The organism is Pseudomonas sp. PDM05 (genome assembly GCF_014851685.1).
GTDB lineage: Bacteria > Pseudomonadota > Gammaproteobacteria > Pseudomonadales > Pseudomonadaceae > Aquipseudomonas.
The window spans coordinates 56,392-112,523 of record NZ_JACVAC010000015.1; the positions used below are offsets into that span (position 1 = coordinate 56,392).

Annotated in this window: 47 protein-coding genes and 2 pseudogenes (1 of these 49 running past the window's edge); 22 read left to right on the forward strand and 27 right to left on the reverse strand. The window is 61.8% G+C overall.

The window, feature by feature from the left end; translation table 11 throughout:
* Window positions 1-378, forward strand: the 3' portion of a protein-coding gene (locus IB241_RS23525; protein WP_192300595.1) for a LysR family transcriptional regulator. Its footprint begins 519 nt before the window's first position; only the last 378 of its 897 coding nucleotides appear in the window; its start codon lies off the left edge, out of view; the stop codon is at window positions 376-378.
* On the opposite strand, the gene IB241_RS23530 is transcribed toward IB241_RS23525, so the two are convergent.
* Entirely contained in the window at window positions 359-814 is a 456-nt protein-coding gene (locus IB241_RS23530) for a flavodoxin (RefSeq protein WP_192300596.1), read from the reverse strand. The two genes, IB241_RS23525 and IB241_RS23530, sit on opposite strands and share 20 nt — an antisense overlap.
* Window positions 815-943: 129 nt before the next feature.
* Here IB241_RS23530 and IB241_RS23535 point away from each other — a divergent pair, with 129 nt between their 5' ends.
* Window positions 944-1,411 carry a PAS domain-containing protein gene (locus IB241_RS23535; RefSeq protein ID WP_192300597.1) on the forward strand — a complete coding sequence of 156 codons (468 nt, stop codon included), beginning with the start codon at window positions 944-946 and terminating at the stop codon, window positions 1,409-1,411.
* A 60-nt stretch (window positions 1,412-1,471) separates the two neighbouring features.
* Window positions 1,472-2,077: a hypothetical protein gene (locus IB241_RS23540; protein ID WP_192300598.1), complete on the forward strand. Its 606-nt coding sequence runs from the start codon at window positions 1,472-1,474 to the stop codon at window positions 2,075-2,077.
* 2 nt (window positions 2,078-2,079) lie between these two features.
* On the opposite strand, the gene IB241_RS23545 is transcribed toward IB241_RS23540, so the two are convergent.
* Window positions 2,080-3,039, reverse strand: coding sequence for a MerR family transcriptional regulator (locus IB241_RS23545; RefSeq protein ID WP_192300599.1), 960 nt, complete (start codon window positions 3,037-3,039; stop codon window positions 2,080-2,082).
* A 212-nt stretch (window positions 3,040-3,251) separates the two neighbouring features.
* Here IB241_RS23545 and IB241_RS23550 point away from each other — a divergent pair, with 212 nt between their 5' ends.
* From IB241_RS23550 to IB241_RS23575, 6 genes are all read left to right on the forward strand, one after another.
* Window positions 3,252-3,812, forward strand: coding sequence for an antibiotic biosynthesis monooxygenase (locus tag IB241_RS23550; protein WP_192300600.1), 561 nt, complete (start codon window positions 3,252-3,254; stop codon window positions 3,810-3,812).
* 57 nt (window positions 3,813-3,869) lie between these two features.
* The gene (gene folM / locus IB241_RS23555) at window positions 3,870-4,580 is read left to right on the forward strand and encodes a dihydromonapterin reductase (protein ID WP_192300601.1); all 711 of its coding nucleotides are present in this window, start codon (window positions 3,870-3,872) and stop codon (window positions 4,578-4,580) included.
* A gap of 20 nt (window positions 4,581-4,600) precedes the next feature.
* A complete protein-coding gene (gene folE, locus IB241_RS23560; protein ID WP_192300602.1) occupies window positions 4,601-5,161 on the forward strand; it encodes a GTP cyclohydrolase I FolE in 561 nt (186 codons plus the stop codon).
* 2 nt (window positions 5,162-5,163) lie between these two features.
* Window positions 5,164-5,535: a dihydroneopterin triphosphate 2'-epimerase gene (gene folX / locus IB241_RS23565; RefSeq protein ID WP_192300603.1), complete on the forward strand. Its 372-nt coding sequence runs from the start codon at window positions 5,164-5,166 to the stop codon at window positions 5,533-5,535.
* An 82-nt stretch (window positions 5,536-5,617) separates the two neighbouring features.
* Window positions 5,618-5,914, forward strand: a complete 297-nt coding sequence (locus tag IB241_RS23570; RefSeq protein WP_192300604.1) for a DUF1244 domain-containing protein — start codon at window positions 5,618-5,620, stop codon at window positions 5,912-5,914.
* Window positions 5,907-6,248 carry a HopJ type III effector protein gene (locus IB241_RS23575; protein WP_192300605.1) on the forward strand — a complete coding sequence of 114 codons (342 nt, stop codon included), beginning with the start codon at window positions 5,907-5,909 and terminating at the stop codon, window positions 6,246-6,248. Before IB241_RS23570 ends, IB241_RS23575 begins: the two co-directional genes overlap by 8 nt.
* A gap of 998 nt (window positions 6,249-7,246) precedes the next feature.
* Here IB241_RS23575 and trxB read toward each other — a convergent pair.
* Complete coding sequence (gene trxB, locus IB241_RS23580) at window positions 7,247-8,209, reverse strand: thioredoxin-disulfide reductase (RefSeq protein WP_192300606.1); 963 nt, start codon at window positions 8,207-8,209, stop codon at window positions 7,247-7,249.
* A gap of 282 nt (window positions 8,210-8,491) precedes the next feature.
* On the opposite strand from trxB, the gene cysZ reads away from it, so the two are divergent.
* Together cysZ and IB241_RS23590 are read left to right on the forward strand one after the other, a co-directional pair.
* Complete coding sequence (gene cysZ / locus IB241_RS23585) at window positions 8,492-9,256, forward strand: sulfate transporter CysZ (RefSeq protein ID WP_192300607.1); 765 nt, start codon at window positions 8,492-8,494, stop codon at window positions 9,254-9,256.
* A gap of 54 nt (window positions 9,257-9,310) precedes the next feature.
* The gene (locus IB241_RS23590) at window positions 9,311-10,489 is read left to right on the forward strand and encodes a glycosyltransferase family 4 protein (RefSeq protein ID WP_192300608.1); all 1,179 of its coding nucleotides are present in this window, start codon (window positions 9,311-9,313) and stop codon (window positions 10,487-10,489) included.
* Window positions 10,490-11,336: 847 nt separating this feature from the next.
* Here IB241_RS23590 and IB241_RS23595 read toward each other — a convergent pair.
* The 7 genes from IB241_RS23595 to rplU form a co-directional block, all read right to left on the reverse strand.
* The gene (locus IB241_RS23595) at window positions 11,337-12,446 is read right to left on the reverse strand and encodes an NADH:flavin oxidoreductase (protein ID WP_192300636.1); all 1,110 of its coding nucleotides are present in this window, start codon (window positions 12,444-12,446) and stop codon (window positions 11,337-11,339) included.
* A 149-nt stretch (window positions 12,447-12,595) separates the two neighbouring features.
* Window positions 12,596-13,078 carry a glutathione peroxidase gene (locus IB241_RS23600; RefSeq protein ID WP_192300609.1) on the reverse strand — a complete coding sequence of 161 codons (483 nt, stop codon included), beginning with the start codon at window positions 13,076-13,078 and terminating at the stop codon, window positions 12,596-12,598.
* Between the two features lie 101 nt (window positions 13,079-13,179).
* The gene (locus tag IB241_RS23605; RefSeq protein ID WP_034100556.1) at window positions 13,180-13,644 is read right to left on the reverse strand and encodes a CreA family protein; all 465 of its coding nucleotides are present in this window, start codon (window positions 13,642-13,644) and stop codon (window positions 13,180-13,182) included.
* A 16-nt stretch (window positions 13,645-13,660) separates the two neighbouring features.
* Complete coding sequence (proB, locus tag IB241_RS23610) at window positions 13,661-14,779, reverse strand: glutamate 5-kinase (RefSeq protein ID WP_003176047.1); 1,119 nt, start codon at window positions 14,777-14,779, stop codon at window positions 13,661-13,663.
* 123 nt (window positions 14,780-14,902) lie between these two features.
* Complete coding sequence (gene cgtA / locus IB241_RS23615) at window positions 14,903-16,126, reverse strand: Obg family GTPase CgtA (protein ID WP_003230855.1); 1,224 nt, start codon at window positions 16,124-16,126, stop codon at window positions 14,903-14,905.
* A 194-nt stretch (window positions 16,127-16,320) separates the two neighbouring features.
* Window positions 16,321-16,578, reverse strand: coding sequence for a 50S ribosomal protein L27 (gene rpmA, locus IB241_RS23620; RefSeq protein ID WP_003176049.1), 258 nt, complete (start codon window positions 16,576-16,578; stop codon window positions 16,321-16,323).
* A 34-nt stretch (window positions 16,579-16,612) separates the two neighbouring features.
* Window positions 16,613-16,927: a 50S ribosomal protein L21 gene (gene rplU, locus IB241_RS23625; RefSeq protein WP_007950961.1), complete on the reverse strand. Its 315-nt coding sequence runs from the start codon at window positions 16,925-16,927 to the stop codon at window positions 16,613-16,615.
* Window positions 16,928-17,166: 239 nt separating this feature from the next.
* Here rplU and IB241_RS23630 point away from each other — a divergent pair, with 239 nt between their 5' ends.
* The 3 genes from IB241_RS23630 to IB241_RS23640 all read left to right on the forward strand — a co-directional run bounded on the left by IB241_RS23630 (window position 17,167) and on the right by IB241_RS23640 (window position 19,068).
* Window positions 17,167-18,135 (forward strand): polyprenyl synthetase family protein, encoded by a 969-nt coding sequence (locus IB241_RS23630; protein WP_192300610.1) that lies wholly within the window; start codon window positions 17,167-17,169, stop codon window positions 18,133-18,135.
* 174 nt (window positions 18,136-18,309) lie between these two features.
* Window positions 18,310-18,651: a zinc ribbon domain-containing protein YjdM gene (locus tag IB241_RS23635; protein ID WP_027617845.1), complete on the forward strand. Its 342-nt coding sequence runs from the start codon at window positions 18,310-18,312 to the stop codon at window positions 18,649-18,651.
* A gap of 159 nt (window positions 18,652-18,810) precedes the next feature.
* Window positions 18,811-19,068 carry a hypothetical protein gene (locus IB241_RS23640; protein WP_056858344.1) on the forward strand — a complete coding sequence of 86 codons (258 nt, stop codon included), beginning with the start codon at window positions 18,811-18,813 and terminating at the stop codon, window positions 19,066-19,068.
* Between the two features lie 144 nt (window positions 19,069-19,212).
* On the opposite strand, the gene IB241_RS23645 is transcribed toward IB241_RS23640, so the two are convergent.
* Entirely contained in the window at window positions 19,213-19,830 is a 618-nt protein-coding gene (locus tag IB241_RS23645) for an FKBP-type peptidyl-prolyl cis-trans isomerase (RefSeq protein ID WP_192300611.1), read from the reverse strand.
* A 199-nt stretch (window positions 19,831-20,029) separates the two neighbouring features.
* Between IB241_RS23645 and IB241_RS23650 the strand changes: the two genes are divergently transcribed.
* The 3 genes and pseudogenes from IB241_RS23650 to IB241_RS28025 form a co-directional block, all read left to right on the forward strand.
* A complete protein-coding gene (locus IB241_RS23650; RefSeq protein WP_192300612.1) occupies window positions 20,030-25,666 on the forward strand; it encodes a membrane-targeted effector domain-containing toxin in 5,637 nt (1,878 codons plus the stop codon).
* 171 nt (window positions 25,667-25,837) lie between these two features.
* Window positions 25,838-26,902: pseudogene (locus tag IB241_RS28020) on the forward strand (methyl-accepting chemotaxis protein); the annotation flags it as partial.
* A 258-nt stretch (window positions 26,903-27,160) separates the two neighbouring features.
* Window positions 27,161-27,757 (forward strand): annotated as a pseudogene (locus tag IB241_RS28025) (methyl-accepting chemotaxis protein); the annotation flags it as partial.
* A gap of 582 nt (window positions 27,758-28,339) precedes the next feature.
* Here the strand turns inward: IB241_RS28025 and IB241_RS23660 are convergent.
* From IB241_RS23660 to IB241_RS23675, 4 genes are read right to left on the reverse strand one after another with little or no spacing between them, the layout of a single operon-like run.
* The gene (locus tag IB241_RS23660) at window positions 28,340-28,708 is read right to left on the reverse strand and encodes a glyoxalase superfamily protein (protein WP_192300614.1); all 369 of its coding nucleotides are present in this window, start codon (window positions 28,706-28,708) and stop codon (window positions 28,340-28,342) included.
* Window positions 28,709-28,738: 30 nt separating this feature from the next.
* Window positions 28,739-30,202, reverse strand: coding sequence for an N-acyl-D-amino-acid deacylase family protein (locus IB241_RS23665; protein ID WP_192300615.1), 1,464 nt, complete (start codon window positions 30,200-30,202; stop codon window positions 28,739-28,741).
* A gap of 1 nt (window position 30,203) precedes the next feature.
* A complete protein-coding gene (locus IB241_RS23670) occupies window positions 30,204-31,064 on the reverse strand; it encodes a MurR/RpiR family transcriptional regulator (RefSeq protein ID WP_192300616.1) in 861 nt (286 codons plus the stop codon).
* 12 nt (window positions 31,065-31,076) lie between these two features.
* Window positions 31,077-32,480: a gluconate:H+ symporter gene (locus IB241_RS23675; RefSeq protein ID WP_192300617.1), complete on the reverse strand. Its 1,404-nt coding sequence runs from the start codon at window positions 32,478-32,480 to the stop codon at window positions 31,077-31,079.
* A gap of 194 nt (window positions 32,481-32,674) precedes the next feature.
* Here IB241_RS23675 and IB241_RS23680 point away from each other — a divergent pair, with 194 nt between their 5' ends.
* Complete coding sequence (locus tag IB241_RS23680) at window positions 32,675-33,055, forward strand: lysozyme inhibitor LprI family protein (RefSeq protein WP_192300618.1); 381 nt, start codon at window positions 32,675-32,677, stop codon at window positions 33,053-33,055.
* Between the two features lie 39 nt (window positions 33,056-33,094).
* Here IB241_RS23680 and IB241_RS23685 read toward each other — a convergent pair whose 3' ends face one another.
* The 4 genes from IB241_RS23685 to IB241_RS23700 all read right to left on the reverse strand — a co-directional run bounded on the left by IB241_RS23685 (window position 33,095) and on the right by IB241_RS23700 (window position 37,136).
* Window positions 33,095-34,540: a SulP family inorganic anion transporter gene (locus tag IB241_RS23685; protein WP_192300619.1), complete on the reverse strand. Its 1,446-nt coding sequence runs from the start codon at window positions 34,538-34,540 to the stop codon at window positions 33,095-33,097.
* A gap of 197 nt (window positions 34,541-34,737) precedes the next feature.
* Window positions 34,738-35,634, reverse strand: a complete 897-nt coding sequence (locus IB241_RS23690; RefSeq protein WP_192300620.1) for a LysR substrate-binding domain-containing protein — start codon at window positions 35,632-35,634, stop codon at window positions 34,738-34,740.
* A gap of 30 nt (window positions 35,635-35,664) precedes the next feature.
* Entirely contained in the window at window positions 35,665-36,255 is a 591-nt protein-coding gene (locus IB241_RS23695; RefSeq protein WP_192300621.1) for an NAD(P)H-dependent oxidoreductase, read from the reverse strand.
* Window positions 36,256-36,371: 116 nt separating this feature from the next.
* Window positions 36,372-37,136 carry a sulfite exporter TauE/SafE family protein gene (locus IB241_RS23700; RefSeq protein ID WP_192300622.1) on the reverse strand — a complete coding sequence of 255 codons (765 nt, stop codon included), beginning with the start codon at window positions 37,134-37,136 and terminating at the stop codon, window positions 36,372-36,374.
* Window positions 37,137-37,670: 534 nt separating this feature from the next.
* On the opposite strand from IB241_RS23700, the gene IB241_RS23710 reads away from it, so the two are divergent.
* The 3 genes from IB241_RS23710 to IB241_RS23720 all read left to right on the forward strand — a co-directional run bounded on the left by IB241_RS23710 (window position 37,671) and on the right by IB241_RS23720 (window position 40,638).
* On the forward strand, window positions 37,671-38,561 hold the full coding sequence (locus IB241_RS23710) for a LysR substrate-binding domain-containing protein (protein ID WP_192300623.1): 891 nt from the start codon (window positions 37,671-37,673) through the stop codon (window positions 38,559-38,561).
* A gap of 109 nt (window positions 38,562-38,670) precedes the next feature.
* The gene (locus IB241_RS23715; RefSeq protein ID WP_192300624.1) at window positions 38,671-40,071 is read left to right on the forward strand and encodes an amino acid permease; all 1,401 of its coding nucleotides are present in this window, start codon (window positions 38,671-38,673) and stop codon (window positions 40,069-40,071) included.
* 222 nt (window positions 40,072-40,293) lie between these two features.
* Window positions 40,294-40,638, forward strand: coding sequence for a cupin domain-containing protein (locus IB241_RS23720; protein ID WP_192300625.1), 345 nt, complete (start codon window positions 40,294-40,296; stop codon window positions 40,636-40,638).
* A 62-nt stretch (window positions 40,639-40,700) separates the two neighbouring features.
* Here the strand turns inward: IB241_RS23720 and mmsB are convergent, their stop codons facing one another.
* Together mmsB and IB241_RS23730 are read right to left on the reverse strand one after the other, a co-directional pair.
* Entirely contained in the window at window positions 40,701-41,588 is an 888-nt protein-coding gene (gene mmsB, locus IB241_RS23725) for a 3-hydroxyisobutyrate dehydrogenase (RefSeq protein WP_192300626.1), read from the reverse strand.
* A gap of 15 nt (window positions 41,589-41,603) precedes the next feature.
* Complete coding sequence (locus tag IB241_RS23730) at window positions 41,604-43,121, reverse strand: CoA-acylating methylmalonate-semialdehyde dehydrogenase (RefSeq protein ID WP_192300627.1); 1,518 nt, start codon at window positions 43,119-43,121, stop codon at window positions 41,604-41,606.
* Window positions 43,122-43,250: 129 nt separating this feature from the next.
* On the opposite strand from IB241_RS23730, the gene IB241_RS23735 reads away from it, so the two are divergent.
* On the forward strand, window positions 43,251-44,207 hold the full coding sequence (locus IB241_RS23735; protein ID WP_192300628.1) for a LysR family transcriptional regulator: 957 nt from the start codon (window positions 43,251-43,253) through the stop codon (window positions 44,205-44,207).
* 127 nt (window positions 44,208-44,334) lie between these two features.
* Here IB241_RS23735 and IB241_RS23740 read toward each other — a convergent pair whose 3' ends face one another.
* The 6 genes from IB241_RS23740 to recC all read right to left on the reverse strand — a co-directional run bounded on the left by IB241_RS23740 (window position 44,335) and on the right by recC (window position 55,938).
* Window positions 44,335-44,826, reverse strand: coding sequence for an OmpA family protein (locus IB241_RS23740; protein ID WP_192300629.1), 492 nt, complete (start codon window positions 44,824-44,826; stop codon window positions 44,335-44,337).
* A 4-nt stretch (window positions 44,827-44,830) separates the two neighbouring features.
* Window positions 44,831-46,093 (reverse strand): diguanylate cyclase domain-containing protein, encoded by a 1,263-nt coding sequence (locus IB241_RS23745; protein WP_192300630.1) that lies wholly within the window; start codon window positions 46,091-46,093, stop codon window positions 44,831-44,833.
* Window positions 46,090-46,656: a YfiR family protein gene (locus tag IB241_RS23750; protein ID WP_192300631.1), complete on the reverse strand. Its 567-nt coding sequence runs from the start codon at window positions 46,654-46,656 to the stop codon at window positions 46,090-46,092. The genes IB241_RS23745 and IB241_RS23750 overlap by 4 nt, the downstream gene beginning before the upstream one ends.
* A gap of 89 nt (window positions 46,657-46,745) precedes the next feature.
* A complete protein-coding gene (gene recD / locus IB241_RS23755) occupies window positions 46,746-48,818 on the reverse strand; it encodes an exodeoxyribonuclease V subunit alpha (protein WP_192300632.1) in 2,073 nt (690 codons plus the stop codon).
* Window positions 48,815-52,489, reverse strand: a complete 3,675-nt coding sequence (gene recB, locus IB241_RS23760; protein ID WP_192300633.1) for an exodeoxyribonuclease V subunit beta — start codon at window positions 52,487-52,489, stop codon at window positions 48,815-48,817. The genes recD and recB overlap by 4 nt, the downstream gene beginning before the upstream one ends.
* A complete protein-coding gene (recC, locus tag IB241_RS23765) occupies window positions 52,486-55,938 on the reverse strand; it encodes an exodeoxyribonuclease V subunit gamma (RefSeq protein ID WP_192300634.1) in 3,453 nt (1,150 codons plus the stop codon). The genes recB and recC overlap by 4 nt, the downstream gene beginning before the upstream one ends.
* Between the last annotated feature and the right edge of the window lie 194 nt (window positions 55,939-56,132).

Sequence of the window (56,132 nt, forward strand, 5' to 3'; positions counted from 1 at the left end):
CTGGCGGAAAACGCCCAGGTGCGCCTGGAGGAATTGGCGGACACGCCATTCCTGATGTACCAGCGCAGTTTTGTGCTGAACGACCGGCTGATGCAGGCGTGCAAGCAAGTGGGTTTTACCCCGAAGGAAATCGGCCGCAGTGGCCAGGCGGATTTTCTCGTGGCCTTGGTCGCGGCCGGTCAAGGCGTGGTGCTGCTGCCCAGCGTGGTCGCCCGTGGGCTGGTGCGACCGGGCGTGGTGCGCCTGACGCTCAAGGCGCCGGACTTCCTGCGCTGGGACATTGCATTCATCTGGCGTGAGGGCGCCTATCTGTCGAGAGCCGCCCAGGCCTGGCTGGCGTTGTTGCGCGAGTATCCGGTCAGCCGCGCAGTGCAGTGACCAGCTCGGCCAACCAGGGCTCGGCGTCGGCCTCGGGGGTGACGCTTTCGCTGGCGTCCAGGCGCAACATCGGCAGCACTTCGCGCACGCCCAGTTCGCCGAACAGTTCACGCATTTGCTCGCCGCCGCCGCAGAAGGTGTCGCCGTAGCTGGCGTCGCCCAGGCCGATCACCGCACCGGGCAGACCGCGCAAGGTGGCGGGCAGTTGGTCACGCAGGGCCGAATACAGGGGTTGCAGGTTGTCGGGCAGCTCACCCATGCCGGTGGTGGACGTCACCGCCAGAAACGCTTCGGGCGCGAAAGCCTGTACGTCCGCCAGGGTGGCGCGCGGGTTGTACCAGGCTTCAAAACCGGCTGCGCTGAGGATACCGGCGGCGTGGCGGGCGACTTCTTCAGCCGTGCCGTAGACCGAGCCGGAAAGGATGGCGACTTTCATCAATCTGATCCTGTAGTTGAGTGAAAGGCTGGGATATTAGCAGTTGTCACAAATATTTCAGCGGGCCCGGTGAAACATTCAACCGTTGCCATAAACTCAAAGCTCCCAAAACAAGCCATGGACCGCTCAATGATCAACGCCAAGCTGATGCAAATGGTTGTCAACGCTTCCAACGACGGGATTGTCGTCGCCGAGCGCGAAGGCAAGGACAAGCCGATAATTTACGTCAACCCGGCATTCGAGAAGCTGACCGGCTACCACCTGGATGACATCCTGTACCAGGATTGTCGCTTCCTGCAGTCAGGTGACCGCGACCAGCCGGCGCTGATGGCGATTCGCGAGGCGTTGGACTGTGGCGGTTCGTGCCGGGAAATCCTGCGCAACTATCGTCAGGACGGCAGTCACTTCTGGAACGAATTGTCGTTGTCGACGGTGTACAACGAGGCCGACAAGCAGACTTATTTTGTCGGTGTGCAAAAAGATGTGACCTTGCAGGTCAAGGCCCAGCAGCGCGTCGCCCAGTTGGAAGCCGAACTGGCCCAGGTCAAGGCCGAGCTGGCCGCGCTAAAGATGACGAGCGGATCTAACAAAATTTAGATAATGCGGTCTGTAGAGCGGATAATGGCATTTTAGTACCCCCTCATTGAGCAATGATCGATGCGACGCGACGCACTTCTGACCCAGGATGAACTGGATTTCATTCAGAACATGCAGCACACCCCCCAGCTAAACCTGCGGGATGCTTCATCGAGCCTGACCGTCAACGGCGGCGCGCAGATCCGCGATTTGCTCACACGCCTGGCCGCTCACGATCACGTCACCATCCAGGCACAGTTCGACAACCAGCAACTCACCTTCCCCCTGCATCTGGTGGAGGATGAGTTTCATGCGGTGCATCTGCGTCTGGGGGTGCCGAGCATTTTCGAAGACGGGCCGATGATCCGTCCGTGGCGCCTGGCCCTCGAGGCACCGGTGGCACTGGAGAACATCAAAGGCACGCCGGGCGCGCTGTGGGTGCACGAAGTGTCATTCAAGGGTGTGCTGGTCGAGATCCGCGGCCGGGTCAAGGCGCCCAAGACCTTTGCGCTGTGGTTCAGCCCTTCCGGTTACGAACGCATTGCGCTACGCGGCACCTTGGAACGGGTAACCGCACGCGGTTTGTTCGCCTACCGCCTGAGCCAGAGCGATGCGGATGAGATCGAGCGCCTGCGCCAATTCATCCTGCATCAACACCGCCTGGTCCACCCGCACGTACACGCCTGATCTCAGGTATCCAGCTGCCCACTGAGAAACTGCTGCAAGCGACGCTGCATCAGGCGTCCTTCATTGCCCAGGCAGCCGATGGAAGAACCGGCCAGGTCCTTCTCGGCCAGGTCCGACGCGACCCCCGCCAGGAACAACGGGCAATCCAGGGTCAGCGCCAGGCGGTTCAGGCGCCCCGGCAGGTCATAACCGTGGGAACGGTTGGAATAGACGATCAGGGCCTGGGGACGGGTCTTTTCACAGACCAGTGTCAGCTCATCAAATGGCTGGCCCATGCCCAGCACCTTCACCGCCAGGTCGTCGCGCGTCATCAACAGCCCGGCCACCAGCAATTCCAACTTGCGGCATTCGCCGGGCATGGCCGCCAACAGCACCCGGGGGGCCGACGAGGCGCACGCCACATGCAGACGCGCCAACGCCTGTACCCGCAGGAACGCGTCGAAGAACAGCCACTCACTGGCCTGGCCGAATCGGCCTTGATGGCGCAGCAGCTCGTTCCACAGGGGCATCAGGATGTCCTGGAACACGATGCTCTGGGGGTAGGTCGCAAAAATCTGGCCGTACACATGCTCCAACTGGCGATCATCGAAAGCACTCACGGCCAGCCTCAACCGCGCCTGCCATTGAGCCCACTCGGCGCCCTCAGGCGTGTCGTGCTCGGCACGCACGGCTTGCGCCTGCTGGTCGTCGCGCGCCAGGATCTTGCCGACCTTGCTTACGGCCACGCCGCGCTCGATCCAATCAAGAATACGATTGACCGTCTCAATATCGGCCTTGGAGTAGAGCCGGTGCCCGCTTTCGGTGCGCGTCGGCTGTATAAGGCCATAACGCCGCTCCCATGCACGCAGCGTCACTGGATTGATGCCTGTCAATCTCGACACTTCACGAATCGGAAAAAACGCCTCGGAATCGGTCGAATCCAGATGTGAAATGCTATCAAGAGGAGCAGTAATTTCGGGCATTTTAGGCCAAAAAACCAACGGTAATTGGGGCAGCCATTTAACGCCTTTAGAGCTGTCTTTTTCAAGGTCCACCCTCTTTAGACCAATGTCACTGGCGTATTTCTGTAAAACAGGAATAATCCTTGCCTGTTTTTACATAGCGGCACTACCCCGCCGCTATGTTCGTGCGCCACCTACCCGGTCCAGCGCACCCGTTTATTTGGAGATACATAATGTCTACCTCCCCAGTCACCCTGATGGTTGCGCGTCGCGTGGCCAAAGGTCGCTACGAAGAACTGATGGCCTGGCTGCGCGAAGGCGAGCAATTGGCCACCGACTTCCCCGGTTACCTGGGTTCAGGCGTGCTCGCACCGCCGCCCAATGACGACGAATTCCAGATCATCTTCCGCTTCGCCGATGAAAAGACCCTGCATGCCTGGGAGTTTTCCGCGTCCCGCAGTGCCTGGCTGGGCCGTGGCAGCGAGCTGTTTGCCGACCCGTCCGAGCATCGCGTGAGCGGCATCGACGGTTGGTTTGGTGCCGTGGGTGCACGGCCGCCGCGCTGGAAGCAGGCCGTGGCGATCTGGCTGGCGTTTTTCCCGGTGTCACTGATCTTCAACTTTGTACTGGGCCCGCTGCTCAATGAGCTGGAGTTGGTGCCGCGCGTGCTGGTCAGCACCCTGGCACTCACGCCGCTGATGGTTTATCTGTTCATTCCGCTGTCGACCCACCTGCTGGCCAACTGGCTGCACCCTGCGCCCACACCACGCAAGGCCACCGAAGCCGCCGCGTGAGTACAGGGGGGGCCGCTCGCTGGTATGATTTGAACCTGCCAGCGAAGCGAGCCCTCCATGACTGCAACACACGCCCCGATCCTGATCACCGGCGCCGGCCAGCGTGTCGGCCTGCATTGCGCCCAGCGCCTGCTGGACGACGGCCATCCGGTGATTTTCAGCTACCGCAGCGAACGTCCCGGCGTGCAGGCCCTGCGCGAACGCGGTGCGATCGGTGTGTTTGCCGACTTCTCCAGCGAAGCCGGCATCCTGGCGTTTATCGCCGAGCTGAACACCCACACCCAAAGCCTGCGTGCGATCATCCACAACGCCTCGGCCTGGATCGCAGAGAGTCCCGACGACGAAAGCCGTGCCTTTACCGACATGTTCAGCGTGCACATGCTTGCGCCTTACCTGATCAACCTGCATTGTTCAGCTTTGCTACAACGCTCGACACCCGCCGACATCGTGCACATCAGCGATGACGTGGTGCGCAAGGGCAGCCGCCAGCACATCGCCTATTGCGCCACCAAGGCCGGGCTCGACAGCCTCACGCTGTCGTTTGCCGCGCAGTTCGCGCCGCTGATCAAGGTCAACGGCATCGCGCCCGCCATGGTGATGTTCAACGAAGGCGACGACGCCGCTTATCGCACCCAGGTGCTGGCCAAGTCCGCACTGGGCATCGAACCCGGGCCCGAGGTGATCTACCAGAGCGTGCGTTACCTGCTGGACAACCCCTATGTCACTGGTACCACCCTGACCGTCAACGGCGGGCGGCATATCAAGTAAGCCGTTTGTGAGGATGTTGTATGACCTTATCCCTGCCCCAACACTACCGCGAGATCCTCAAAGGCCTGGGCGAAGACCCGGAGCGTGAAGGTTTGCTCGACACCCCCAAGCGCGCGGCCAAGGCAATGCAGTACCTGTGCCACGGCTACGAGCAGAACCTGGACGACATCGTCAACGGCGCGCTGTTTACTTCCGACAATGACGAGATGGTGATCCTCAAGGACATCGAGCTGTACTCGCTATGCGAGCACCACCTGCTGCCCTTCATCGGCAAGGCCCACGTGGCCTATATTCCAACCGGCAAGGTCCTCGGCCTGTCGAAGCTGGCGCGCATTGTCGACATGTACGCACGGCGCCTGCAGATCCAGGAAAACCTCACGCGGCAAATCGCTGATGCGATCCAGGAAGTGACCCAGGCCGCCGGCGTGGCAGTGGTGATCGAGGCCAAGCACATGTGCATGATGATGCGCGGTGTGGAGAAACAGAATTCAACCATGAACACCTCGGTGATGCTCGGCGCGTTCCGCGAGTCGAACACCACGCGCATGGAGTTCCTGCAACTGATCGGACGGAGCAAGTAGCAATGCCACAACTTCAACCAGGCATGGCGCGCATCCGGGTCAAGGACCTGTGCCTGCGCACCTACATCGGCATCAACGAGGACGAAATCCTCAACAAGCAGGATGTGCTGATCAACCTGACCATCCTGTATGCCGCCCAGGAAGCCGTGCGCGACAATGACATCGACCATGCGCTGAACTATCGCACCATCACCAAGGCGATCATTGCCCATGTGGAAGGCAACCGTTTTGCCCTGCTGGAGCGCCTGACCCAGGAACTGCTGGATCTGGTGATGAGCAATGAAACAGTGCTGTACGCCGAAGTCGAAGTGGACAAGCCCCATGCGCTGCGCTTTGCCGAATCGGTGTCGATAACGTTAGCTGCAAGCCGTTAGCTGCAAGCTGCAAGCTAAAGCCAACCCATTCCAACTTGCAGCTTGAAGCTTGCCCGCTTGAAGCTGTCTCGAAGAGACCACTATGACCGACCAACAACGCCTCGAACTCGAAGCAGCCGCCTTCCGCCGGCTGGTGGCACACCTGGACAGTCGCAAGGATGTGCAGAACATCGACCTGATGAACCTCGCAGGCTTCTGCCGCAACTGCTTGTCCAAGTGGTACAAGGCCGAGGCCGATGAGCGCCACATCGAGCTGAGCCTCGATGATGCCCGAGAAGTGGTGTACGGCATGCCGTATGCCGAGTGGAAAGCCCAATACCAGAAAGAAGCCAGCGCCGATCAACAGGCGGCGTTCGCCAAAGGAAAAACCCATGACTGATTTGAACACCCTGCGCGCCAGCCTCAACAGCGGCGAACATGCGTTTGCCGACACCTTGGCGTTTATTGCCGCAGGTTATGACTACCAGCCGCAAGCCTTTACCAATGGTGATGTGGAAAACGCTGCCGGCCAGAACGAAGGCTCCTGCAAGACCCTGGGCCTGGCTGTGCTGGAAGGCTTGAGCGATCAGCAAGCGCTGCTGGCGTTTGGCGAGCACTACCGTTCGGTGGTGGCGACGCCTGAGGGCAGTGACCATGGCAACATCCGTGCACTTATCGCACACGGCTTGGCGGGTGTGACGTTCACGGCGCAGCCCCTGACCCGCAGATCCTGAGCCGGACAACCATCAAACTGTGGGAGCGGGCTTGCCCGCGAAAGCGGTGGGTCAGTCGCCTAATTCAGTGACTGATACTCAGCATTCGCGGGCAAGCCCGCTCCCACATTTGTGCTTTGGTGTCCGGTTTGGCGGGTGTGACGTTCAAGGCGCAGCCCCTGACCCGCAGATCCTGAGCCGGACAACCATCAAACTGTGGGAGCGGGCTTGCCCGCGAAAGCGGTGGGCCAGTCGGCTAATTCAGTGACTGATACTCAGCATTCGCGGGCAAGCCCGCTCCCACATTTGTGCTTTGGTGTCCGGCTTGGCGGGTGTGACGTTCACGGCGCAGCCCCTGACCCGCAGATCCTGAGTCGGACAACCATCAAACTGTGGGAGCGGGCTTGCCCGCGAAAGCGGTGGGTCAGTCGCCTAATTCCGTGACTGACACTCAGCATTCGCGGGCAAGCCCGCTCCCACATTTGTGCTTTGGTGTCCGGCTTGGCGGGTGTGACGTTCACGGCGCAGCCCCTGACCCGCAGATCCTGAGCCGGACAACCATCAAACTGTGGGAGCGGACTTGCCCGCCCCACATTTGTGCTTTGGTGTCCGGCTTGGCGGGTGTGACGTTCACGGCACAGCCCCTGACCCGCAGATCCTGAGTCAGACAACCATCAAACTGTGGGAGCGGGCTTGCCCGCGAAAGCGGTGGGTCAGTCGTCTAATTCAGTGACTGACACTCAGCATTCACGGGCAAGCCCGTTCCCACATTTGTGCTTTGGTGTCCGGCTTGGCGGGTGTGACGTTCACGGCGCAGCCCTTGACCCGCAGATCCTGAGTCAGACAACCATCAAACTGTGGGAGCGGGCTTGCCCGCGAAAGCGGTGGGCCAGTCGCCTAATTCAGTGACTGACACTCAGCATTCGCGGGCAAGCCCGCTCCCACATTTGTGCTTTGGTGTCAGTTAAATCGTGGGTGTAAAAAAACCGGCCTCTCAGCCGGTTTTTTATTGCCACGGTTTAGAGCGAAGCGTTGCCCAAACCATCCAGGTAACGCTCGGCATCCAGTGCCGCCATGCAACCAGCGCCGGCCGAAGTGATGGCCTGGCGATACACATGGTCGGCTACGTCGCCAGCAGCGAAGATGCCTTCAAGGTTGGTCGCAGTCGCATTGCCTTCACGGCCGCCCTGTACGACCAGATAGCCGTCTTTGGCTTCCAGCACGCCTTCGAACAACGATGTGTTCGGCGTGTGGCCGATGGCGATGAATACGCCGTCGACTTTCAGCTCGTCGAAGCTGCCGTCGTTGTTTTTCAGGCGGGCGCCGGTCACGCCCATGTTGTCGCCCAGGACTTCGTCCAGGGTGGCATTGAGCTTGAGGATGATCTTGCCTTCAGCCACACGGGCGTGCAGCTTGTCGATCAGGATCTTCTCGGCGCGGAACGTCTCGCGGCGGTGAACCAGGGTCACGGTGCTGGCGATGTTGGCCAGGTACAGCGCTTCTTCCACGGCAGTGTTGCCGCCACCGACCACAGCGACCGGCTTGTTGCGGTAGAAGAAACCGTCGCAGGTCGCGCAGGCGGAAACGCCTTTGCCCATGAACGCTTCTTCCGATGGCAGGCCCAGGTAACGGGCGCTGGCGCCGGTCGCGATGATCAGTGCGTCACAGGTGTAGACGCCGCTGTCGCCGGTCAGGCTGTAAGGCTTCTTGGAGAAGTCGACCTGGTTGATATGGTCAAACACGATCTCGGTTTCGAAGCGCTCGGCGTGTTCTTTCATGCGTTCCATCAGCGCCGGGCCGGTCAGGCCGTGGACGTCGCCCGGCCAGTTGTCGACTTCGGTGGTGGTGGTCAATTGACCGCCCGCCTGCATGCCGGTGATCAGCAGCGGCTTGAGGTTGGCCCGGGCAGCGTAGACCGCAGCGCTGTAACCGGCAGGGCCGGAACCGAGAATAATCACTCGCGAATGACGGGTATCAGACATGACTCACTCCTGTCGACCGCCCGGACCACAAGGCGGCTGGAATAAAAAAGGGACCACGAAGCACTTGGGGAAGGCTTTAACTCGCAGGCCCTGAAAATAATGGGTGCAGCGTATAGAGGGGGGCAAGATTAAGGAAATACGCATTAACAATCCAGCTCATAGACGGTCCCTATGCAGTCGACCCGGCTGATCGACGGGTTTGTTACGACTGATGTCGCCGCTTTCGCCCGTGATACAAAGCCGGTAAGGTCGGCGCGTTCGCCCCTTTGCTCGGAGTTATCCATGCCCGCCCCTGCCCTTTCCGGCCCGCAATACCTGCGTGAAGGCCTCAAACTGGTCTTGAGCCCTGGCCTGCGCCTGTTTGTGCTGCTGCCACTGGCGATCAACCTGGTGTTGTTCGTCGGCTTGATCTATTTCGCCGGCCATCAGTTCAGCCTGTGGGTCGACCACCTGATGCCGACGCTGCCGAACTGGCTGAGCTTTCTCAACTACTTGCTATGGCCGCTGTTTGTGGTGCTGGTGGTGCTGATGGTGTTTTTCACCTTCACCATGCTGGCCAATATCATCGCCGCGCCGTTCAACGGTTTTCTTTCGGAGAAAGTCGAAGTGGTGGTGCGTGGCACCGATGATTTCCCGGCGTTCAGTTGGGGTGAGTTGATCGCCATGGTGCCGCGCACACTGGCCCGGGAAATGCGCAAGCTGGGGTACTTCCTGCCACGGGCCATCGGCTTGTTTATCCTGTCGTTCATTCCGGTGGTCAACCTGATCGCCGCGCCGTTGTGGCTGCTGTTCGGGGTGTGGATGATGGCGATCCAGTACATCGACTACCCGGCCGACAACCACAAGCTGGGCTGGAACGAGATGCTCGCCTGGCTGCGCCAGAAACGCTGGCAGAGCATGAGCTTCGGCGGCATCGTTTACCTGGTGTTGCTGGTGCCGGTGGTCAACCTGTTGATGATGCCGGCGGCAGTGGCCGGGGCGACCTTGTTCTGGGTGCGTGAGCAGGGCGCCGAAGCGATGGCGCGGCAGAACGTGACCACGTCATAAATCCATCATCCCAATGACACAATGACGACATGGCCCACAGTGACACTGTGGGCCATGACGACAGCCTCGCTTCACATCACTCTGATCACCGAAACCTTCCCGCCCGAAATCAACGGGGTGGCCAATACCCTTGGCCGCCTGTGCGAAGGTCTGCGCGCGCGCGGCCATCAGGTCGAACTGGTGCGTCCACGCCAGAACGCTGACCAGAGCCGTCCCAGCGACGACGAATTGCTGCTGTGCCGTGGCTGGCCGCTGCCGGGCTACCCGGGCCTGCAATGGGGCCAGTCGTCGATGCACAAATTGCTGCGCCGCTGGACCCGCCAGCGTCCGGATGTGCTGTACATCGCCACCGAGGGCCCGCTGGGCTTATCCGCGCTGCGGGCTGCCCGGCGCCTGGGGATCAGCGTGGTCAGCGGCTTTCACACCAACTTCCAGCAGTACTCGAACCAATATGGGTTAAGCATGCTGAGCCGGGTAGTCACCCATTATCTGCGCTGGTTCCATAACCGCTCGACCTTGACCCTGGTGCCCAGTGCCAGCCAGCGCCTGGAGTTGGAACGCCGCCACTTCGAGCGGCTGGGCATGTTGTCGCGGGGCGTCGACAGCCAATTGTTCCATCCGGCCAAGCGCGACAACGTACTGCGTGAGAGCTGGGGCCTGGGCAATGACGACATTGCAGTTTTGCACGTAGGACGTTTGGCTCAGGAGAAAAACCTGGGTGTACTCAAGCGCTGTTTCGAGGCGCTGCGCAACACATATCCACAGCGCAGGCTGAAATTGATCATCGTCGGCGACGGGCCGCAACGCTCACTGCTGGAACATGACCTGCCCGACGCCGTGTTCTGCGGCACGCAACGCGGCGAAGAACTGGCACGGCATTACGCGTCGGGCGATCTGTTCCTGTTTCCCAGCCTCACCGAAACCTTCGGCAACGTGGTGCTGGAAGCCATGGCTTCCGGGTTGGGCGTGGTGGCGTATGACCAGGCGGCTGCGACCCAGCATATCCGCCATGGCTATAACGGCGTACTGGCGATGCCGGGGGATGAGGAGGCGTTTTGCGATGCGGCCTGCTGGCTGCTTGAAGAGCGCGAGAGTTTGCGCAGGGCGCGCCTGAATGCACGCCAACATGCCAGCCGCCAGGGTTGGCCGGCGATCATCGAGCAGTTCGAGCACCAGTTACGGGGTGTGTGCAAGGGAGAGTTTGTTGCTCCGCCGTTACCCTCCACCCGCTGATCCGGCGACAGTTTCAGTCATCCACTTCACCACCCGGCGCCCACAGCCGACGGTTTATGGGGCCGCGATTCGGAATAGGCAATAGGCATTGTCTGAATCCCCGCCACCAAACAGGATATTTCGGGAACGTCACTCCGATTATGGCCACCCATGACGCACCTGCCTGGTGAAGGTGGGCACCCCATAATCTGAAAGAGTTTTTTATGTCGACACACATCAACGGAGCAGCGGCTCACGGTAATTGGCACTTCAGCGCTCCGGCGGCTACGGGCAATCCCTCGCAAAGGCCCGAGACCCACCTTCAGCAACCGTGGTATCGCCCGCGCCCACCCCGGCCGGATAACCAACACACCCAGCCGGGCTGGAACCCACCACACCGGCCACAGCCGGATCAGCCATACACCCGGCCAGGCTGGAACCCTCCGTACCAGCCACAGCCCGACCACCAGTACACCCGGCCAGGCTGGAACCCTCCGCACCAGCCACAGCCCGACTACCAGTACACCCGGCCAGGCTGGAACCCTCCGTACCAGCCACAGCCCGACCACCAGTACACCCGGCCAGGCTGGAACCCTCCGCCCCCGCCACAGCCCGACTATCAGTACACCCGACCAGGCTGGAACCCACCGTACCGGCCACAGCCGGATCGCGACTACTCACAACCCGACTGGGACTACCGGCAAACCTCGTCAAGGCCTACACCGAGGCAGCCCGACCACGATGACGGTTACCGGACGCCCTATGCAGGGCGACGGCCGGTACAACCACACCATCGCTTGAGCAACCGCTGAAATAAAAGGGCCGGGTATCGACATACCCGGCCCCTCTCCAACGCCGAATGGCTTGATCAGACCAACGTGGTCAACGCCTCGCGACTGAACGGCAGAATGTCGCCCTCGCGACCTTCGCGCACCTTCACCGCCCAATCCGGGTCCACCAGCAACGCACGGCCCACGGCAACCAGGTCGAATTCCTCATTGTTGAGGCGCTCCAGCAGCTTCTCCAGGCTGGCCGGCTGCGCGACCTTGTCGGTGTTGACCATGAATTGCAGGAACTCGCCGTCCAGGCCAACGCTGCCTACGGTGATGGTCGGCTTGCCGGTGAGCTGGCGCGTCCAACCGGCCAGGTTGAGGTCGGAACCTTCGAATTCCGGCTCCCAGAAGCGGCGAGTGGAACAGTGGAAAATGTCCACACCAGCGTCAGCCAACGGCTGCAGGAACTCACCCAGCGCCTCGGGGGTTTGCACCAGTCGGGCGGTGTAGTCCTGCTGTTTCCACTGAGAGAAACGGAAGATGATCGGAAAGTCCGCGCCAACCGCGGCGCGGGTGGCCCGGATCAACTCGATGGCAAAACGCGAACGGTTGGCCAGGCTGCCACCATATTCGTCGGTGCGCTGGTTGCTGCCTTCCCAGAAGAACTGGTCGACCAAGTAACCGTGGGCGCCGTGGATCTCCACGCCGTCCATGCCGATGCGTTGGGCATCCTTGGCGGCTTGGGCAAAGGCATTGATCACGTCTTGGATGTCTTGCCGGGTCATGCCATGGACAACGACATTGCCGTCCTTGAGTTTTTCCATTGGGCCGTAGGCCGGCACGCTGGCATCCGGCTCGGTGCCGATGCGCCGCACACTGCCCACATGCCACAGCTGCGGGACGATCTTGCCGCCCTCGGCATGCACGGCGTCGACCACTTTTTTCCAGCCAGCCAGAGCGGCCTCACCGTAAAAATGCGGGACGTTGGGATAGCCGTTGGATGCTGGGTGGCCGACCACCGTGCCTTCGGTGATGATCAGGCCCACACCGGCAGCGGCGCGGCGGCGGTAGTACTCGATGACTTGGGCGTTGGGTACGCCGCCCGGCGAGAACGAACGGGTCATCGGCGCCATGACTACACGGGTCGACAGTTGCAGAGCACCGAGCTGGAAGGGTTTGAACAAGGCTTGGACAGGCATGGGGATGCTCCACGTAAGGCGGGTTTATGACGTGGATAATATTGGCCCCACAGAGGCCTGAACAGCACTATTGATCTGAGTGATTAAAGGATAAAAGCGAACGGCGACTGACCTGTGGCGAGAGAGCTGGCTCCCCCTCCACAGGCCGGGCCGAGTTAATTCAAGGCTTTTTCGATGGCTTGGACGATGGTGGGATCATCCGGTGCGGTACGCGGAGAGAAGCGTGCAAGCACCCGCCCATCCTTGCCCAGCAGGAATTTCTCGAAGTTCCAGGTTATATCCCCGGGAAACTCCGCACCCTCGCCCGCCAGCAAGCGGTAGAGCTGGTGACGGTCCGGGCCGTTGACGTCAAGCTTGCCGCCCAGCGGGAAGGTCACGCCATAGTTCAGGCTGCAGAACTCGCGGATTTCCTCTTCGCTGCCCGGCTCCTGGCCTGCAAACTGATTGCAGGGCAAGCCCAACACGACAAACCCCTGGCCCTTGTATTGCTGGTAGAGGTTTTCCAGAGCCGCATATTGCGGGGTCAAGCCACACTTGGAGGCCACATTGACCACCAGCACCACTTGCCCCTTGAAGGGTGCCAGTGGCAGCTCTTGTCCGTCCAAAGCTTTGAGTTTCAGATCGTGGAAAGCACTCATGACGAACTCCAGATATCCCATGTTCTTAGCAAAGCGGCTCGTCGAGATTACAACCCGCAAGCCTGCAATCATAGACGCCGATGACAAAACCCGCCTGCGGATTACTGAGCGGTAGGCCACGGCAGGATCGGAATCGCCGTCACGGCGTTCTGCGGGCTGCCTTCGATCAGGCGGTCGCTGTACACCAGGTAAACCAGGGTGTTGCGCTTCTTGTCGAGGAAGCGCACCACCTGCATGGTCTTGAACACCAGCGACGTACGCTCCTTGAATACTTCGTCGCCATCCTTGAGCTCGCCCTTGAAGCGGATCGGCCCCACCTGACGGCAGGCGATCGAGGCTTCGGCACGGTCTTCGGCCAGGCCCAGGCCGCCTTTGACGCCGCCGGTCTTGGCGCGCGACAGGTAGCACGTCACACCGTCGACCTTGGGGTCATCGAAGGCTTCGACGACGATCCGGTCGTTGGGGCCGACAAACTTGAATACCGTCGACACCTGGCCAACTTCTTCGGCAGACGCCAACAGTGGCATGGCCAATAGCAGGCCGAGCAATCCCTTCATTACGCGCATCGAATACTCCCTTTGTTTAAACCAGGATCAGGTTGTCGCGGTGCACCAGTTCCGGCTCCGCCATATAACCCAACAGGCCCACAATCGCGTCAGACGACTGCCCAATGATTTTCTGCGCTTCCAGGGCGCTGTAGTTGGCCAGGCCGCGGGCGATTTCACGACCGTCCGGGGCCACACACACCACCATCTCGCCACGGCGGAAGCTGCCCTGCACCAGCTTGACGCCGACCGGCAGCAAGCTTTTGTTGCCTTGGGACAGCGCAGATACAGCGCCATCGTCCAGCACCAGGGTGCCACGGGTTTGCAGATGACCGGCCAACCATTGTTTGCGCGCCGCGAGCATACCCCGCTCAGGCGACAGCAGCGTGCCGATCCGCTCGCCAGCCTTGAGGCGGTCGAGCACACGCTCGATGCGCCCGCCGACGATGATGGTGTGGGCACCGGAACGCGCAGCCAGGCGTGCAGCGCGCAGCTTGGTCTGCATGCCGCCACGGCCCAGGGCACCGCCGACGCTGCCGGCCACGGCGTCCAGCGCAGGGTCATCGGCGCGGGCTTCGTAGATCAGTTGCGCATCGGGGTTGTTGCGCGGGTCGGCGTCAAACATGCCGTCGCGGTCGGTGAGGATCACCAGCAGGTCGGCTTCCACCAGGTTGGCTACCAGGGCGGCCAGGGTGTCGTTGTCGCCGAAACGGATTTCGTCGGTAACCACGGTGTCGTTTTCGTTGATCACCGGGATGACTTTCAGCTCTACCAGCGCACGCAGGGTGCTGCGGGCGTTGAGGTAGCGCTTGCGGTCGGACAGGTCGTCGTGGGTCAGCAGGATCTGCGCCGTGTGGCGGCCGTGCTCGGCGAAGCTGGATTCCCAGGCTTGTACCAGGCCCATCTGGCCGATGGCGGCGGCGGCTTGCAGTTCGTGCATCGCGCTGGGTCGCGCGGTCCAGCCGAGGCGGCTCATCCCGGCGGCAACCGCCCCGGACGACACCAGCACCAACTCAACGCCAGCCTCATGCAAGGCCACCATTTGCTCGACCCAGACGCTCATGGCTGCACGATCGAGCCCCTTGCCATCCGCCGTCAGCAGCGCACTTCCGATCTTTACGACCCAGCGCTGCGCACCTGTCACTTTGCTCCGCATCATCTTCAACCTTAGATAGAGGGCTGCGCGACCCAGCGCAACCCATAACGTTATTCGTGACTACGTATACCCAGATACCAAAACGCCGCTCAATTGAGCGGCGCTTAAGTTTACTGCAACGAATCAGTCGCGCACGTAAATGATTTCAGGACCGTCTTCATCATCCACGTCTTCTTCGTCCCAATCGTCGTCACCGATGTCATGGACCGACTTCACGCCGCTGCGGCGCAGGGCACGCTGGTCGTCCAGCGCCTGCAACTGGGCACGGGCTTCGTCTTCGATCTGCTGGTCGAGTTCAGCCAGTTCGGCCTTGAACACCGGGTCGGCCGCCAGGCGGTCGGCGCGGTCTTCGAGGTAGCGCATGATGTCGCGGGTCAGGCGCTCGGTGCCTTCTTTGGCGATGGCCGAGATCACGTAGACCGGGCCTTCCCACTCCAGGCGGTCGACGATTTCCTTGACGCGCTCTTCGTGCTCTTCTTCGAGGATCTGGTCGCACTTGTTCAGGACCAACCAGCGATCACGCTCGGCCAGGGCCGGGCTGAACTTGGTCAGTTCGCTGACGATCACTTCAGCGGCGTCCGCTGCGCTGGTTTCATCCAACGGCGCCATGTCCACGAGGTGCAGCAGCAAACGGGTGCGGGACAAGTGCTTGAGGAAGCGAATGCCCAGGCCGGCGCCGTCGGAAGCGCCTTCGATCAGGCCGGGAATGTCGGCGATCACGAAGCTTTTCCAGCGGTCGACACTGACCACGCCCAGGTTTGGCACCAGGGTGGTGAACGGGTAGTCGGCGACTTTCGGCTTGGCGGCCGAGACCGAGCGGATGAAGGTACTTTTACCCGCGTTCGGCAGGCCCAACAGGCCTACGTCGGCCAGTACTTTCATTTCCAGCTTGAGGTCACGCTGCTCGCCCGGCTTGCCTGGCGTGGTCTGGCGTGGCGCACGGTTGGTACTGGACTTGAATCGGGTGTTACCCAGACCGTGCCAGCCGCCCTGCACAACCATCAGCTTCTGGCCGGCCTTGGTCAGGTCGCCGATCACTTCCTGGGTAGCGGAGTCGATAATCGTGGTGCCGACGGGTACGCGCAGCACCAGGTCTTCGCCTTTTTTACCGGTGCAGTCGGTGCTGCCGCCGTTGGAGCCACGCTCGGCATCGAAGTGCCGGGTGTAACGGTAGTCGACCAGGGTGTTGAGGTTTTCGTCGGCCATCATGTAGATGGAACCGCCGTCACCGCCGTCACCGCCGTTTGGGCCACCGTTTTCGATGAATTTTTCGCGACGGAAACTCATGCAACCGTTACCGCCGTCGCCTGCTTTTACTCGGATGGAAACTTCATCAACGAACTTCATAACAAAACGCCTCTCGCCGCATGGACGAGCTTAAGAAACCAAGACATAAGACTCTTGCAAAAATGAGCGCAGCGACCTCAAGCAACGACCGCATATCCTGCTGCTATCGCCCATTACAAACAGCTTTGCAAGAGACTCACTCCACAAACGAAAAAGCCCCGTCGCAAGACAGGGCTTTTCCAGCGATCTCGCAATTAAGCTGCGACAACGCTCACGTAACGGCGGTTGAACGCGCCTTTTACTTCAAACTTGATCACGCCTTCGATTTTCGCGAAGAGGGTGTGATCTTTACCCATGCCTACACCGTAACCGGCGTGGAATTGGGTGCCGCGCTGACGCACGATGATGTTGCCCGGAATGATTTTCTGGCCGCCATACATCTTCACGCCAAGGCGTTTGGCTTCTGAGTCGCGACCGTTACGGGTACTACCACCAGCTTTTTTGTGTGCCATGAGTCAATTCTCCTAGTGAGGAATTAGGCTGAAATTAAGCCTGAATACCGGTGATTTTGATCTCGGTGTACCACTGGCGGTGGCCCATACGCTTCATGTGGTGCTTACGACGACGGAACTTGATGATGCGGACTTTATCGTGACGACCTTGGGAGATCACTTCAGCCACAACGGTAGCGCCAGCAACAACTGGAGCGCCGATGTTCACGTCATCGCCATTGGCGACCAACAGAACGCGATCAAAGGTAACGGATTCGCCGGTAGCGACTTCCAGTTTTTCGATCTTCAGGTATTCACCTGGGGCGACTTTGTATTGCTTGCCACCAGTAACAATTACTGCGTACGACATGGTATTTCTCCGATAATCCTGCTCACCCAGCTCTTTATAAGAAGAGGTATTGGCTGGCATGGCTGCATGGGATGGACGTCCCGAATGCAATTGCGTAAGGCAGGTGCTGCCCAGGAAGTTCAGGGTGCGCGATTGTACGCAAGCTATAGAAGCCTTGCAAGGGGCCGTCTATCGCGCCTTGACACTGCGGGGTCAGGGTCCTAGCATGCCGCGCAACCCTTCTGGAGCGACTGTAGCTGATGCAACCCCAAGCTTTCTACCGCGCGGTCGCGGACGATTTTAGCGCCGTCGACGGCATCATCAAGAAACAGCTCACGTCCAAAGTGCCGCTGGTCTCCAAAATTGGCGACTATATTACGTCGGCGGGCGGCAAACGCCTGCGTCCTTTATTAGTGTTGCTGTGTGGCAAGGCCCTGGGTCGCGAAGGCGACGACTTGCGTTTGCTGGCGGCGACTATCGAATTCCTGCACACCGCGACCCTGCTGCATGACGACGTGGTCGACATGTCGGGCATGCGCCGTGGCCGCGAGACCGCCAATGCCATGTGGGGCAACGCCCCCAGCGTGCTGGTCGGCGATTTCCTGTACTCGCGCTCGTTCGAAATGATGGTCGAACTGGGCTCGATGCCGGTGATGAAGATTCTGTCCCAGGCCACCCGCATCATCGCTGAAGGCGAAGTGTTGCAGCTGTCCAAGGTGCGCGACGCCAGCACCACCGAAGAAACCTATATGGAAGTGATTCGCGGCAAAACCGCGATGCTCTTCGAAGCCTCCACCCATAGCGCCGCCGCGCTGTGTGGCGCGACCGCCGAACAGGCCGAAGCCCTGCGCACCTTTGGCGACCACCTGGGCGTGGCCTTCCAACTGGTAGACGACCTGCTCGATTACCGCGGCGACGCCGAGACCCTGGGCAAGAACGTCGGTGACGACCTGGCCGAGGGCAAGCCGACCTTGCCGCTGATCTACACCATGCGCGAAGGCACGCCGGAACAGGCGGCCCTGGTGCGCAAGGCGATCCAGAAAGGCGGGATCGAAGACCTCGAAAGCATCCGCGAAGCCGTGGAAGCCTCGGGTTCGCTGGACTACACCGCGCAATTGGCGCGTGACTACGTGGCCCGTGCCATCCAATGCCTGGAAGCCCTGCCGGCCAGCGAATACCGGGATGCACTGGTTGAGCTGAGTGAGTTTGCGGTCGCCCGTACGCACTGATTGCACACCGTTTAATGTGGGAGCTGGCTTGCCTGCGATAGCTTTAGTGAATTCACTACCGATATCGCAGGCAAGCCAGCTCCCACATTAGACCGAGCCAAGCCGCCCCTCCCACCGTTAAAACCCTATATAATGTGCGACTTTTAGCCATCCCTGACTCTACAAGGAGCTTTAGTGAGCACGTTGCCACCCTGCCCGAAATGCAATTCCGAATACACCTACGAAGACGGCGCCCAGCTGATCTGCCCGGAATGCGCCCACGAGTGGTCCGCCAATGGCGAGGCCGAAGCGGCTAGCGATGAAACCGTGAAGAAAGACTCTGTGGGCAACGTCCTGCAGGACGGCGACACCATCACCGTGATCAAGGACCTCAAGGTCAAGGGCACCTCCCTGGTGGTCAAGGTCGGCACCAAGGTCAAGAACATCCGCCTGTGCGATGGCGACCACGACATCGATTGCAAGATCGACGGTATCGGCCCGATGAAACTCAAGTCCGAGTTCGTCCGCAAGGTCTGAGCCTGCAACTTCCATCCCGCGCCCGCCGCGGGATGGCGTTTCGCCCTCCCGGTTGACCCCGCGCAATAACCACACAGAAAAAACCACAAACCGCCAATAGGCACTTGCTATTCTACGAATAAGAATTATTCTCATTGAAACCCATCAAGGAGAACGACCATGACTTATTTGATAGACGCCTGGCTGGACCGCCCACACCCTTACCTGCGCATCCTGCATCGGGAAACCGGCGAAGTCTGTGCGGTATTGGAAGAAGAGGCGCTGAGCGAGCTGCAGGACCAGGGCGACCTGGACGTGAATGGCTTGAGCTCAAGTGAGCCCGGGGTACTGAAGGAAGTGGTGCGCAATCTGTTTCTGTTCTGCTATGCCCGAGCGTTGCGCCCGGCCACTGAATTGAATGGCAAATTCCATCCATGAGCCCATCCTGTGGAAGCGAGCTTCATGTGGGAGCGGGCTTGCTCGCGAAAGCGGTGGGTCAGTCAATAAATGTGCGACTGACACGCCGTCTTCGCGAGCAAGCCTGCTCCCACACAAGCCATTTCCCGCAGTAATCAGCAGGTCTTACAGAACGTCGAGCAGCTCGACGTCGAACACCAGAACGCTGTGCGGCGGGATGCTGCCAACGCCTTGAGCGCCGTAAGCCAGTTCGCTCGGCACGTACAGGCGCCATTTGCTGCCGGCATTCATCAGTTGCAGGGCTTCGGTCCAGCCAGCGATCACGCCGCCAACCGGGAATTCCGCAGGCTGGCCGCGCTCGTAGGAGCTGTCGAACACAGTGCCGTCGATCAGGGTGCCGTGGTAGTGGGTACGTACCTGGTCTTCACGGGTCGGCTTGGCGCCTTCACCGGCAGTCAGCACTTCAAATTGCAGGCCGGAAGCCAGGGTGGTGATGCCATCACGCTTGGCGTTCTCAGCCAGGAAAGCCAGGCCTTCGCCAGCAGCCGCTTCGGCCTTGGCAGCCGCTTCGGCTTGCATGATTTCGCGGATAACCTTGAAGCTGGCAGCCATTTGCTCTTGATCAACACGGCTTGGCTTGCCGGCGAAAGCGTCGGTCAGGCCAGCCAGGATGGCGTCCAGGCTCACACCCGGTGGCGGGTTGTCGCGCAGTTGGTCGCCCAGTTGACGGCCAATACCGTAGCTGACGCGGGTTTCGTCGGTGGACAGATTAACTTCGGACATGAAGGTGCTCCGCTGTAGGACAACACTGAAAACGCCGCACAAAAGCCGCGCGTTCCTTGTCACCCAAAACTAAAAGGGCCAGCAGACTAGCACACAACACCGTGCCTTGATGAGCGCACCGACATACCTATCTACTGCCGAACACGCCCCTGCGCTGCCCATGCTGGTGATTCCACTCACCACCTCAGGGGTTGTGCCAATGAGTACGCCGAATACCCGCGATGCCGCGCCCACGCTTGATCAGATTCACGCCCACTTGCTGGAGATTGACCCCACCCTGCGCGGCCAGAGCAAACGCCCCGTTACCTTGCCGGCGGAGTACGCCACGCTGCAACAGCTCAACACCGACCTCAAGCGTATCAACGCTACGTTTATGAGCCAGGCGCGTGCCCTGTATCAGGATGTGATCCCACCGGACCTGAACAGCCGCCTCAAGGCGCTGGATGAAACCAGCGCCGTCGCAGGGCAGAGCCGTAAGACTTATCTGACCTTCACCGCCGGCATCAACGCGCTGGAACTGGAAACCCGGCTCAACGTCAGTGACAACCTGCTGTCCCCCGCCGACCAGCAGATGCTGGAAAACTGCTCGCTGGGGCCAACCTTCCGCCCCGGCATGTACGCCCTGGCCTTCACCTACCAGGAACAGACCGTCACGTTCGCCGGTGCGTTTGTGCTGACGCGCCAGGCCAACCCCGTCGTCGACAGCCTGCCAGCAGCGCCCCCCGTGGGGCCGGTCTTGTTGTTCACGCCCGCGCGGGGTCTGGAAGCCTTCGACTCGCTGCACGACCTGGACCAAGGCCTGCAATCTGCGATGGCGCTCGCCAACGGGCGGGCTGAGTTCAATCGTCACCTGCCTGTGCGCTACCAACACCTGGATACCGTTGATATATGGCCACTGACCTTACTTCCGATCCAGGACAAACCGCTGTTCGAACACGTCTACCAAGCCCTGCTCGACAAACGTGAACAGGACATCAATTACGCCCTGAGCCATGCAGACACCACACACATCAAGGAGCACCTCGACAACGCCATCCAAGCCGCGTTGCCCGACCTGACATTGCGCCTGGACTTTCGCGCACAGCGACTGCTTGAGCGCGACCTGTTCTACGCCCTGCCCGACTGGTACCGCAGCGCCAGCAAGCCGCTTCGCGACACCCTCGACCAACACCTGCGCAACTACAACCAGGCGCGCGAGGCGTTCATGAATCTGTTCGGCCCGGCAGCAACGCCCCAGGCCCTCGCCCGGCACCAATGGGCCGAGAAACTGGCCGATGAACTGGACATCCACGACCTCGACCCGGACCTGCTGCACATCACAACCCGGCGCACAGTGCCGCCGGTCGGCACCTACGAGCAGCAGCGTTCACTGGTGGAACTGGCCTTGCGCGGCCTGCACACCGGCGACAGCGCGCCGGGCTCAGCCTTCCTTGAACACAGCACCTTGAGCTACGCCGGCGCCCCGCTCGATAAGGCTTATGCCCGACTCACCCCGCAAGTGCTGATCACCCTGCTGCAAGACCTGCAACCACGCCTGGACTTTGCCGACACACAAAAAACCGTGCTGGGCACCCCGCAGATCAAACAGGCGGCCCGCACGTTTTTCGATCAGCGCCTGGTCGCCTTGGCCTACATTGCCCAGCTGCAAGGCCACCTCGGTCCGGACGATGTGCAGCTGTTTGCAGACCTGCGCGAAAATCCCCGCCCGCAGCTCTGCGCACAAACCGTGCTGCTGCACGGCGCTCAACTGCGAGACCTGTGGCTGCTGCGCGAAGATGATGCCCACGGCCAGGTCAAACGCCTATTGCTGTGCACCCCTGACGCCCCCAGCGCACAACAGTTCTTCGCCTTCAGCAGCCTGCGCGAATGCCAGACCCATATCATCGGTTGGCTGGATCAACCCCAGACGATGAGCAATTACGTACTGCAACAAGTGCCGCTGCGCTTCCGCCCGAAAATGAGCACCTTCATCCAGGCGATCAGCCTGCGCCCCGATGCCGAAGAACACCACGAGGTGACCTTCGGCAAACCCTGCAGCCACGCCGATTGCCTGGACGCGATGGCCGCACACCGCCTGGCGCTGCAACTGGATGATTACAGTTTCAGCTCACCAGCGTGGTTTCGTAACGCCTCCCTGGCAGACAGAACCCGGCTGATCACCCTGGCGGATAACATCGAGGGTGCCCTGCGCACCTACAATGCCAGACCCGATGCCGAAGCCAATTTCCCGAGCTTCGACAGCTATTTGCGCGATAAAGCCAGGCTCAGCCTGAACAGACTGCTGGGACGCTCCAAAAATGACATCGACCCGGACAGCGTCTTCGCCTACTCGCCACGGACATTGCTCGGTGCGCCGCCAACACCACTGTCCTACACCACCCTGTACCGCGACGGCTATGCAGACGGCATCGGCTTTCTCGACGAGAAGTTTTCCAGATCCGCGGTCTTTCGCGGCCCCAAGGGCGTAGATCTGAGCCCGCTGACCGCACAGAACGTTGCCCGCTCGGTCACCGGCGTATGGGTCGGTGAACGCTATATCAATGAAGTGCGCCAGCGCCTGCAATCCAGCGACAGCCCCGGTTATCACGAACGACGCAGTGCGGTGCTGGCGATTCACCAATTGCAGATGCAGAGTGCCGCGCTGGAGGCCCGACTCAAGGGGCATATCGCCAGTGTCGACCTGAGCTGGCTCAACCAGGCCATCGACAGCTTGTCGGATACCCGCAGCACCACGCGCAATACCTACAAAGTCCACCGCTTGTTTATCGACGGTGATTGGGTGATGGGCAACTACCTGTTCAGCCACGCCGACTATCCCGTGTTGTTGTACACGCCCAACGCACCGGACGGCGTCAACTTTCGCGAAGCGAAGCTGTTCAACTACCTGCTGAAAAAAGTCGAAGGCATGCCCGGCTATTGGTGCTCTCGTGTGTCGTTGCAGTCGCTGCGCAGAGTGCACCTGTTTCTGGAGAACGCCCGCAACGGCCTGCCGGATGACATCGACCGCACCACCCCAAGCCCGGCTCGGCACGACTCGATAAGCCGCGTCACGCCGCTGCTCGATCTGCGCCACGAGCTATACAACATGAGCTTGCAGCGCACCATCGATGACGTGCACGGCACGACGGTCAATCGCACCCAAATGATTACCGGCATCCTGTGGACCTGTATCGAGTGGGTAACGGCCATTGCAACGATGCCATTCCCCTTGCTGAGCTTGACCTTGGGCGGCCTGCTGGCATTCAAGGACGCCATGCTGGCCCTCAACGCCTATCACCAGAACGACATGGCAGCCGCGATTGAGCACTACGTCGGCTTCCTGGCCAATGCTATGGGGGCCGTGCTGTTCGATTTGCGCCCACTGCTCAAAAGCAGCTTCAAACCCCTGCGTGCCGTCATCCAGACCAGTTCACACGCCGTCGGCAGTGCGCCGCTCAAGCAACTGGATGCGATCAACCCCGAAGGCATGCAATCCATCCTGTTTGATGGGCAACCACTGTGGGCATCGCAGACTCCCGACGCCTTGGGCCGTTACTTGCTGTATCGCCACGACCCGCTGACCGGCCAGCTCCATTCGACCGCACGCCTGGTCAGCCAGAACAGTGATGGGCAGTGGGTGCGCTTCAGCGTCCCCGGGGGTGGGCGCAAGCAATACGAAAAGCTGCTGGCGGATGAAAGCAGCCCGTTGGAGGCCTTCGACGTAGCGCCCGATCAGGCCAAGACCTTCCGCACCCTGCTCGACCCAGGCTTCAAAACACACATGCAAAGCCGGGGGCAGGACGCGGCGGCGGCCCAAGGCAACGCGTTTATCGAAGTGCAACCACTGCGCACGGCCTATGAACAAAACGTCGCGCGCTTGAGCGAAGACGCCGACGCGTTCTACCAGGCGTTACCGGCCCCGGCGCCGAAAAGCGCACTGCCCGCACTGGCGAGCAACGCAGCCCACAGCGACATTCTCAAGAGCCTGTTCAGCCGCAACAAGCGCTTGATTATCGGAGCCGTCGACAACTCCATCGCCAGTAAACAGCTGTTGATCGAACAACTGCCAGGCCTGGCGGAACAGGGACTCAAGCGGGTGTACATCGAGAACCTGCCCCGCGACCTGTTCCATCGCAAGTTGAAAATCCTCAACAACCAGCTCAGCGGCAACAAAGCCCACGCCCTGCAACAGATCGAGCGGCATCTGGCGCAGGTGGACGAGGCCTTGGGGTTTGCAGCGGATGCGCCGTTCACGTACCGCAAGCTGCTGCTCGAAACCCAGCGCCTGAACATCGCCATCGACGGCCTGGACGCTGCAGTTTCATACCATATGGGCCACGTGCTGGCCCTGGGCGAAGGCGCGCGTTTTGTGCCGCGCAGCAGCAAGCTGCGCAATTTCTACTCTCACACCGCTATCGAGTTCAACCTGAAACACAACCCGGACGAAGGTTGGCTGGCGTTGGTCGATACCAACCGCCTGGGCCGTTACGAGCGCATTGCCGGGCTGGCGGAGTTGCAACAGGCGCCAGCGCTGCGCGTTCACGACGTGGCGCCTGGGGAGCCGACCGGCCTGTGGCCCGACACACACAGCAGCGCCCAGTCCCGAGGTGACTACGCCCTATCCATTGCAACAACCCATGGGGCACTGCGCGCACCGAGCAGCCTCACGCCAGCATCGGGCACCGTCTCCCATTACGCGGCGTTCGACATCCCGGCACCGATGCGCGCGAACATCGACCAGATGCGCCTGGAGCGGCGTGGCCTGGACTCGCGTTACTCCCACGCCCAGCCAGAGAATGCCAGGGCAATGAACACCTTCATCGAGACCCGCCAGCGCCTGTACGCCACTGCCAAAGCGCATTTCGCCGACCTCACCTTGCCCCAACGCAGAGCCTTGGGCGAGCTGACCAGCGCAAGAAACGAAAGCGTGTTGTTTGAACGGCTGTTCAAACAGCGCAATGGGCTGGTCATCGGCGAGGCCCATTCCGCGCAATCCAGCAAGCGCCTGCTGATCCAGTACTTCAAGCACCTGAAAAAGCTGGGGGTCAAGACGCTGTACCTCGAGCATTTGTTGACCGATCTGCATCAGGAAGCCCTGGAAACCTACTACCGCACCTCGAAGATGCCGTCGATCCTGGAGAACTACCTCCGGCAGTTGGACCGAGGCCAGATGCCCCTTTACGAGGGCACGGACACCTACACTCACTTGGTCAAGAAAGCCAACAAATACGGGATACGCGTACGAGCGCTGGACTGTACGGCCACCTATTACGTCAAAGGTCTGAATGGCGATTTGCCGCGCCTTCAAATGTTCAGCTACTTCGCCAACGAGGTGATCAAGGCCGACCAACTCGCCCAAGGGCCGCACAAGTGGGTCGCGTTCGTGGGCAGTACCCACACCGATACGTACCTGGGCGTGCCGGGCCTCGCCACGCTGCAGGATGCCGTCAGCCTGCATGTGCGCGACAGCGCCCCGGAACTGGCCAGGCCGTTGCACCAGGGGGCGTGGGAATCTTTCGAAGAAGGTAAGGACGTGGCGTTGCGCAGTGACTTCACGCTCTACGTCGGTATTCCTGGGCGAAGAGTGCCAAACGTGCCGGCGCCGCCGGACCGCAGCAGACTCACAACACCCGGGCATTTCATCGTCGAGCGCCGAACCTCCACCGAGATCAACCTTGTGCACATGTCCCGTGGCAATGAGATTGTCAGCACCCCCATTCAAATCAACGACAAGGGCCAGTTCTTCATCGAGCGCTGGCCAGAACAGCGTCATCAGCGCTTTTTCTATTTATCGCAACTGGTCGGTATGCTCAAAACCCCTCCGCCCGGAGGTGTTGGCCTGAAGCACGTCGGCTAAACCCCATGAGCCAGTGACCCAATTCTCCCGCAACCACTCATCGGCGCCCTGCGTCGATGAGCCGAAATAGCATTTCAGATTCAGGTTTTGCCGCCGATAACCCGCTACACCTCGGCTGGCTCAAACAACAACATCAACCAGCAAACAGACATCACTCTTGCGGAGCATTCGATGAACAGCTGGTTCGGTAACATCAGCGTCAACCTCAAACTCGGCCTGGGCTTCGGCCTGGTACTGGTCCTCACTTCGATCCTGGCCCTGACCGGCTGGACCAGCCTGGGCGGCCTGATCGACCGCAGCAACTGGATGAGCGATATCACCCAGCTCAATGCCTCGCTGACCAAGCTGCGCATCGTGCGCCTGCAATACATGCTGGCCAACGGTGACGAAGCCGTGGCACAAACCGTACAGACCAACCTGGACGCGTTCGCTGCCCAGCAACAAAAGCTGCTGGACAGCTTCAAGAGCCCGGATAACCTCAAGCTGCTCAACGAGCAGAAAAGCGTCATCACCGCCTACCAGCAATCCTTGAACAAAATGCGCGAGGCCTACCGTAACGGCAACGCCGCGCGCCAGGTCATGGGTGACAAGGCCGACATCGCCAACGCCCAGATCAATGCCCTGGACACCAGCGTGCAGCAGATGGCCGACAGTCCGGAGCGTTTCGTCCAGTACCAGGCACTGACCCGGGCCAAGGAAGAGTTCCAGCTCGCCCGTTATGAAGTGCGTGGCTACACCGGCAACGTCAACGCCGAAACCGAAGCCCGCGCCGCCGCACAAATCGAAAAAGCCATCAGTGGCTTGAAAAAGCTCAGCGCCGTCTTTGGTTCCGAACAGCAAACCGCACTGGCTTCGCTTGAAACCGCCCTTGGCGCCTACCGCACCGCCGTACAAAGCTACAAGGCCGCCAACGCCAACATCGTCAGCGCTCGCGCAGAAATGACCACCCAAGGTGCCGACATCGTCACCATCAGCGACAAGCTCTACGACATCCAGCTTGAGCGCCGCGACGCCGAAAGCGCCCAGGCCCGCAGCCTGCAATTGATCAGCACCTTGCTGGCCCTGCTGGTCGGGGTTATCGCCGCACTGGTCATCACCCGCCAGATCACCCGCCCACTGCAGGAAACCCTGGCCGTGGTCGAGCGCATCGCTTCCGGCGACTTGAGCCACAACATCCAGGTCACCCGCCGCGACGAACTGGGCGTGCTGCAACAAGGCATCCAGCGCATGGGCACGACCCTGCGCGAGCTGATCAGCGGTATCCGCGACGGTGTGACACAAATCGCCAGCGCCGCCGAAGAACTGTCGGCCGTGACCGAACAAACCAGCGCCGGGGTGAACAGCCAGAAGATCGAGACCGATCAGGTTGCCACCGCAATGCATGAAATGACCGCCACCGTGCAGGAAGTCGCGCGCAACGCTGAACAAGCCTCCCAAGCCGCCTCCGACGCCGACGGCCAAGCCCGCGAAGGCGACAAGGTGGTGGGTGAAGCGATCGCCCAGATCGAGCGCCTGGCCGCCGAAGTGGCACGTTCCACCGACGCCATGGCGCACCTGCAACAAGAGAGCAACAAGATCGGCAGCGTGATGGACGTGATCAAGGCCGTGGCCGAGCAGACCAACCTGCTGGCACTCAACGCCGCGATTGAAGCCGCGCGTGCCGGTGAAGCCGGTCGTGGGTTTGCCGTGGTCGCCGATGAAGTGCGGGGCCTGGCCCAGCGCACACAGAAATCCACCGAGGAAATCGAAGGCCTGGTCGCCGGTTTGCAGAACGGCACCCAGCAAGTGGCCAATGTGATGAACAACAGCCGCAGCCTCACCGACAGCAGCGTCGAGCTGACGCGCAAGGCCGGTGTGTCCCTGGAAAACATCACCCGCACGGTGTCGAACATCCAGTCGATGAACCAACAGATTGCCGCCGCCGCCGAACAGCAGAGTGCCGTGGCAGAAGAGATCAGCCGCAGTATCGTGAACGTGCGTGATGTCTCGGAACAGACGGCTACGGCGAGTGACGAGACGGCGAAATCGAGTGTTGAATTGGCGCGTTTGGGTAGCCAGTTGCAGCAGATGGTCAGCCATTTCCGGGTGTAGGAAACCAAAAAGCCGCCTCGGCCTGAACCGAGGCGGCTCCACTTCTCAGACCTTAGCGGTCATCGAAGCTGTCCCGCAGGAACTTCCAGACGTGATAAGCACGCAGGCAGTTCACTACGAGGTTCCACGTACGTCGTGCAAACTTAGACATACTCGGCCCTCCGTGAGTTGGGCCTTACCTCCAGCGCACTTACCGGAACATGTGAGCCTTCGGATGCAAGCCAATGCTCCTGTGAGGCGGCTGGGTTTATGGTCCTCCCGCATGAATCCGGCACGGATTACTAGCCCGTGGCGATCGGTCCAAAATTTGCGCGCGAACCCAGTCCCCCTCCTCACGATGTACATAGAACGAGGACGATGCTAGCTCAGCGATCTACGCTAAGGTGTTACAGGCAACAATTCTCCCGATCCAAAGTTGTTGCTTTTTTTGCAGTGGAAACCACTTTTTGTCGGGTCTTGCATAAAGTTTTGAGCGACAGTAGCATCGCTGACAAGCCAATGCTCCTGTGAGACATCAAACCCAGCCACTAACTGGGATTGCAAAAAACCGCCCTCCCAAGGCGGTTTTTTATTGCCTGCGATTTACCCCTCGCCCTCCTCAACAAACACCACCCGATTCCCAAACGGGTCCTTGATGCTCATCTCCCGCGAGCCCCACGGTGTTGGCTCAACCTCAGGCTTGGCATAGCGATAGTCCTTGCCCTGCAACTGCTGCTGATAGGCGTCCACGCCTTGTGCCTGAATTCGCACCGCTGCGCCCGGCGAGGCGTCACCATGATGCTCGGTCAGGTGCAACACACATTCCCCCAGTGACACTTGCAGATACAGCGGAAAATTCGCCTCGAAACGATGCTGCCAATCCACCTTGAACCCCAGGAACTCGACGTAGAACTCCAACGCCTTGGCCTCGTCGAAAATCCGCAAAATGGGGATGACTTTTCCTAAGTGCATGGCAACCGCTCCGTGTATGAAAAGCCCCCACTATAGAGACGAAAAACCACAACGCAAATCGCCATTGCGCGCCAGGAACCGGCCGGCGTGTTGGCCATTGGCCTGCCCCTCGCAGTAACTCAACACGCCGTTGACCCACACCCCGTCAATGCCCTGCGCCGCCCGTTGCGGGTCCTTGAAATCGGCCACATCACGCACGCGCAACGGGTCGAACAGCACCAGGTCGGCCCAGTGCCCTTGGCGAATTTCGCCACGCTCGGCCAAGCCAAACCGCGCCGCCGACAAGCCGGTCATCTTGTGCACCGCCGTGTGCAGCGGGAACAGCCCCACATCCCGGCTGAAATGCCCGAGCACCCGCGCAAACGCGCCCCACAACCGTGGGTGGGGGAACGGGTCTTCCGGCAACCCATCCGAGCCCACCATGGACAATGGATGCGCGAGGATGCGGCGCACATCCGCCTCGTCCATCCCGTAGTACACCGCCCCCGCCGGTTGCAGGCGACGTGCAGCATCCATCAGCGAAACGTCCCACTCGGCGGCGATGTCCTGCAAATCACGCCCGCCCAACTCGGGGTGCGGCGTCGACCACGTGATGGTGATACGAAACGCGTCGGTGACTTGCTTCAGATCCAGGGTCGAAGAACTCGCCGCATAGGGGTAACAATCACAGCCCACCGGGTGGGTTTTCGCCGCCGACTCCAGCGCGACCAACAGCTGCGGACTGCGCCCCCAATTACCCGCTCCGGCACATTTGAGGTGAGAAATGATCACCGGAACCCTGGCGTGCCGGCCGATCAGGAACGCCTCGTCCATGGCCTCCAGCACCGGCTCGAACTCACTGCGCAAATGGGTGGTGTACACCGCGCCGAACGCCGTCAGTTCTTCACTCAGTTGCAGCACTTCATCGGTCTCGGCGCTAAACGCACTGGCGTAGGCCAGGCCTGTGGATAAACCGAGGGCGCCAGCCGCGAGGCTGTCTTGCAATTGCTCGCGCATGGCGGTGATTTCGTCCGGCGTGGCGGTGCGATGCAGATCGTCCATATGGTTGCTGCGCAACGCCGTGTGGCCGATCAACGCCGCGACGTTGACCGCTGGATGGGCACTTTCCACGGCCGTGCGGTAATCGGCAAACCGTGGATAAGTGAACGCCTCACGCGTGCCCAGCAAATTCATCGGGTCCGGTGGGTCACCGCGCAAACTCACTGGCGAGGCGCTGATGCCACAGTTGCCGACAATCACCGTGGTCACCCCCTGGCTCAGCTTGGGCAGCATCTGCGGCTGGCGGATCACCATGGTGTCGTCGTGGGTGTGCACGTCGATAAACCCCGGCGCCAGCACGCGCCCCGTGGCGTCGATCTGAGCCGTGGCCGTTGCCTGCGACAAATCACCGATCGCCGCGATGCGCCCCTCCCACAGTCCCACATCGGCGATGTACCCGGGGGTGTTGCTGCCATCAATGATCAGCGCCTGGCGAATCAGCGTGTCGTACTTCATATCAGTCTCCAAGCGGCAGGCTGTCGGGGCCGCCGCGGTATTCGTCGAGGGCCAGCTTGATGCGGCGCAGGCGCTCGCGGTTGTCGTCCGGCTGGGCCAGTGCCAGCTCGGTGGCGAGCAGGTCGATGGCCAGCAGCATGCCGTAGCGCGCCGCCGTGGGTTTGTAGATAAAACTGGTTTCGGCCGGTTGCAGCGGCAGCAGGACATCCGCCAACTGCGCCAAGGGTGAGTCGGCCAAGGTGATGGCGATGACGCGTGCATCGTAATTGCGCGCCAGTGCCACCACGTCCAGCAGCTCAGGCGTGCGGCCGGTCAAGGAACACACAATCAACGCGTGATCCGAGCCCAGGGTCGCCGCCGTGACACGCATCATCACCGGGTCATGGCAGGCGGCAATCGGATAGCCCAGGCGCACCAGGCGCACCTGCAATTCGTCGCTGCACAGGCTCGACGGGCCGCCCATGCCAAACGCGTGGACCATCCGTGCCTTGCCCAGCAGGCTGACCGCATCGGCAAACCCTGCCTGGTTGAACCCCGACAAGTGCTGGCGCAAAGTCGCCTCGATGTCGCCAAGAATCTGCCGATGAAACGCCGACTGCTCAGGCTTGCCCGCCGGGTCCAGAAAACGGCTGCCCACCCCACTGGCCTGGGCCAATTGCAGGCGCAGGTCACGCAAATCGCGACAGCCCACGCTGCGCGCAAACCGCGACAGTGTGGCCGTGCTGACCTCGGCCCGCTGGGACAACGCTTCCAGGCTGGCCGACGCGGCAAACCCCACGTCGTCGAGCAGCAGCCTGGCGATACGCCCTTCACCGGCGCTGAAGGAATCCTGGCGGGCACGGATCTGGTAGAGGATGTCCATGGAATCTCCGGGTTACAGAAGGCAGGACAGACCATAGGTGAGACCGAAGGCGACCACTGAAATCAAGGTCTCCAGCACGGTCCAGGTCTTGAAGGTCTGGATCACCGTCATATTGAAGTATTCCTTGATCAGCCAGAAGCCGCCGTCATTGACGTGGGAAAAGATCACCGAACCCGCACCAGTGGCCAACACCAGCAATTCCGGGTGTGGATAACCCAGGCCCATGGCCACCGGCGCCACCACGCCGGAAGCGGTAGTCATGGCGACCGTCGCCGAGCCGGTGGCGATGCGCATCAACGCCGCGAACAGCCAGCCCATCACCAGTGGCGACAGCTGAAACGCGTGGGCCAGCCCCAGGATTTCATTGGTCACGCCCGCATCCACCAGGATGCGGTTCAAGCCGCCGCCCGCGCCCACCAGCAAGGTGATGCTCGCCGTCGGCGCCAGGCATTCGTTGGTGAACTTGAGGATCGACTCGCGGTTAAACCCCTGGGCGATGCCCAAGGTCCAGAAACTCACCAAGGTCGCCAGCAGCAGCGCAATCACCGAGTTGCCGATAAACAGCAGGAACTGGTTGAAACCGCTGCCCGGCGTCGAGATCACGTTGGCCCAACCACCAATCATCATCAGCACCACCGGCAGCAGGATCGTGCCCATGGTCAGCGCAAAACTGGGCAGGCGGGTACGCGGCTCGCGGTCGATGAACTGGCGTTCCAGCGGGTTTTGCGCCGGCAGGTGAATGCGCGGCACGATGAATTTGGCGTACACGGGGCCGGCGATGATCGCCGTGGGAATACCGATCAAAATCGCATACAGCACGGTCTGCCCCACCGACGCGTTATACGCCAGCACCGCCATCATCGCCGCCGGGTGCGGTGGCACCAAGGCATGCACCACCGACAAACCGGCGACCATCGGCAAACCGACCATCAGGATCGACACGCCCACGCGTCGCGCCACGGTAAAGGCGATCGGCACCAGCAACACAAAACCGACCTCGAAAAACAGCGGCAGCCCCACCAGGAACGCGATGCAGACCATCGCCCAATGCGCATTGCGCTCGCCGAACCGATTGATCAGGGTACGCGCCACCTGCTCGGCGCCGCCGGACTCGGCCATCATCTTGCCGAGCATGGTGCCCAGCGCCACGACCAGGGCGATGTGCCCCAGGGTCTTGCCGACGCCCGCTTCATACGAACCCATAATGGTGTCCGCCGGCATCCCGGCCAGCAGCGCCAGGCCGATTGACACCAGGGTGATGACGATAAACGGGTTGAGTCGGTAGCGTGCAATCAGCACGATCAAAGCGATGATGGCGATGGCAGCGTATGCCAATAGCCCCAAGCCCGGTAATGCGGCCATGCGGTACTCCTCGGAAAGGGTCACGTCGAATAGGTTGTGAAAGTCATAAATCATTACCGATGAGTATTTTCAATTTTTATGAAAGTAATTTTCGCCCACAGACAAGCACTGTCGCCTGGGGATATGCCCGACAGCTGTGGATGAAAATTCGGGGGGTGTTCTTACATGAAGATCAGAGGATGTCGGAAACTCAAGCCTCGTCGTCGAGTCCTACAATGCGCAATCACTCACGCTCAGGAAACACGACCATGACTCGTACATCCCTAGCCACCGGCGCCCTGCTCCTCGTCCTGTGCGGCGCGGCCTCGGCTGCCGAAAACGCGGCGTTGCAAAAATGCATGGACGGCGCCAACACCACCGCCGACATGGTCAATTGCAACGCCAAGGAAACCAAGGTGCAGGACAAGCGCCTGAACGCGGCCTACAAGACCGCCCTCGCCGCCCAGGAAGGCGCACGCAAACAGCAACTGCAAGACGTGCAGCGCCTGTGGATAAAATACCGCGATGCCAATTGCGCCTTCGCCGGCTCAGCCACCGGAGGCAGCATCGATCAGGTCAACGGCTCCGGCTGCGTACTGGACATGACCCAGACCCGCGCCCAGGAACTGGAAAACCTGGTCGGACCCTGACCCTGTAGGAATAAGCTCCCTCGCCACAAGGTTCCACCATCAGTCGTGATGCACCTTGGCGCGCTTGAGCAGCTTCTTGCAGCGCTCCGACAAATGCAGCACCCGCAGGTGCTTGCCGGCCTTGGCATACCGCTCGCGCAAGGTCATCAGCGCGGCAATCGCTGAATAATCGACAAAGCTCAGGTGCCGGCAATCCAGCGTCACCTGCGCCGGGTCGCCCGCCGGGTCGAACTGGTTCAAGAACGGCGTGGTCGAGGCGAAGAACAAGGTGCCGTGCACCCGATAGAGCTTGCTGCCATCGGCCTCCAGATGCGTATCGGCGTACAACTCGCGGGCCTGTTGCCAGGCGAAGTTCAGCGCCGCAATCACGATCCCGCACAGCACGGCGGTGGCCAGGTCGGTGAACACGGTGATCACCGTCACTGCCAGGATCACCAGCACATCGTTGAGCGGCACCTTGTTGATCACCCGCAAGGACGCCCAGGCGAAGGTCTGCTGGGACACCACGAACATCACCCCGACCAGCGCCGCCAGCGGAATGCGCTCGATAAACGGCGACAGGAACAGGATAAACAACAGGATCATCACCCCGGCAAACACCCCGGAAAAACGCCCGCGCCCGCCGGAGCTGAGGTTGATCACGGTTTGCCCGATCATCGCGCAACCCCCCATGCCGCCGAACACGCCCGAGACCATATTCGCCGCGCCCAGGGCCACGCTTTCGCGATCAGGGTAGCCACGGGTCTCGGTGATTTCGTCGGTGAGGTTAAGGGTGAGCAGGGTTTCCAGCAGGCCGACCATGGCCATCAGGAACGCGTACGGCGCGATGATGCCAAGGGTTTCCAGGGTCCAGGGGACCTGCGGCAGCGCAAACGTCGGCAGGCCGCCGGCGATGTGGGCCATATCGCCCAGGGTGCGGGTCGGCAGGCCGAGCAGGTACACCGCCAGGCCCACGCCGAGGATCGCCACCAGCGCCGGCGGCACTGCGCGGGTGATGCGCGGCAGCAGGTAGACGATGGCCATGGTCACCAGCACCAGGCCGATCATCACATACAGCGGCGTGCCGCCGAGCCAGTGTTCACCGCTCTTGAAATGCTCCAGTTGCGCCAATGCAATGATGATCGCCAGGCCGTTGACGAACCCCAGCATCACCGGGTGCGGCACCATGCGCACCAGCTTGCCCAGGCGCAACAGGCCAAAGGCGATCATGATCAACCCGCCCAGCAGCACCGTGGCCAGCAGGTACTCCACACCGTGTTGCACCACCAGCGCGACGATCACCACCGCCATCGACCCTGCCGCACCCGAGACCATGCCGGGACGACCGCCGAACAGCGCCGTGAGCGTGCAGATGATAAAGGCGCCGTAGAGTCCCATCAGCGGGTTGAGATGGGCCACCAGGGCAAAGGCGATGCATTCGGGCAGCAGCGCGAAAGACGTGGTGAGGCCGGCCAGGGCATCGGCGCGCAGACGGGTGAGGTTCATGAAGTACCAGGGTAAGGCGGGAATAAGGCGGGCGATGGTACGCAATTGCCGGGGGGTGGGGCTAGTCTGGTGGACCGTGTCGGGCCTTTCGCAGGCAAGCCAGCTCCCACATTTGGCCGCGTTTCAACCTTGGAATGCCGTCAAGTGTGGGAGCGGGCTTGCCTGCGAAAGGCTGCACCGCGGTCCCAAGCCAACCGCTAGCAGGCATACCGCGCCAGCTTGGCCTGGATAAAGTCGAGGAAACACTGGATGCGCAGCGCCAACTGCGAGTTGCGATAGAACACCGCATGAATCGGCTGGCGATAGCCGCTGTTGAACGCCTCCAGCACCGGCACCAGGCGCCCGGCGTCGATGTCGGCGCTGGTCATGAAGTTCGACAGGCAGCAAATGCCCTGCCCCTCCAGCGCCAGCTGGCGCAGGGTTTCACCGCTGGACGCGGCAATGCCCGGCTGGATCAGCCAGCGGTCGCCTTCCACATGGCGCAGTGGCCAGTGGTTGAGGGTTTCAGTCTGGGTGAAGCCAAGCAAGGTGTGGTCGGCCAGTTCAGCTACCGTGCTCGGCGTGCCGAACTGCTCGATATAGGCAGGGCTGGCGAGGATATGTAGCGGCGTGCAGCCCAAGGCGCGGGCATGCAGGGTGGAGTCGGCCAGCGTACCGATGCGGATCGCGATGTCGGTGCTTTGCTCCAGCAGGTCGATGATCAAGTCATCGCTGTTCAGCTCCAACTGGATCTGCGGGTACAGGCGGCGAAATTCGGCGATGTACGGCACGATCCCATGCAGCATGAACGGCACGGCCGCATTGATACGCAAGCGCCCGGCCGGGTGCTTCTGGCGCGACGACAGGCGTTCTTCCAGCTCATCCATCTGCGCCAGGATCAGCTTGGCCTGCTCGAAGAAGTACTTGCCCTCTTCGGTCAGGTCCATGCGTCGCGTGGTGCGGTTGATCAGCGTGGTCTCGAGCTTGGCCTCCAGGCGCGACAAGGTGCGGCTGACCGCCGACGGCGTCTGCCCGACCTGCTCCGCCGCGGCGGAAATCGAGCCGCACTCAATCACGCTGACGAAGATTTGTAGCTCGTCGGATCGGGCTTTCACTGGCTGTCCTCGTAATCGGTTAGCCGCAGCTTACACCGAGAGGTTGAACACCTGCGCCAGATGCTGCTCGTAGCGCGCCACGTCGGCGTCGATGGCCGGGCGTTTCATCACGTCCACGCAGAGGAAGGTCGGCAGGCCGGTCATGCCAAGGAATTGGTTGGCCTTGTGGAACGGGAAGTAGACCGCGTCCACGCCCTTGGCTTCGAAAAAGTCGCTCGGGTCGTCGAAGGCTTGCTGCGGTGCGTTCCAGGTCAGCGACAGCATGTATTGCTTGCCCTGGATCAGGCCGCCGCTGCCGTATTTCTGCGAAGCATCGGAGCGGGTGCGGCCATCGCTGGCGTACAGGCTGCCGTGGCCTTCGGTGAAGACCTCGTCGATGTATTTCTTGACGATCCACGGTGCGCCCATCCACCAGCCGGGCATCTGGTAGATGATCACGTCGGCCCAGAGGAATTTCGCGACTTCTTCGGCCACGTCGTAGCCTTCATCGATATGGGTGACCTTGACGTCGATACCCCCACGGTCCAGCACGGCCACGGCGGCATCATGCAGGGTGTTGTTGTAGCGGCCATCGGAGTGGGCGAACTTTTTGCCGCCGTTGAGCAGGAGTACTTTTTTCATGGGAGGGTCTCCAGAAGTTGAAATGTCTGGACGCAGACTATCGACCTCAGCCCCTCGGAATAAGCGGTGGCGCGGCAAAATACATTTGACCGCAATGCACGAATACCCGGCGATTGTTAACCGTTGATCAGCAGATGGCCGCCCAGCAGTGCCATGCCGATAAGAAACACGCGTTTGAACAGCACCGCGCTGATGCGCTGACGCACCACTTGGCCCAACCCCATACCCAGCAGCGCGGGCACCAGCGCCAGCAGCGAGGCATTGATTTCGCCAACGCCGAGGCTGCCGCGCCAAGACAGACCGGCGGCCAACGCCAGGGTTGACACGCTGAACGACAGCCCCAGCGCCTGCACCAGTTGGTCGCGGCTCAAGCCCAGGGCTTGCAGGTACGGCACCGCCGGAATCACGAAGACGCCGGTGGCCGAGGTGATGATGCCGGTGACCAGGCCACACACCGGGCCAAGCCAGCGTTCGGTTTCAGGCTTGACCTTCAACGTAGGCAGGCACAATCCGCTCAACGCATACACCAGCAGCGCGCCGCCCAAGGCGTGCACCACCCAGCCGCCGCCGTCCATGCCCAGCCACAGCGTGCCGAGCCCGGTGCCGAGGAAGATCAGCAGCAACAGCGGCCACAGGCGTTTGAGCAGCGCACGCAGGTGGCCGCCGAATGCCAATTGCCAGAGGTTGGTAACGGTCGATGGAATGATCAGCAACGCCGCAGCCTGCGCCGGGAGCATAGCCAGACCGAGCAGGCCCATGGCGACCGTGGGCAGGCCCAGGCCGATAACGCCCTTGACGGCGCCGGCCAGCAGGAAGGTGCCGAATACCAGCAGGGTCAGGGCGGGGCCGATGTCTTGGTAGAACGTGAGGACAGTAGTCATGGCCGGATTGTGGCGGGTTGAGGCGGGGTTGGAAATTCGCCATATACTGAGGCAGCCTCTTGTTTTGCGTGAGGCTGATGACGCTTTCGCGGGCAAGCCCGCTCCCACATTCGACCCCATTCTCATGCTGGAACCCGGTCAAGTGTGGGAGCAAGCTTGCCCGCGAAGAGGCCAGCCCAGTCACTCGAGCCCCCCCGCCATGCACTTTGACCTGATCGACCTACGCCCCTACCGGCAATATCACCGCCGGCGCCGCCCGCAGCCATTATTCAGCCCCGCTCTCATGCTGGAACCCGGTCAAGTGTGGGAGCGGGCTTGCCCGCGAAGAGGCCAGCCCAGTCACTCGAGAACCCCCGCCATGCACTTTGACCTGATCGACCTACGCCTCTACCTGCACATCCTCGACACCGGCAATATCACCGCCGGCGCCGCCCGCAGCCATTATTCAGCCGCGCTCTCATGCTGGAACCCGGTCAAGTGTGGGAGCGGGCTTGCCCGCGAAGAGGCCAGCCCAATCACTCGAGAACCCCCGCCATGCACTTTGACCTGATCGACCTACGCCTCTACCTGCACATCCTCGACACCGGCAATATCACCGCCGGCGCCGCCCGCAGCCATTTATCCCTGGCCGCTGCCAGTGCACGCATCCGGGCGATGGAAGCGTCACTGGGCATCGAGTTCCTCGAACGCGGCCGCCGTGGCGTCACCCCCACGCCCGCCGGCAAGGCCCTGGCCCGTCACGCGCGCCTGTTGCTGCAACAGGCCGAGCACCTGCAACAGGACCTGGCGGAATACGCCAACGGCGTCAAAGGCCAGGTGCGCCTGCTGTGCAACACCACCGCCCTCAGCGAATACCTGCCGGAACTGCTGGCGGACTTTCTGCGTGAGCACCCCAACCTCGACATCGACCTGCAGGAATTGCCCAGCCTGCGCATCACCCAGGCATTGCGCCAGGGTACGGCCGATCTCGGGATCATTTCCGACGCAGTGGACACCCACGGCTTACAGACCCTGGCGTTTCGCGACGACCCGCTGGTGTTGATCATGCCGCTGGATCATCCGCTCGCCAGCCGGAACGTCAGCTTCATCGATAGCCTGCAACACGACTACGTAGGCCTCGCCGCCAACAGCGCGCTGGCGGTGTATCTCGAAGAACAGGCGTTGCACGCCGGGTTCCGCCTGCAAACGCGGATCCGCGCGGAAGGTTTTGATGGGGTTATCCGCATGGTCGCAGGCGGCGCCGGGCTCGGCATCGTGCCCCAGGCGGCCCTGGAGCGTTGGCCGAAGGAACGCCGCTTCAAGGCTCAACCCTTGCGCGAAGAATGGGCCTGCCGACAGCTGCTGCTCAGCGCGCGCTCATTTGAACAGCTACCCGGTTACGCCAAAGCCTTGTTCGACGCCCTGAACCCATCACACATTTTTTGACCGCGTTGATAACGCTCGGCGGTCACGCAGAGTAATATCTGCCCCCTCAGCAGTTCCAAGGGCAGGTGCGATGTGCACCACCTCGCGAAAAAAGTAGAAGGTAACGTGAATGGCGGATGACATGGTTAACCCGGTGGGCCTCAAGCGGGGCCTGAAGAATCGGCATATTCAGCTGATCGCCTTGGGAGGGGCGATTGGTACGGGGCTGTTCCTCGGTTCGGCGGGCGTGCTCAAGTCAGCGGGGCCGTCGATGATCCTGGGTTACGCGATCGCCGGTTTCATCGCATTCCTGATGATGCGCCAGCTTGGCGAAATGATCGTCGAAGAGCCGGTGGCCGGTTCCTTCAGCCACTTCGCCCACAAATACTGGGGCGGCTACGCGGGCTTTCTGGCGGGCTGGAACTACTGGGTGCTCTACGTACTGGTCGGCATGGCCGAACTGACGGCGGTGGGCAAGTACATCCAGTTCTGGTGGCCAGAGGTTCCGACCTGGGTCAGCGCGCTGGTGTTCTTTGCGGCCGTAAACCTGATCAATACCCTGAACGTGAAGTTCTTCGGGGAGGCCGAGTTCTGGTTTGCGATCATCAAGGTGGTGGCAATCATCGGCATGATCCTGCTCGGCTGCTACCTGCTGTTCAGCGGCCTTGGCGGCCCGCAAGCGTCCATCAGCAACCTGTGGGACCACGGCGGGTTCTTCCCGAATGGAGGCATGGGGCTGTTGATGTCGATGGCGTTCATCATGTTCTCGTTCGGTGGCCTGGAGCTGGTGGGCATCACCGCCGCCGAAGCCAGCGAGCCGCGCAAGGTGATCCCCAAGGCGATCAACCAGGTGGTGTACCGCATCCTGATTTTCTACGTCGGCGCCCTGACCGTGCTACTGTCGCTGTACCCGTGGGACCAACTGTTGCAAACCCTCGGCGCCTCGGGCGATGCCTACAGTGGCAGCCCGTTTGTGCAGATCTTCTCGTTGATCGGTAATGACACCGCGGCACACATCCTCAACTTCGTGGTGCTGACCGCAGCGTTGTCGGTCTACAACAGTGGCGTGTACTGCAACAGCCGCATGCTGTTCGGCCTGGCCGAGCAAGGCGATGCGCCAAAAGCGCTGATGAAGCTCAACAAGCAAGGCGTGCCGCTACGCGCCCTGGCGGTCTCGGCGTTGGTGACGATGCTCTGCGTGGTGGTCAACTACGTGGCACCGCACAGCGCGCTGGAGCTGCTGTTTGCACTGGTGGTTGCCTCGCTGATGATCAACTGGGCGCTGATCAGCCTCACCCACATCAAGTTCCGCAAGGCCATGGGCGAGCAAGGCGTGACGCCATCGTTCAAAACCTTCTGGTTCCCGTACACCAACTACCTGTGCCTGGCATTCATGGTGGTGATCATCAGCGTGATGCTGGCGATCCCGGGGATTCGCAATTCGGTGTTTGCAATGCCGGTGTGGGTGGGGGTGATCTACATTGCCTATCGCTTGCGGATGAAAAACACGAAAGTCGCTGTGGCGCAGTAATCCGTGTGGGAGCGGGCTTGCTCGCGAATGCGGTGGGCCAGTCAACTCAGCCGTAACTGGCCGACTGCATTCGCGAGCAAGCCCGCTCCCACAGTGAACAGAGGCGTGTCAGAGGAATCGGACCCTGCTGCGCTTCTGGGCATCCCGATGTCGAGTTCAGACCACTGGCGCAACGCCCGAGGCCGTAGGGTTCATCTTTGAATTCCCTGCCTCGGAGACATCATGTCCAAGCCCATCACCGTACTGCGCGACACTCACCCCCTGCCGGTCCTGGACGCGTGCAAATGGGAAAAGCTCGAAGGCGACCCGCACACCGTCAACCTCAACGCCTATACCAGCGAAGACGGCAGCAAGATCATGGGCACCTGGATCTGCACACCGGGCAAGTGGTATGTGGACTACGTGAAGTGGGAATACTGCCACTTCCAGGAAGGCTACTGCATCATCACCCCAGACGGCCTGGAGCCGATTCACTTGCGCGCCGGGGACATCTTTGTGGTGGAACCGGGGATGAAAGGCACCTGGGAAGTGGTCGAGACCGTGCGTAAGTACTTCGTGTTCGCCTGACCTGCTGCCGAAGCCAAAACCGCTGTCGTGAGCAGGCTTGCCCCGCTCACGACAGGTCGACCTTATTCGGGTTTGCGGTAGCTGTTGATGATTGCCGAGAAGTCCTTGCCCCCCTCCCCACGCTGACTCATCGATTGGTACAACTGCTGCGCCACCGCGCCGAGGATCACAGGTTGGTGCGCCTGGCGTGCCGCTTCAGTCGCCAGCCCCAGATCCTTGAGCATCAGGTCGGCACCAAACCCGCCGGTATAGCCACGGGACGACGGCGCCGTTTCGATCACCCCCGGCCACGGGTTGTAGGTATCGGAACTCCAGCAGCGCCCGGTCGAGCTGTTGATGATTCCCGCCAGCACCTGGGTATCGATGCCCAGCGCATCCCCCAGCGCCATGGCCTCGCTGACGCCGACCATGCTGATGCCCAGCAGCAGGTTGTTGCAGATCTTGGCGATTTGCCCGGTACCCACGTCGCCGCAGTGCACGATGTTGCGGCCCATCTGCGCCAGCACCGGTTGCAGGGTGGCGAACAGTTCTGCGGTGGCGCCGACCATAAAGGTCAACGTCCCGGCCTGGGCGCCGCCGGTGCCGCCGGACACCGGTGCATCCGCCATCACCACGCCTTGCTTGGCCGCAGCCGCGGCTACGTCACGCGCGGTTTGCGGGTCGATGGTGCTGCAATCCACCGCCGGTACGCCTTTGCCGATGCCGGCGAGTACGCCGTCTTCATTCAGCCAGACGCTGCGCACATGGGCCGCGGCCGGCAGCATGGTGATCACCAGTTCGGCGCCGTTGGCCGCGTCACGCGGTGAGGCGCTGATAGTGCCGCCCAGCGCGGCCAGTTCCTTGAGGACCGTCTGGTTCAAGTCGAACAGGTTCAGCGCGTGGCCGGCCTTGATCAGGTTGCGGGCCATGGGCGCGCCCATGTTGCCCAGGCCGATAAATGCAATCTTCATGCTCGTCTCCCGGAATCAGCGCAGGTTGATGGTGGTGTTGACGCCATCGTTGACCGTGTCGTCGTCGAACCAGCGGCTGGTGACGGTCTTGGTCTGGGTGTAGAACTGCACGACTTGCTTGCCGTACGGGCCGAGGTCGCCGAGTTTGGAGCCACGGGAACCGGTGAAGCTGAAGAACGGCACCGGCACCGGGATCGGAATGTTGATGCCGACCTGGCCTACATCGATTTCGCTCTGGAACTTACGCGCCGCCGCTCCACTTTGAGTGAACAGGCCAGTGCCATTGCCGAACGGGTTGGCGTTGACCAGTGCGATGGCCTCATCGAGGGTCGCAACTTCGATCACCACCAGCACCGGGCCGAAGATTTCCTGGGTGTAGATCTGCATGTCGGTGGTCACGCCGGAGAACAGGGTCGGGCCGACAAAGTTGCCTTGCTCGTAGCCCGGCACCTGGATGTCGCGGCCGTCCAGCTCCAGCTTGGCGCCTTCCTTCACACCGCTTTCGATCAGTTCCAGGATGCGCGCCTTGGCACGCTTGGAAATCACCGGGCCGACGTCGGTGCCGGCTTCACTGCCGGCGTTGACCTTGAGTTGCTGCGCCAGCGCTTTGAGGTCCGGCAGCCATTGCTTGGACGCCCCCACCAGAACCACCACCGAGGTGGCCATGCAGCGCTGGCCTGCCGCGCCGAAACCGGCACCGACCAGGGCGTTGAGGGTGTGCTCGCGGTTGGCATCCGGCAGCACCACGGCGTGATTCTTGGCGCCCATCATCGACTGCACGCGTTTGCCGTGCTTGCCCGCCAAGTCGTACACATGGGTGCCGACTGCGGTCGAGCCGACGAAGGACACGGCCTTGATGTCTTTGTGGGTGCACAGCGCATCCACCACGTCCTTGCCGCCGTGCACCACGTTGAGCACGCCCGCCGGCACACCGGCTTCCAGCGCCAGTTCTACCAGCAGCATCGTCGACAGCGGGTCCTGCTCGGACGGTTTGAGGACGAATGTGTTACCGCAGGCAATTGCCATCGGGAACATCCACAGCGGAATCATCGCCGGGAAGTTGAACGGGGTGATGCCGGCGCACACGCCGATCGGTTGACGCAGGGTGTAGGTGTCGACGCCACCGGCGACGTTCTCGGCGAATTCGCCCATCTGCAGGGTGCCGATGGAACAGGCGTGTTCCACCACTTCCAGGCCGCGGAAAATATCGCCTTCGGCATCGGCAATGGTCTTGCCCTGCTCGGCGCTGAGGACCACGGCGATGCGCTTGGAATGTTCGCGGATCAGGGCTTGCAGCTTGAGCATGATGCGCATGCGCGCGCCGATCGGCGTCAGCTTCCAGGTCTGGAAGGCGCGGTGAGCGGCGTCGATGGCGGCATTGACTTCATCGGCCGTGGCGAACGGGACTTTGGCCAGCACTTCTTGGGTGGCCGGGTTGACGATGTCTTGCCAGTGGGCGGTCTTGGACTCGACCCATTCACCATTGATCAGCAATTTGACCTGTTGTACGGAGATATCGGCAGAAGCGTTCATGGGGTCTCCAATCTTGTAGTTATGCAGAGACAAGGCGCGTGAATCGCCTTGGGAATGAGGCGTTCGGACTGTTTTTGGAGTATAGATGTGCAAATCTCTAATAAGAACGCACATAAAAGCCGGACCAATATGCAAAAAAACATCACGTCACTGGGCGCCCTGAACTGGGATGACCTGAAGTTTTTCCTCGAAGTGGCCCGCACCCGCAAGGCCAGCGTCGCCGCCAAGCGCCTGGCGGTGGACTACACCACGGTGTCGCGGCGCATCAGTTCGCTGGAGGTGTCACTCGGCACCCTGCTGTTCGAAAAGTCCCGCACCAACGGCTTCGTCCTCACCCCCGAGGGCCAGCGTTTGCTGGGCTATGCAGAGTCGATCGAAAGCACCCTGCACATGGCCTGCGAGCAGGTTTCCGGCTCTGGCGTGGCGCTGTCCGGGCATGTGCGCATGGGCTGTACCGAAGGGTTCGGCAGCTTTTTCGTCACGCCGCAATTGAGCCACTTCGTCGATACGTATCCGGCAATCTCGGTGGACATCCTGCCCCTGCCTCACTTCATCAGCCTGTCCAAGCGCGAAGCCGACATCGTCATCGCCCTGGAACGCCCGGAACACGGGCCTTACGTGTGCTGCAAGCTGTGCGACTACAAACTGCAGTTGTACGCGACCCAGGAATACCTCGACCAACACCCGCCGATCCGACGCCCGGCGGATCTGGCCGAGCATCCGTTCATCAGTTACGTGGATGACTTGGCGTTCAGCTCGGAATTGTTGTACCTGGCAAACGTGGTGCCCGGCGCCAGCGCCAGCTTGCGCAGCACCAGCGTGATTGCGCAGTACGTGGCAGCGCAGCAGGGACGGTCGATGGCGATCCTGCCGTGTTTCCTGGCGGCGCAGGACCCGCGCTTGTTGCCGGTGCTGGGAGAGGAAATCGCGATTACGCGACAGTTCTGGATGTATTGCCGGGAGGATCTGCGGAAGTTGAAGCGGATTACGTTGCTGTGGGACTACATCCGGGAAGTGACGGAGCAGAACCAGGGGTTGTTGATGGGGGAGACACGAGAGATGGGGTTTAAAGCACACCCCAAATAGAGTGTGGGAGCTGGCTTGCCTGCGATTGCGGTGGATCAGTCGGCACTTCACGGCTGATAGACCGCTATCGCAGGCAAGCCAGCTCCCACAGTTGATTGTGTTTCAATTTGAAAATAGGTGAGTCGACTCAGTCGGCGATCACCACGATCGATACCCGCCGGTTCTCCGTACGCCCTGCCACCGTGGTATTCGGCGCTACAGGTTCGCTGCTGCCCAACCCGCGCAACTGGATGTTTTCTTCCTTCATCCCCACGCCGCTCAGCACCTTGGCCACGCTTTTCGCGCGACGCAGCGACAGTTGCTGGTTGTAGGTTTCCTTGCCCGAGGCGTCGGTGTGGCCGTCGACACGCACCCGTTCGATACCCACGCCGAGCAGGGCCTTGCCAATGCGTTCGACGATTTCGGTACTGGGCGGGTTCAGGCTTTCGACATCGCTGCCAAACAGCACTTTGCCAGACAGGCCAAAGGCCCAGCCGTCGTCGGTGAGTTCAAAGCCTTGTTGCTTGAGCACGGCAATCTGCGCCGGGGTCAGGCCTTTGGGTGGGGCCGTCTGGCAGCCGCCGAGGGCGAGCAGCGCCACCAGGAGGGTGATAAACATAAAGCGCGCGGTCGAGAACAAGGGGTCAACTCCTGTGTTGAACGTTGACGACGGAGGCTTCCGATTCCGCCGTTTGCTGGCCGCCCGAAGACGAGCGTTTGGCCTGGTACATCGCCGCATCGGCGGCATTGAGCAGGGTGCCGGGGGTGGCACCATGATCGGGGTAGAGGGCGATGCCGATACTGAGGGAGGTAAACACCTGGGCCTCTCCCGGCACGGAGATGGGCAGGTCCATACTGGCGATGATGTTGTCGGCGATACGCTGGGCATCTTCCAGTTTGTGCAGGGGCGCCAGCAGGATCGCGAATTCGTCGCCGCCCAGGCGTGCCACCAGGTCATCCTCACGCAACTGCGCACGCACACGGTCGGCGACGGCCACCAGCACCGCATCACCGGCGGCGTGGCCGAAGCTGTCGTTGATTTCCTTGAAGCGGTCGCTGTCGAGGTACAGCACCGCCAGTTGTTCCTTGGCCTTGGCGGCACTGCGCAGGGCGCGGATCAAGCGGCCTTCGAAGAACGCGCGGTTGGGCAGGCCGGTCAGGCTGTCGTGGTTGGCCAGGTGCGCGAGGGTTTCGTTCTCGCTTTGCAGGTGGTTCTGCCAGGCTTGCATCTCACCGAGCAAGGCGTTGAAGTCGCTGCCCAGGCTGTCGAGCTCGGCAATCCGCGCCGGCGGCACGCGGCGGTCGAAATCCCGCTCGCTACGGGCAGCGTGGGCCACGGCGGCGAGGCTTTGCAACGGCCCGGTGATGCCGCGCAACAGGCGCTGGGCCAGGTGCAGGGCAACCCAGGCGCTGAGGGCGGTGCAGATCAGAATCCCGGCCAGGCCGCTGAGCAAGAAGCGCAGCAGGCTGCCGCCGTGGCCGGTCAGGTGGATGCTGCCGATGATGCGCCCTTGGTGCAGGATCGGCTGGCTGATGGGTTGTTCAAGCAGGGTATGCGCCAGCGCCAGCTCAACCCGCGAAAGCATGCCGGTGTCCGGACGCACCCATTGCGCCAGCAACTTGCCGTTGGCATCGAAGACTTCGGCCTGGGCCACTTCTTCGGTGGAGGCAATCAGACTGAGGGCCTCGGTGGCCGCCGCGCTGTCGTTGAACACCACCGCCGCTTCCACGGTGTAATTGATCGAACGCGCGATCAGGTGCAGGTTGTGTTCGGCATAGACACGCAGCGCCAGCACGCCGAGCAGGGTCAAGGACACACTCGCCAGAATCACCGCCACCAGCGCCAGGATCATGTGCCCACGGCCGATGACCGAACGTAGGGTCGGGCGTTCTTTCAGCGCGGTCATGACTCTGGCGCCCTGCGTCGGGACAGTTGCAGCACACTCGGGTGAATGCGCACGCCGCTGCGCGCCACCGAGTCGAGATTGACTTCGAACGACACCTGCTCATCCCCTACCCGCAGGCAGAACAGACTGCCGACGGTGCACTGGTCGCCACCTTCACTGATGCTCAGCACCGGGTGGCCGATCAGCGAGGCAAACAACTTGCTGCGTTCATCAGCGCTGAGTTTGCCGATGTATACGGCGTTACAGGTATTGACGATGTCGGGGTGATCGGCCAGCAAGCGCTGGACCAGCACCGGACGGCCGGTGGCCTGGGTGGTGCCTTTGATCAGGTCGTCGGTGTACTGGGTGGGCCCGACGATGCACAGCCGCAACTGCGCAGGTTCCACCGGCCAACGGGCGTAGCTGAGGATACCGAGTACCACCTGGGTGACGGCCTGGGCGCGATGATCCGCCGGGCTGGGCGCCTGGGCAAACACGCGGGGAGCGAGCATGCACAGAACCGCCGTCAGCAGCATGTGTCTCCAGCTCAAACGACGCTCTGTAGGCGAGACAGCCACGTTCATGCAGCGTTTCTCTCAGGACTTGTCACAATGATGCCGCAACGATAGCACAGCGACGGAAACCCCCGCGATATAGCGCCATAAATGACCTATCAGTCAGGTTTTTGCGCCACATGCCCCAACTCCAGCATCAGCCCGCTCAAGCGCTTGACCTTGCGCCGCACGGCCTCTTCAAATACCCCGCCACGGGGTTCGATCAGGCTGAACCAGCGCTTGGCCCGGGTGATGCCGGTGTAGATCAGTTCTTTGGTCAGCACCGGGTTCAACGCATCCGGCAGGATCAGCGCGGTGTGGGTAAATTCCGAGCCCTGGGATTTGTGCACGGTCATGGCGTACACGGTTTCCACATCGTTCAGACGACTGGGCAGAACAAACCGTACACCACCCTGGCCATCGTTACGTGGGAAAGCGACGCGTAGCACCTGGGGCCCACCGTCACTTTCGGGCAGCTTGAGGGCGATGCCAATGTCGCCGTTCATCAGGCCCAGGCCGTAATCGTTGCGGGTCATCAATACCGGGCGGCCTTCGTACCATTGCTCGTCGCCGTCGATCAGCCGCGCTTTGCGCAAGGCGGCGGTGATGCGCAGGTTCAGCCCTTCTACACCCCACGGGCCTTTGCGCACGGCACAGAGCAGTTGGAAGGCGTCGAAAGCCTGCAATAACTGTTGTGCCCAGTCGATCCAGGCATTGTCTTCGCGCGGGGTGTCGAGGGCGGGACGCGCACTGCGCAGCAGGTCGAGGTAGTAGCGATAACCTCTGGCGCCGTCACTGCCCTGCCCGTCCAGGACCAAGCGTTCCAGGGCGTGGTCGTGTTCCCCTTTGAGCCTTACGCAAGCCAGGTCGGCGTGGCTGCCGGCATTCAACAGCTCACGGGCTTGCTCGGGGTTTTGCTGGTTGACCCAGCGGGCGAGCTGACCGATGCCGCTGCCTTCGCCGAAACGCCGCGAGTAGCGCAGCATCACCACTTGCTGGGCCAGGGGATGGCTGGCGTCGCGGTCTTCCTCCAGGCCGCTGGCGCTGAGGTCTTCGCCGCTGACCGCTTGCAGCCATTGGCGGGTGTCGGCGCTGTACCAGCCGGCTTCGGCGTCGCGGCACAAGTCGCCAAGCACTGCGCCCGCTTCCACCGAGGCGAGTTGGTCCTTGTCGCCCAGCAGCACCAGCCGTGCATGGGGCGGCAAGGCGTCCAGCAGGTTGGCCATCATTTCCAGGTCGATCATCGAGGCTTCGTCCACCACCAGCACATCCAGGGGCAACGGGTTGCCCAGGTGATGACGGAAATGGCGCGTCCCCGGGCGGCTGCCCAGCAAGCGATGAACTGTGGTGACCTGGGTCGGGATTTTTTCGCGCACGTCGTCGGGCACGGTCAGCGACTGGACTTGCTGGCTGATGGATTCGGTGAGACGCGCCGCCGCTTTGCCGGTGGGCGCGGCCAGGCGAATGCGCAACGGGCTGCCGGCTTCTACCGCCGGCGCTTGCAGCAGTGCGAGCAGGCGCACCACGGTGGTGGTCTTGCCGGTGCCGGGGCCGCCGGTGACGATGCTGAATGCACCGCGCGTGGCCAGGGCACAGGCGAGTTTTTGCCAGTCGATCACGCCGTCCGGTGGCGGCTGGTCGAACAGGCCATTGAGACGCTGGGGCAAGTCGGCAGCGACGCTTTCCTGGGTGGCGAGGCGACGACGCAAGGCGCTGTCGATGCGCCGCTCGTAAGTCCAGTAACGACGCAGGTACAGGCGCGTGCCGGCCAATACCAGCGGGCGGCTTTGCGCGGCCTCACTGGCGTCGACGGCCTGGGCCACCAGGCGACTGGCAGCCAGCGCCTGGCACCAGTGGCCACCGTCGAGGCCGTCGAGCAGTTGCGACGGCAGCACCATCGCGCCGGTCTGCAGGTCGCCTTCGGGCGGCAAGGACAGCGCGAAGTCCGGCGCCTTGAGGGTTTCGAACAGGTCCAGGCAGACGTGACCGTGGCCCAGTTGGTGGCTGGTCAATGCAGCGGCCAGCAGCACCAGCGGGTCGGCCTGGGGATCGAGTTCGTGCAGGAAGCCGACGAAGGCCTTGTCCAGGGCGCGCAGCCAGCCGCGGTCAACCCAGCGCTCCAGCAGTTGCACGAGGTCGGCGGCGCGGCTGAGGGGGTCCAACGCCTCCAACGGCAATGGCGACAGGCTCATAGCAGAACTCCTTGTTCCCAGGCGGGCTCAACCTTGGGTGGGATGGGCTTGCCCTGAAACAACAGGTCCAGGCTTTCGATCAGTTCGCGCGGCGGGCGGGTGAAATACGCGCCATGGCTGGCGGCTTGAACGCCGCGCAGGAACACGTAGAGCGCACCGCCGACATGGCGGTCGTAGTCATAATCGGGCAGGCGTGCCTTGAGCTGACGGTGCAGGGCCAGTAGGTAAAGCACGTATTGCAGGTCATACCGATGCTCGAGGATCGACTGCTCCATGGCTTCCAGTGTGTAGGCCGAATCGTCGGGGCCAAGCCAGTTGGATTTGTAGTCGGCCACGTAATAGCGGCCGTCGTGTTCAAAGGTCAGGTCGATAAAGCCCTTGAACATGCCGTTGAGCAGCACCGGTTCGGCGGCGACCCGGGACACTCCGTTGTGGGTGGCCTGGCACACCAGCTTGTCGAGGGCGAGCACGTCGACTTTGTGGCTGGCGAACCAGAACTCCATTTCGATCTGGTACTGCTGCAGGTTGCTGAGTGCGACCTGATCGTTATCCACCGGCAGCGGTGTGTGCAGCAACTGGCCCAGCCAGGCGCTGAGGGTGGTGATCCAGCCTTCCCAATTGCGTCGATTGCAGCGCGCACCAACGGCTTGTTCGATGGCCTGCGGGGTGACGTTGAAACCATCTTCGCCAGCCCATTCCAACAGGCCGTGGAGAAAAGTCCCCGGATTCGGACCGCGTGGGAAACGGTGAATGTCACCGCCGGAAGCCGCCACTTCGCGCGGCGCATCCGGGTCGAGGCGCTCGTCATCGAACAGCTTTTGCGCCTGTGGGCTTTCCGGGGCTTCAAGGGTGGCCACGCTCATGCTGTCGCCAATGCGCAGGGCGCTGTAGGACGCGATCCACCAGTTCTCTGCCGCTTTGCGTTTGGGCAGCAATGGTGCGAGCAAGGTGGCTTCGTTGCGCGGCGGGTGGAAGAGGATGTCTTGCGCGTCGGGCACGTGGCCGTAGTGTACGGCGGGGCAGCCTTCCTGCAAGTCCAGCAACCAGCGCGCCAGGGCAGCGGACTCACCCAGCGCAGCACCGGCGCCGAGCAAGTAGCCCAGCGCCGAGAGATGTAACACCGAGCTGCTGCTGTTGCCGCGCTTGAGGTCGGCGATACCGAGCCAACAGGCGTGCTTGGCGCGGGTCAGGGCTACGTAGAACAGGCGCAGGTCCTCGGCCAGGCGCTCATCGTCGGCCTGGGTGATGAGCTCGGCGGTCGGGCGCAGGCTGACTTGGGGCTTACCCTTTTCATCGTGGTAGTGCAGCGGCAAGCGCGTGCCGTCCACCGGTTTGGCCGAGCAGATGAACGGCAGGAAGACCAGGTCGTACTCCAGGCCCTTGGACTTGTGAATCGTCACCACTTTGACCAGTTGCTCATCGCTTTCCAGACGCAGGATCTGCTCTTCCCCGGCCTGCCCCGACAATGCCAGGTGTTCGGCCAGGTGGCGGATCAACGCCTGTTCGCCGTCCAGTTCCGAGGCGGCTTGTTGCAGCAGTTCACTGAGGTGCAGCAGATTGGTCAGCACCCGTTCGCCGTCGCTGCGGGCGATCAGGGTTTGCGGCAATTTGAAGTCATGCAGCAAGCGCCGCAGCATCGGCAGCACGCCTTGGGTACGCCAGATCGCGCGGTAGCCACGGAACTGCATGACGCGGGTTTCCCACGCCAGTTCGTCCTGGTTCAGACGCTCCAGTTCCGGCAGTGACAGGTTCAAGGTTACGCAAGCCAGGGCGGCGCGCAGCGGGCGCTCGACGTCCGGCTCGGCGCAGGCCTTGAGCCAGGCCAGCAGGTCATGGGCTTCCTGGGCGGCGAAGACCGAGTCCTTGTCCGACAGGTACACGCTGCGTACGCCACGGGCGGCCAGTTCGGCGCGCACGGCTTGGGCTTCCTTGCCATCACGCACGAGGATGGCGATGTCTGACGGCAGCACCCCGTTGAAACTACCATCTGGCTGTAGGAAACCTGCTGTGCCCTGCTGCCCGCCGTTGAGCAGTTCAGCAATCTGCGTGGCACAGGCGCCAGCCAGTTGCTGGCGATAGACCACAGTGGAAATCGGTTGGTCGGTGGGCAGGTGCCACAGGTTCATCGCCGGCAGCGTCTGGCCATCGACCTGCAACAGCTCCTTGCGGCCTTGGGACAAGACCGGCTGGAACGGCACCGGGTTTTCACCGTCCGGCTTGCGGAAGAGAAACGCGCCACGGCCGCTTTCGGCACGTTGGAACACGTGGTTGACCGCCTCGACCATCGCGTGGCTGGAGCGGAAGTTGGTGCCCAGGGTGTGATGGCGCCCGGTAGTGGCCTCGCGTGCGCGCAGGTAAGTGTAGATGTCGGCGCCGCGGAAGGCGTAGATCGCCTGTTTGGGGTCGCCGATCAGGAACAGGCCGCTGTCGAGGTGGTTTTCTTCGATGCGGTAAATGCTGTCGAAGATGCTGTATTGCACCGGGTCGGTGTCCTGGAATTCGTCGATCAGCGCGACCGGGAACTGCTCGCGGATCACACTGGCCAGGCGCTCGCCGCCGTCGGCCTGGAGCGCGGTGTTGAGGCGCGTGAGCATGTCGTCGAAGCCCATTTCGGCGCGGCGACGCTTTTCTTCTTCGAAGCGTTTGCCGACCCAACCGGCGGCGTGTTGCAGCACAGCGGCATCGGGGGTTGGCAGCGCGTCGAGGGCGGCCTTGAGGCCGGCCATGGCGTCGATGCCAGGGTGCTGCGGCGGCTCGCCCTTCCAGGCTTCGGCCATGCCGTCGGGGCTCAGGCGCGTGAAGCCGGTGCCGATGTCGAGTTGCTCAAGGGTTTCGTCAGCGGCCCAGGCGCTGATTTTTTCGAACCAGGGCTCGAAGTACCGCGCCTGCATCTTGCGGCCGTCGACGGCTTTGGCGGCCACGGCTTGCAGGCAGATGTCACGCAGTTCGTTGGCCCATTGTTGCCAAGGTGCCTTGAGTTCGATCAGCGCTTCGCGGCGTTCCTGCAGGCAGGCGTTGATCAGTTCGGCAGGGTCGCGGCTTTCACCGCTGGGGCGTTCGCTGCCAAACAGTGCGCGCACCCGCGGCATCAGCGCAGCGGGGCCACCCCAGTGGGTGCGGACCCAGTTGAGCGCATCGTCGTGCATCGGGTAGCAGAACAGTCGCCAGTAATCGCGCAGGACTTCGCCAAGCAAGTCGCTGTGGTCGGTTTCCAGGGTTTGAGTGAACAGGCTGCCGCTGTCGAACGCGTGCTCGCGCAGCATGCGCTGGCACCAACTGTGGATCGTCGAAACCGCGGCTTCGTCCATCCATTGCGCGGCGATGTCCAGGCGGTTGGCGCAGGCGGGCCACTGTTCGGGCAGGTATTGGTTGCGCAGGTCGGCGATCAGCGCATCGGGTTGCTGGATTTCGTCGCGAAAGTAGCGCGCGGCTTCGGCCAGGCGGATGCGGATACGCTCGCGCAGCTCCTTGGTGGCGGCGTCGGTAAAGGTTACGACGAGGATTTGCGGTGGCAGCAGTTCGCGGCCAAACCCGGACTCTTCGCCACCGTGCCCCAGTACAAGACGCAGGTATAAGGCAGAAATGGTGAAGGTCTTGCCGGTGCCGGCGCTGGCCTCGATCAGTTGGCTGCCTTTGAGCGGAAAGGCCAGGGCCAAGGGTTTGCTGCTCATGCGCTGGCCTCCTCGCTGGTCAGTGATCGCCATGCTGCGTTCATCAGCGGGCGATACAGGGTTTCGCAGCAGCCTTCGAATTCGGCGCTGGCGATGAGTGTCGCGTAGTCGGGGAATTGGCGGGTGAGCGCAGGGCTTTCGCGGCGCTCGCCGTCGGTGTTCACGCCGTCACCTTCGTAGGCTTTGCTGGCTGCGGCGTCGGCTTTGGCCGGGTCGGTTTGGCCGAGCCAGGCGAAGGCGGTCTTGACGGCCACGGGGAGCGGCTTTTGCATCCCGCGATGCCAGGCCTGGAGCAGCTTGCGCAGGATGTCCTGGGCGGTGGATTTCTCCAGAGGGGCCAGCAGCAGGGTGTCGTCGCTGGCGACCAGGCCGGTACTTAACGACAGGCCACAGGCGCACGCGACCACGTGGTTGACCCAGGGGCGGATCAGCCGGTGCCACTTGCGAGTCTTGATCGAACCGATGCTGTTGGGAATAGTGGTCACGCTAAGCAATCCGCCATCACTGCGCCGGTGCAGGCCGCTGATCCAGCCTTCCAGCTGAATGCCTTGATGCTCAAAACTGATCGGTTCAGCACCGATGTGTGGCGTGGGCCAGAGAGCCAGCAGTTGTTGGTAACGTTGCAGCAGGTCGGGCAACGGCTCGATTAATTCATTGCGCAGGCATTCGCCAAAACCGACCATGGGCAGCAGGCCACTCCCTTGCAGGCGCAGGGCTTGGGCGTTGAGGGCCTGGTCAGGATGATCGGGCTCGGCCAGTGCCGCGTTTAACAAACTGTCGCTGAGGCTGTAGCGTTGCAGGGCGTCGAGAACGAAGGGTTCTTCATCGGCCAGAGGCACTTCAGCGGCCTCGAAGAACACTTTCAGACGCTGGCTGAAGAAATGTTTGACCGGGTTGCGCAGGAAGTCTTGTAACTGGCCGAGGCTCAGGGGTTCTTCCTGGTGATGCTCCGGCAATTGTTCTGCTTTGGCTTCGACATCAGATGCTTCGTGCAGCAACTGCCATTCGCGAGCGTAGCTGAACAGCGCGTCGCCTTCGTGGAAGTAGCGGGCGCTGAAGGGTTGCAGCGGGTGTTCCTGGGTCATGGCCTCAAGCAGCGGTTCGGCGCTGTGGGCGTGGTGCCAGCCGCTGGCGAGGTGGTCGCGCAACTGACCGATCAGCACCGAGGCCGGGCGCTCGCTGTTGTCGCGGATGCTGCGGCCGACCCAACTGATGTAGAGCTGGTCGCGCGCCGAGAGCAGGGCTTCGAGCAGCAGGTAACGGTCGTCTTCGCGGCGTGAACGGTCGCCGGGACGGTAGTCGCTGCCCATCAGGTCAAAGTCCAGCGGCGGCTGGGCGCGCGGGTAGTCGCCGTCGTTCATGCCGAGCAGGCAGACAAGTTTGAACGGGATCGCTCGCATGGGCATCAGTGTACAAAAATTGACAGCTCCAGCGAGGAAGCGTTGGGACAGGCGGCCTTGGTCCAAGCCAGCCAGCCAAGCCTCACGGACTACGGTGAGCGGTAACTCGTCCTGTAGGCCTACGGACTCGCAGGTTTCCAGCCAGGTTTCGCGCAGCTGTTCGAGTTGGCCCAGCAAGTAGTCGTCGTGCTCGCTGCTAGGCAGGAAGAACAGTTGCATCAGGCGTTGCAGGCGCTCGCCCCAGACCTGGGGGGTTGCCGACTCGGACAGGGTTTTATGCGCGTCATTGAGGGCGTCGAGCAAGGCGACCAATGGACCGATGAGGGCGGCATCCAGGCCGCCGATTTCGTCGTAGGGTTCGATGCCTTCGCAGGACGCGCCGTTGCCTACGGCGTAACCAAGCAACATCCGACGTAGGCCGAATCGCCAGCTGTTTTGTTCCAGTTCTTGTGGCAGCCCCAGCCCTGCGCGTTGCTGCGCATCAAGCCCCCAACGAATTCCGGCGCCTTCGATCCAGCGGTGCAGCGTGGGTAGGTCGCGCTCCTTGACGGCGAAGCGTTCGCGCAGGGCGGGCACATCGAGCAGGTCGAGGATTTCGCTGACCGGGAAGCGGCTGTCGGGGAGTTTGAGCAGGTGTTCGACGGCGATCAGCAAGGGATCGCGGCCGCGTTGGCCCTGGTCTGTCAGGGTGAAGGGGATGAAGCGTGGGTCGTTGCGTTCCAGCTGGCCGAACACGGCACGGATGTGCGGCGCGTAGCTGTCGACGTCGGGGACCATGACGATGATGTCTCGCGGGCGCAATGCGGGGTCGGCGCTGAAGCGTTGGAGCAGTTGGTCGTGGAGGATCTCCACTTCGCGCTGGGCACTGTGGGCGACGTGGAAGCGGATTGAGGTGTCACGCTCCAGGTCGACAGCGGGCCAGAGTTCGCGGGTTTCGTTGAGTGGGCGCAGTTCGAGGATGTCGTCCTGGAGTTGGTTGAGCAGCGTGGTGGGTTCGCTGTCGCTGAACAGGTCGATGCGACCGTCGCGGAATGCGGCGCGGTAGCTGTTGGGATCGTCGTAGCTGTCGAGCAGGCTGATGTAGTCGCGGCCTTGTTTGCCCCAAGCGGCGAGCAACGGGTGGGCGTGCTGGTGCAGGGTTTGCGGGTCGATGGTGAGCGGCATGCCGGCTTTGCGTGCTTGGCGCTTGTATTCGTTACGCAGCAAGTCTTTGTCGGCAACGATGTCGGACCAGTGGTGACGGCAAGGGTTGTGTACACAGAGCAGGACTTGGCTGAAACGCGCGAGGCCGGCGAGTGCTTCCAGTGCTTGGGCGGGCAGCGATGAAATCCCAAACACGATCACCCGCGAAGGTAGGCCTGGGGGGGCCGTTTCAAGGGTATTGATGCGCTCGATGAAACGCTGGTGAACGCCGGCACGGCTTTCGGCCATGCCCTCTGCGCCGACATCCAGCAATAGCGCACGCCATAGTTCGGCTTGCCAGCAGTTGGCTGGGTCGAGGGGTTTTGACTCGCCTCGGCCGTTGCGTAATTGGTGGCTGCCTGCGGCCCAGTCCTCAAGCCAGTCGGCGCGGTAAACCTGATATTGGTCGAACAGGTCGGCCAGGCGCTCGGCGAGTTGGTAGCGTTTGCGTAGGTCGGTGTCGTGGGTGAGGAAGCGTTGCAGCGGCTCGAAGTAGGGTTGACCGATGAGTTCCGGGAGCAGGCGCATGAGGCGCCAGGTCAGTGGGGCTTTGTCGAGCAGGGACTTGAGCGGGATTTCGTCACGGCCGAGGACCATGCGGTAGAGCTGCCACATGAAACTGCCGGGGAGTTGCACGTCAATTGCTGCGGCAATACCACAACCGCCCATGTCGTCATCTTCCGGGTCTTCGGCCAAGGCCAACTTGAGCCATTGGGCGATACCGTTGCTTTGTACCAGGGCGATCTCGTTTTCAAGCGGCGCCAGGGGATAGCGACGCATCCAGCTGACGACCAGGCTACGCAGTTCATCCAGGCGGTTGCCATGAACCACCATGAATCCAGCACTGAGAGACGTCGCATCCGGCATAACGGCTTCCTTGGGAAAAGCAAAATCGAGGCGTGGACTTTAGCATTGAAGGCCATGGCAATGGCCCTCTTCGCACTTTTCGACCGCCCAAAACAAAACCCCATCTGCTTTCGCAAATGGGGTTTCGGAATTTAATCTTGACGATGACCTACTCTCACATGGGGAAACCCCACACTACCATCGGCGATGCATCG

Excerpts from the sequence above, each read along its gene's own strand:
- IB241_RS23600 (WP_192300609.1), bottom strand. The coding sequence starts at position 13,078 with ATGAGTGCTTTCCACGATCTGAAACTCAAAGCTTTGGACGGACAAGAG.
- folE (WP_192300602.1), top strand. The coding sequence starts at position 4,601 with ATGACCTTATCCCTGCCCCAACACTACCGCGAGATCCTCAAAGGCCTG.
- IB241_RS23675 (WP_192300617.1), bottom strand. The coding sequence starts at position 32,480 with ATGATTTATGACTTTCACAACCTATTCGACGTGACCCTTTCCGAGGAG.
- proB (WP_003176047.1), bottom strand. The coding sequence starts at position 14,779 with ATGCGGAGCAAAGTGACAGGTGCGCAGCGCTGGGTCGTAAAGATCGGA.
- IB241_RS23650 (WP_192300612.1), top strand. The coding sequence starts at position 20,030 with ATGAGTACGCCGAATACCCGCGATGCCGCGCCCACGCTTGATCAGATT.
- IB241_RS23720 (WP_192300625.1), top strand. The coding sequence starts at position 40,294 with ATGTCCAAGCCCATCACCGTACTGCGCGACACTCACCCCCTGCCGGTC.
- IB241_RS23700 (WP_192300622.1), bottom strand. The coding sequence starts at position 37,136 with ATGACTACTGTCCTCACGTTCTACCAAGACATCGGCCCCGCCCTGACC.
- IB241_RS23575 (WP_192300605.1), top strand. The coding sequence starts at position 5,907 with ATGACTGATTTGAACACCCTGCGCGCCAGCCTCAACAGCGGCGAACAT.
- IB241_RS23735 (WP_192300628.1), top strand. The coding sequence starts at position 43,251 with ATGCAAAAAAACATCACGTCACTGGGCGCCCTGAACTGGGATGACCTG.
- IB241_RS23745 (WP_192300630.1), bottom strand. The coding sequence starts at position 46,093 with ATGACCGCGCTGAAAGAACGCCCGACCCTACGTTCGGTCATCGGCCGT.
- rplU (WP_007950961.1), bottom strand. The coding sequence starts at position 16,927 with ATGTCGTACGCAGTAATTGTTACTGGTGGCAAGCAATACAAAGTCGCC.
- IB241_RS23750 (WP_192300631.1), bottom strand. The coding sequence starts at position 46,656 with ATGAACGTGGCTGTCTCGCCTACAGAGCGTCGTTTGAGCTGGAGACAC.
- IB241_RS23680 (WP_192300618.1), top strand. The coding sequence starts at position 32,675 with ATGACTCGTACATCCCTAGCCACCGGCGCCCTGCTCCTCGTCCTGTGC.
- IB241_RS23570 (WP_192300604.1), top strand. The coding sequence starts at position 5,618 with ATGACCGACCAACAACGCCTCGAACTCGAAGCAGCCGCCTTCCGCCGG.
- IB241_RS23660 (WP_192300614.1), bottom strand. The coding sequence starts at position 28,708 with ATGCACTTAGGAAAAGTCATCCCCATTTTGCGGATTTTCGACGAGGCC.
- recD (WP_192300632.1), bottom strand. The coding sequence starts at position 48,818 with ATGAGCCTGTCGCCATTGCCGTTGGAGGCGTTGGACCCCCTCAGCCGC.
- recB (WP_192300633.1), bottom strand. The coding sequence starts at position 52,489 with ATGAGCAGCAAACCCTTGGCCCTGGCCTTTCCGCTCAAAGGCAGCCAA.
- IB241_RS23695 (WP_192300621.1), bottom strand. The coding sequence starts at position 36,255 with ATGAAAAAAGTACTCCTGCTCAACGGCGGCAAAAAGTTCGCCCACTCC.
- cgtA (WP_003230855.1), bottom strand. The coding sequence starts at position 16,126 with ATGAAGTTCGTTGATGAAGTTTCCATCCGAGTAAAAGCAGGCGACGGC.
- IB241_RS23590 (WP_192300608.1), top strand. The coding sequence starts at position 9,311 with ATGACGACAGCCTCGCTTCACATCACTCTGATCACCGAAACCTTCCCG.
- IB241_RS23530 (WP_192300596.1), bottom strand. The coding sequence starts at position 814 with ATGAAAGTCGCCATCCTTTCCGGCTCGGTCTACGGCACGGCTGAAGAA.
- folX (WP_192300603.1), top strand. The coding sequence starts at position 5,164 with ATGCCACAACTTCAACCAGGCATGGCGCGCATCCGGGTCAAGGACCTG.
- recC (WP_192300634.1), bottom strand. The coding sequence starts at position 55,938 with ATGCCGGATGCGACGTCTCTCAGTGCTGGATTCATGGTGGTTCATGGC.
- folM (WP_192300601.1), top strand. The coding sequence starts at position 3,870 with ATGACTGCAACACACGCCCCGATCCTGATCACCGGCGCCGGCCAGCGT.
- mmsB (WP_192300626.1), bottom strand. The coding sequence starts at position 41,588 with ATGAAGATTGCATTTATCGGCCTGGGCAACATGGGCGCGCCCATGGCC.
- IB241_RS23665 (WP_192300615.1), bottom strand. The coding sequence starts at position 30,202 with ATGAAGTACGACACGCTGATTCGCCAGGCGCTGATCATTGATGGCAGC.
- IB241_RS23540 (WP_192300598.1), top strand. The coding sequence starts at position 1,472 with ATGCGACGCGACGCACTTCTGACCCAGGATGAACTGGATTTCATTCAG.
- IB241_RS23535 (WP_192300597.1), top strand. The coding sequence starts at position 944 with ATGATCAACGCCAAGCTGATGCAAATGGTTGTCAACGCTTCCAACGAC.
- IB241_RS23545 (WP_192300599.1), bottom strand. The coding sequence starts at position 3,039 with ATGCCCGAAATTACTGCTCCTCTTGATAGCATTTCACATCTGGATTCG.
- IB241_RS23710 (WP_192300623.1), top strand. The coding sequence starts at position 37,671 with ATGCACTTTGACCTGATCGACCTACGCCTCTACCTGCACATCCTCGAC.
- IB241_RS23640 (WP_056858344.1), top strand. The coding sequence starts at position 18,811 with ATGACTTATTTGATAGACGCCTGGCTGGACCGCCCACACCCTTACCTG.
- IB241_RS23685 (WP_192300619.1), bottom strand. The coding sequence starts at position 34,540 with ATGAACCTCACCCGTCTGCGCGCCGATGCCCTGGCCGGCCTCACCACG.
- trxB (WP_192300606.1), bottom strand. The coding sequence starts at position 8,209 with ATGTCTGATACCCGTCATTCGCGAGTGATTATTCTCGGTTCCGGCCCT.
- IB241_RS23645 (WP_192300611.1), bottom strand. The coding sequence starts at position 19,830 with ATGTCCGAAGTTAATCTGTCCACCGACGAAACCCGCGTCAGCTACGGT.
- rpmA (WP_003176049.1), bottom strand. The coding sequence starts at position 16,578 with ATGGCACACAAAAAAGCTGGTGGTAGTACCCGTAACGGTCGCGACTCA.
- IB241_RS23630 (WP_192300610.1), top strand. The coding sequence starts at position 17,167 with ATGCAACCCCAAGCTTTCTACCGCGCGGTCGCGGACGATTTTAGCGCC.
- IB241_RS23670 (WP_192300616.1), bottom strand. The coding sequence starts at position 31,064 with ATGGACATCCTCTACCAGATCCGTGCCCGCCAGGATTCCTTCAGCGCC.
- IB241_RS23730 (WP_192300627.1), bottom strand. The coding sequence starts at position 43,121 with ATGAACGCTTCTGCCGATATCTCCGTACAACAGGTCAAATTGCTGATC.
- IB241_RS23715 (WP_192300624.1), top strand. The coding sequence starts at position 38,671 with ATGGCGGATGACATGGTTAACCCGGTGGGCCTCAAGCGGGGCCTGAAG.
- cysZ (WP_192300607.1), top strand. The coding sequence starts at position 8,492 with ATGCCCGCCCCTGCCCTTTCCGGCCCGCAATACCTGCGTGAAGGCCTC.
- IB241_RS23605 (WP_034100556.1), bottom strand. The coding sequence starts at position 13,644 with ATGCGCGTAATGAAGGGATTGCTCGGCCTGCTATTGGCCATGCCACTG.
- IB241_RS23550 (WP_192300600.1), top strand. The coding sequence starts at position 3,252 with ATGTCTACCTCCCCAGTCACCCTGATGGTTGCGCGTCGCGTGGCCAAA.